General features: G+C 32.7%; 58 protein-coding genes, 2 tRNA genes, 1 other RNA gene and 1 pseudogene (1 of these 62 only partly in view). 39 read left to right on the forward strand and 23 right to left on the reverse strand.

The window, feature by feature from the left end; all coding sequences use genetic code 11:
* The 4 genes from AABL81_RS04550 to AABL81_RS04565 all read right to left on the reverse strand — a co-directional run.
* Nucleotides 1-163 carry the 5' portion of an ABC transporter ATP-binding protein gene (locus AABL81_RS04550; protein WP_090408735.1) on the reverse strand. The gene continues 713 nt to the left of window position 1, outside the view, so only the first 163 of its 876 coding nucleotides appear in the window; the start codon lies at nt 161-163; its stop codon lies off the left edge, out of view.
* Nucleotides 164-666: 503 nt separating this feature from the next.
* Nucleotides 667-1,698, reverse strand: coding sequence for a PLP-dependent cysteine synthase family protein (locus AABL81_RS04555; protein ID WP_158210341.1), 1,032 nt, complete (start codon nt 1,696-1,698; stop codon nt 667-669).
* Nucleotides 1,699-1,779: 81 nt separating this feature from the next.
* Entirely contained in the window at nt 1,780-3,840 is a 2,061-nt protein-coding gene (locus AABL81_RS04560) for a S9 family peptidase (protein ID WP_341340479.1), read from the reverse strand.
* Between the two features lie 111 nt (nt 3,841-3,951).
* A complete protein-coding gene (locus tag AABL81_RS04565; protein WP_341340448.1) occupies nt 3,952-5,631 on the reverse strand; it encodes a S41 family peptidase in 1,680 nt (559 codons plus the stop codon).
* 148 nt (nt 5,632-5,779) lie between these two features.
* Here AABL81_RS04565 and AABL81_RS04570 point away from each other — a divergent pair, with 148 nt between their 5' ends.
* The 10 genes and pseudogenes from AABL81_RS04570 to AABL81_RS04610 all read left to right on the forward strand — a co-directional run bounded on the left by AABL81_RS04570 (nt 5,780) and on the right by AABL81_RS04610 (nt 12,051).
* Nucleotides 5,780-5,995: a hypothetical protein gene (locus AABL81_RS04570; RefSeq protein ID WP_341340449.1), complete on the forward strand. Its 216-nt coding sequence runs from the start codon at nt 5,780-5,782 to the stop codon at nt 5,993-5,995.
* Nucleotides 5,996-6,748: 753 nt separating this feature from the next.
* Complete coding sequence (locus AABL81_RS04575; protein ID WP_158210338.1) at nt 6,749-6,991, forward strand: hypothetical protein; 243 nt, start codon at nt 6,749-6,751, stop codon at nt 6,989-6,991.
* Between the two features lie 32 nt (nt 6,992-7,023).
* Nucleotides 7,024-7,299, forward strand: a pseudogene (locus tag AABL81_RS13560) (type II toxin-antitoxin system RelE/ParE family toxin); the annotation flags it as partial.
* A 139-nt stretch (nt 7,300-7,438) separates the two neighbouring features.
* On the forward strand, nt 7,439-7,762 hold the full coding sequence (locus AABL81_RS04580; RefSeq protein ID WP_090408745.1) for a YbaB/EbfC family nucleoid-associated protein: 324 nt from the start codon (nt 7,439-7,441) through the stop codon (nt 7,760-7,762).
* A gap of 4 nt (nt 7,763-7,766) precedes the next feature.
* Nucleotides 7,767-8,516 (forward strand): DUF4369 domain-containing protein, encoded by a 750-nt coding sequence (locus AABL81_RS04585; protein WP_158210337.1) that lies wholly within the window; start codon nt 7,767-7,769, stop codon nt 8,514-8,516.
* A 54-nt stretch (nt 8,517-8,570) separates the two neighbouring features.
* Nucleotides 8,571-9,143: a Crp/Fnr family transcriptional regulator gene (locus tag AABL81_RS04590; protein WP_341340450.1), complete on the forward strand. Its 573-nt coding sequence runs from the start codon at nt 8,571-8,573 to the stop codon at nt 9,141-9,143.
* Nucleotides 9,144-9,208: 65 nt separating this feature from the next.
* Nucleotides 9,209-10,213, forward strand: a complete 1,005-nt coding sequence (gene cobT, locus AABL81_RS04595) for a nicotinate-nucleotide--dimethylbenzimidazole phosphoribosyltransferase (protein WP_158210335.1) — start codon at nt 9,209-9,211, stop codon at nt 10,211-10,213.
* Nucleotides 10,210-10,986 (forward strand): adenosylcobinamide-GDP ribazoletransferase, encoded by a 777-nt coding sequence (locus tag AABL81_RS04600; protein WP_341340451.1) that lies wholly within the window; start codon nt 10,210-10,212, stop codon nt 10,984-10,986. Before cobT ends, AABL81_RS04600 begins: the two co-directional genes overlap by 4 nt.
* The gene (gene cobC, locus AABL81_RS04605) at nt 10,971-11,531 is read left to right on the forward strand and encodes an alpha-ribazole phosphatase (protein ID WP_341340452.1); all 561 of its coding nucleotides are present in this window, start codon (nt 10,971-10,973) and stop codon (nt 11,529-11,531) included. Before AABL81_RS04600 ends, cobC begins: the two co-directional genes overlap by 16 nt.
* A 97-nt stretch (nt 11,532-11,628) precedes the next feature.
* Nucleotides 11,629-12,051, forward strand: a complete 423-nt coding sequence (locus AABL81_RS04610) for an SRPBCC domain-containing protein (protein ID WP_341340453.1) — start codon at nt 11,629-11,631, stop codon at nt 12,049-12,051.
* Nucleotides 12,052-12,089: 38 nt separating this feature from the next.
* Here the strand turns inward: AABL81_RS04610 and AABL81_RS04615 are convergent, their stop codons facing one another.
* Nucleotides 12,090-12,848, reverse strand: a complete 759-nt coding sequence (locus tag AABL81_RS04615; RefSeq protein ID WP_158210331.1) for a hypothetical protein — start codon at nt 12,846-12,848, stop codon at nt 12,090-12,092.
* A gap of 124 nt (nt 12,849-12,972) precedes the next feature.
* The gene (locus tag AABL81_RS04620; RefSeq protein ID WP_158210330.1) at nt 12,973-14,664 is read right to left on the reverse strand and encodes a M23 family metallopeptidase; all 1,692 of its coding nucleotides are present in this window, start codon (nt 14,662-14,664) and stop codon (nt 12,973-12,975) included.
* Between the two features lie 188 nt (nt 14,665-14,852).
* Between AABL81_RS04620 and AABL81_RS04625 the strand changes: the two genes are divergently transcribed.
* The 4 genes from AABL81_RS04625 (at nt 14,853) to rny (ending at nt 17,241) form a co-directional block, all read left to right on the forward strand.
* The gene (locus AABL81_RS04625) at nt 14,853-15,143 is read left to right on the forward strand and encodes a hypothetical protein (protein WP_158210329.1); all 291 of its coding nucleotides are present in this window, start codon (nt 14,853-14,855) and stop codon (nt 15,141-15,143) included.
* Nucleotides 15,144-15,149: 6 nt separating this feature from the next.
* Nucleotides 15,150-15,452 carry a cell division protein ZapA gene (locus AABL81_RS04630; RefSeq protein WP_341340454.1) on the forward strand — a complete coding sequence of 101 codons (303 nt, stop codon included), beginning with the start codon at nt 15,150-15,152 and terminating at the stop codon, nt 15,450-15,452.
* A 62-nt stretch (nt 15,453-15,514) separates the two neighbouring features.
* Nucleotides 15,515-15,622: non-coding RNA, 6S RNA (gene ssrS / locus AABL81_RS04635), on the forward strand.
* 53 nt (nt 15,623-15,675) lie between these two features.
* Nucleotides 15,676-17,241, forward strand: a complete 1,566-nt coding sequence (gene rny / locus AABL81_RS04640) for a ribonuclease Y (RefSeq protein WP_158210327.1) — start codon at nt 15,676-15,678, stop codon at nt 17,239-17,241.
* Between the two features lie 334 nt (nt 17,242-17,575).
* Here the strand turns inward: rny and xerD are convergent, their stop codons facing one another.
* Together xerD and AABL81_RS04650 are read right to left on the reverse strand one after the other, a co-directional pair.
* Complete coding sequence (gene xerD, locus AABL81_RS04645; protein ID WP_341340455.1) at nt 17,576-18,487, reverse strand: site-specific tyrosine recombinase XerD; 912 nt, start codon at nt 18,485-18,487, stop codon at nt 17,576-17,578.
* Between the two features lie 94 nt (nt 18,488-18,581).
* Nucleotides 18,582-19,247 carry an outer membrane beta-barrel protein gene (locus tag AABL81_RS04650; protein ID WP_158210325.1) on the reverse strand — a complete coding sequence of 222 codons (666 nt, stop codon included), beginning with the start codon at nt 19,245-19,247 and terminating at the stop codon, nt 18,582-18,584.
* Between the two features lie 415 nt (nt 19,248-19,662).
* On the opposite strand from AABL81_RS04650, the gene aroQ reads away from it, so the two are divergent.
* Complete coding sequence (gene aroQ / locus AABL81_RS04655) at nt 19,663-20,079, forward strand: type II 3-dehydroquinate dehydratase (protein WP_158210324.1); 417 nt, start codon at nt 19,663-19,665, stop codon at nt 20,077-20,079.
* On the forward strand, nt 20,079-22,571 hold the full coding sequence (locus AABL81_RS04660) for a DUF5686 family protein (protein WP_341340456.1): 2,493 nt from the start codon (nt 20,079-20,081) through the stop codon (nt 22,569-22,571). Before aroQ ends, AABL81_RS04660 begins: the two co-directional genes overlap by 1 nt.
* An 88-nt stretch (nt 22,572-22,659) precedes the next feature.
* Here AABL81_RS04660 and murA read toward each other — a convergent pair whose 3' ends face one another.
* The 3 genes from murA to AABL81_RS04675 all read right to left on the reverse strand — a co-directional run bounded on the left by murA (nt 22,660) and on the right by AABL81_RS04675 (nt 25,065).
* Nucleotides 22,660-23,973, reverse strand: coding sequence for a UDP-N-acetylglucosamine 1-carboxyvinyltransferase (gene murA, locus AABL81_RS04665; RefSeq protein ID WP_090408794.1), 1,314 nt, complete (start codon nt 23,971-23,973; stop codon nt 22,660-22,662).
* Nucleotides 23,973-24,680: a DUF4290 domain-containing protein gene (locus AABL81_RS04670; RefSeq protein ID WP_341340457.1), complete on the reverse strand. Its 708-nt coding sequence runs from the start codon at nt 24,678-24,680 to the stop codon at nt 23,973-23,975. The genes murA and AABL81_RS04670 overlap by 1 nt, the downstream gene beginning before the upstream one ends.
* Nucleotides 24,681-24,780: 100 nt before the next feature.
* Nucleotides 24,781-25,065, reverse strand: coding sequence for a DUF493 family protein (locus AABL81_RS04675; RefSeq protein ID WP_158210320.1), 285 nt, complete (start codon nt 25,063-25,065; stop codon nt 24,781-24,783).
* A 119-nt stretch (nt 25,066-25,184) separates the two neighbouring features.
* Between AABL81_RS04675 and AABL81_RS04680 the strand changes: the two genes are divergently transcribed.
* The 5 genes from AABL81_RS04680 to AABL81_RS04700 all read left to right on the forward strand — a co-directional run bounded on the left by AABL81_RS04680 (nt 25,185) and on the right by AABL81_RS04700 (nt 29,788).
* A complete protein-coding gene (locus tag AABL81_RS04680) occupies nt 25,185-25,718 on the forward strand; it encodes an AAA family ATPase (protein ID WP_158210319.1) in 534 nt (177 codons plus the stop codon).
* A 107-nt stretch (nt 25,719-25,825) separates the two neighbouring features.
* Entirely contained in the window at nt 25,826-27,724 is a 1,899-nt protein-coding gene (locus AABL81_RS04685) for a RecQ family ATP-dependent DNA helicase (RefSeq protein ID WP_341340458.1), read from the forward strand.
* On the forward strand, nt 27,721-28,665 hold the full coding sequence (gene fmt, locus AABL81_RS04690; RefSeq protein ID WP_158210317.1) for a methionyl-tRNA formyltransferase: 945 nt from the start codon (nt 27,721-27,723) through the stop codon (nt 28,663-28,665). Before AABL81_RS04685 ends, fmt begins: the two co-directional genes overlap by 4 nt.
* A gap of 166 nt (nt 28,666-28,831) precedes the next feature.
* A complete protein-coding gene (locus AABL81_RS04695) occupies nt 28,832-29,113 on the forward strand; it encodes an HU family DNA-binding protein (RefSeq protein ID WP_158210316.1) in 282 nt (93 codons plus the stop codon).
* A 108-nt stretch (nt 29,114-29,221) separates the two neighbouring features.
* Nucleotides 29,222-29,788: a YqgE/AlgH family protein gene (locus AABL81_RS04700; RefSeq protein WP_341340459.1), complete on the forward strand. Its 567-nt coding sequence runs from the start codon at nt 29,222-29,224 to the stop codon at nt 29,786-29,788.
* On the opposite strand, the gene AABL81_RS04705 is transcribed toward AABL81_RS04700, so the two are convergent.
* Both AABL81_RS04705 and AABL81_RS04710 read right to left on the reverse strand, forming a co-directional pair.
* Nucleotides 29,785-30,627 (reverse strand): aminotransferase class IV, encoded by an 843-nt coding sequence (locus AABL81_RS04705; protein ID WP_158210314.1) that lies wholly within the window; start codon nt 30,625-30,627, stop codon nt 29,785-29,787. The two genes, AABL81_RS04700 and AABL81_RS04705, sit on opposite strands and share 4 nt — an antisense overlap.
* A 54-nt stretch (nt 30,628-30,681) precedes the next feature.
* Entirely contained in the window at nt 30,682-31,068 is a 387-nt protein-coding gene (locus tag AABL81_RS04710; RefSeq protein WP_090408846.1) for an START-like domain-containing protein, read from the reverse strand.
* Between the two features lie 147 nt (nt 31,069-31,215).
* Here AABL81_RS04710 and AABL81_RS04715 point away from each other — a divergent pair.
* The 6 genes from AABL81_RS04715 (at nt 31,216) to AABL81_RS04740 (ending at nt 34,177) form a co-directional block, all read left to right on the forward strand.
* Nucleotides 31,216-31,289, forward strand: a tRNA-Met gene (locus AABL81_RS04715).
* Between the two features lie 387 nt (nt 31,290-31,676).
* A complete protein-coding gene (locus AABL81_RS04720; RefSeq protein ID WP_158210313.1) occupies nt 31,677-32,093 on the forward strand; it encodes a hypothetical protein in 417 nt (138 codons plus the stop codon).
* Nucleotides 32,094-32,099: 6 nt separating this feature from the next.
* Entirely contained in the window at nt 32,100-32,771 is a 672-nt protein-coding gene (locus AABL81_RS04725; protein WP_341340460.1) for a J domain-containing protein, read from the forward strand.
* Nucleotides 32,772-32,774: 3 nt separating this feature from the next.
* Nucleotides 32,775-33,170: a hypothetical protein gene (locus AABL81_RS04730; protein ID WP_341340461.1), complete on the forward strand. Its 396-nt coding sequence runs from the start codon at nt 32,775-32,777 to the stop codon at nt 33,168-33,170.
* Between the two features lie 410 nt (nt 33,171-33,580).
* A tRNA-Met gene (locus AABL81_RS04735) sits at nt 33,581-33,654 on the forward strand.
* 250 nt (nt 33,655-33,904) lie between these two features.
* Nucleotides 33,905-34,177 (forward strand): hypothetical protein, encoded by a 273-nt coding sequence (locus AABL81_RS04740; RefSeq protein ID WP_158210310.1) that lies wholly within the window; start codon nt 33,905-33,907, stop codon nt 34,175-34,177.
* Nucleotides 34,178-34,233: 56 nt separating this feature from the next.
* On the opposite strand, the gene AABL81_RS04745 is transcribed toward AABL81_RS04740, so the two are convergent.
* The 8 genes from AABL81_RS04745 to AABL81_RS04780 all read right to left on the reverse strand — a co-directional run bounded on the left by AABL81_RS04745 (nt 34,234) and on the right by AABL81_RS04780 (nt 41,773).
* Nucleotides 34,234-34,872 carry a DEAD/DEAH box helicase gene (locus AABL81_RS04745; RefSeq protein WP_158210309.1) on the reverse strand — a complete coding sequence of 213 codons (639 nt, stop codon included), beginning with the start codon at nt 34,870-34,872 and terminating at the stop codon, nt 34,234-34,236.
* Nucleotides 34,873-34,875: 3 nt separating this feature from the next.
* Nucleotides 34,876-36,039 (reverse strand): sigma-54-dependent transcriptional regulator, encoded by a 1,164-nt coding sequence (locus AABL81_RS04750; protein ID WP_158210308.1) that lies wholly within the window; start codon nt 36,037-36,039, stop codon nt 34,876-34,878.
* Nucleotides 36,040-36,075: 36 nt separating this feature from the next.
* Nucleotides 36,076-37,386: an ABC transporter permease gene (locus tag AABL81_RS04755; protein ID WP_158210307.1), complete on the reverse strand. Its 1,311-nt coding sequence runs from the start codon at nt 37,384-37,386 to the stop codon at nt 36,076-36,078.
* Nucleotide 37,387: 1 nt separating this feature from the next.
* The gene (locus tag AABL81_RS04760; RefSeq protein ID WP_341340462.1) at nt 37,388-38,308 is read right to left on the reverse strand and encodes an ABC transporter ATP-binding protein; all 921 of its coding nucleotides are present in this window, start codon (nt 38,306-38,308) and stop codon (nt 37,388-37,390) included.
* 189 nt (nt 38,309-38,497) lie between these two features.
* Nucleotides 38,498-39,631: a molecular chaperone DnaJ gene (gene dnaJ, locus AABL81_RS04765; protein WP_341340463.1), complete on the reverse strand. Its 1,134-nt coding sequence runs from the start codon at nt 39,629-39,631 to the stop codon at nt 38,498-38,500.
* A 36-nt stretch (nt 39,632-39,667) separates the two neighbouring features.
* Nucleotides 39,668-40,219 (reverse strand): nucleotide exchange factor GrpE, encoded by a 552-nt coding sequence (locus tag AABL81_RS04770; protein ID WP_158210304.1) that lies wholly within the window; start codon nt 40,217-40,219, stop codon nt 39,668-39,670.
* A 186-nt stretch (nt 40,220-40,405) separates the two neighbouring features.
* Nucleotides 40,406-41,311, reverse strand: coding sequence for a TIGR01777 family oxidoreductase (locus tag AABL81_RS04775; RefSeq protein ID WP_341340464.1), 906 nt, complete (start codon nt 41,309-41,311; stop codon nt 40,406-40,408).
* 6 nt (nt 41,312-41,317) lie between these two features.
* Nucleotides 41,318-41,773 carry a DUF4442 domain-containing protein gene (locus tag AABL81_RS04780; protein WP_158210302.1) on the reverse strand — a complete coding sequence of 152 codons (456 nt, stop codon included), beginning with the start codon at nt 41,771-41,773 and terminating at the stop codon, nt 41,318-41,320.
* Nucleotides 41,774-42,155: 382 nt separating this feature from the next.
* Between AABL81_RS04780 and AABL81_RS04785 the strand changes: the two genes are divergently transcribed.
* On the forward strand, nt 42,156-42,485 hold the full coding sequence (locus tag AABL81_RS04785; RefSeq protein ID WP_090409090.1) for a PadR family transcriptional regulator: 330 nt from the start codon (nt 42,156-42,158) through the stop codon (nt 42,483-42,485).
* A gap of 4 nt (nt 42,486-42,489) precedes the next feature.
* Complete coding sequence (locus AABL81_RS04790; RefSeq protein WP_341340465.1) at nt 42,490-44,007, forward strand: PspC domain-containing protein; 1,518 nt, start codon at nt 42,490-42,492, stop codon at nt 44,005-44,007.
* Between the two features lie 130 nt (nt 44,008-44,137).
* Here AABL81_RS04790 and AABL81_RS04795 read toward each other — a convergent pair whose 3' ends face one another.
* Both AABL81_RS04795 and AABL81_RS04800 read right to left on the reverse strand, forming a co-directional pair.
* Nucleotides 44,138-44,839 carry an OmpA family protein gene (locus tag AABL81_RS04795; RefSeq protein WP_090409095.1) on the reverse strand — a complete coding sequence of 234 codons (702 nt, stop codon included), beginning with the start codon at nt 44,837-44,839 and terminating at the stop codon, nt 44,138-44,140.
* A gap of 20 nt (nt 44,840-44,859) precedes the next feature.
* A complete protein-coding gene (locus AABL81_RS04800) occupies nt 44,860-45,318 on the reverse strand; it encodes a lipocalin family protein (protein ID WP_158210300.1) in 459 nt (152 codons plus the stop codon).
* Nucleotides 45,319-45,492: 174 nt separating this feature from the next.
* Between AABL81_RS04800 and htpG the strand changes: the two genes are divergently transcribed.
* The 10 genes from htpG to AABL81_RS04850 all read left to right on the forward strand — a co-directional run bounded on the left by htpG (nt 45,493) and on the right by AABL81_RS04850 (nt 57,611).
* Nucleotides 45,493-47,349 carry a molecular chaperone HtpG gene (gene htpG, locus AABL81_RS04805; protein WP_341340466.1) on the forward strand — a complete coding sequence of 619 codons (1,857 nt, stop codon included), beginning with the start codon at nt 45,493-45,495 and terminating at the stop codon, nt 47,347-47,349.
* Between the two features lie 120 nt (nt 47,350-47,469).
* Nucleotides 47,470-48,441: an EamA family transporter gene (locus AABL81_RS04810; protein WP_341340467.1), complete on the forward strand. Its 972-nt coding sequence runs from the start codon at nt 47,470-47,472 to the stop codon at nt 48,439-48,441.
* 341 nt (nt 48,442-48,782) lie between these two features.
* Nucleotides 48,783-50,303, forward strand: a complete 1,521-nt coding sequence (locus AABL81_RS04815) for a catalase (protein ID WP_158210296.1) — start codon at nt 48,783-48,785, stop codon at nt 50,301-50,303.
* Between the two features lie 62 nt (nt 50,304-50,365).
* The gene (locus tag AABL81_RS04820; protein WP_158210295.1) at nt 50,366-50,878 is read left to right on the forward strand and encodes an ankyrin repeat domain-containing protein; all 513 of its coding nucleotides are present in this window, start codon (nt 50,366-50,368) and stop codon (nt 50,876-50,878) included.
* Nucleotides 50,879-51,172: 294 nt separating this feature from the next.
* On the forward strand, nt 51,173-53,815 hold the full coding sequence (locus AABL81_RS04825; RefSeq protein ID WP_341340468.1) for a hypothetical protein: 2,643 nt from the start codon (nt 51,173-51,175) through the stop codon (nt 53,813-53,815).
* Nucleotides 53,816-55,021: 1,206 nt separating this feature from the next.
* Nucleotides 55,022-55,303, forward strand: coding sequence for a DUF2089 family protein (locus tag AABL81_RS04830; protein WP_341340469.1), 282 nt, complete (start codon nt 55,022-55,024; stop codon nt 55,301-55,303).
* A 21-nt stretch (nt 55,304-55,324) separates the two neighbouring features.
* Nucleotides 55,325-55,909: a hypothetical protein gene (locus AABL81_RS04835; protein ID WP_341340470.1), complete on the forward strand. Its 585-nt coding sequence runs from the start codon at nt 55,325-55,327 to the stop codon at nt 55,907-55,909.
* 6 nt (nt 55,910-55,915) lie between these two features.
* Nucleotides 55,916-56,830 (forward strand): alpha/beta hydrolase, encoded by a 915-nt coding sequence (locus AABL81_RS04840; RefSeq protein ID WP_341340471.1) that lies wholly within the window; start codon nt 55,916-55,918, stop codon nt 56,828-56,830.
* Nucleotides 56,831-56,834: 4 nt separating this feature from the next.
* Entirely contained in the window at nt 56,835-57,260 is a 426-nt protein-coding gene (locus AABL81_RS04845) for a DUF3784 domain-containing protein (RefSeq protein WP_158210292.1), read from the forward strand.
* A gap of 6 nt (nt 57,261-57,266) precedes the next feature.
* Nucleotides 57,267-57,611 carry an SdpI family protein gene (locus AABL81_RS04850; RefSeq protein WP_158210291.1) on the forward strand — a complete coding sequence of 115 codons (345 nt, stop codon included), beginning with the start codon at nt 57,267-57,269 and terminating at the stop codon, nt 57,609-57,611.
* Nucleotides 57,612-57,671: the final 60 nt, after the last annotated feature.

Consider the following 57,671-nt stretch of genomic DNA (forward strand, 5'->3'; position numbering starts at 1 on the left):
CTGGTTTTTGCAACGTAGCAATCGTACGCATCAAAGAAGATTTACCAGCACCATTAGGTCCTAATAACCCAAACATTCCTGCACCTATCTCTAAATTTAAACCATCTAATGCTTTAACCCCATTTTTATAAGTCTTACTTAAATTTTCTATAACTAATTTCATAATTCTACTTTTGGTTTACCCTATTAGTGAGTAAAAGACTCTGATTGTTACATCTTTTTTTCAAAAAACTTTGATGCTATTGACTATTTGATTTTATAGTGTCTATGACTTCTCTTCAAACACAAGCGCTGTTATATAAAGAATCGCATTAAAATAATTAACTATATTTGAAAATACCTTAACCTTATAAAAACCAACTACTATGTTAAAAAAAGCACTATCTATTCTCCTAATCATTTTAGGAATTTATATGATTTACTTAGGCACAAAAGCGAATATGCTCCCTCCTTCTATCACGGGAATTGGCTTTATAATTATCGCGGCATTATTTAATCTTCCGAAAGAAAAAATAAACTAAAACAGTTTTTTTTATAAACAACTAAAAACCAATTCATTACACAAAAACACATCGTTTGATAGTATCATATGATACTATCAAACTAACTATCATATACAAAAAAAGCACCTCAATTGAGGTGCTTTTCTATAACATAACGCAAAGCTTACTTTACGTAGTTGATTTCATTTTTAGGTTCTCCATCTAAGAAACCTTGTTGCTCCATCCAAGAGTCGCTATAAATTTTACTCATATAACGAGAACCGTGGTCTGGGAATAACATTACAACAACACTATCCTTGTCAAACTCACCTTCAGCAGCATATTGTCTTGTTGCTTGTAACACAGCACCAGAAGTATATCCTAAAAACAATCCTTCTGTACGTGCTAATTCACGAGCAGCTTGTGCAGCATCCTTATCTGTCACTTTCATAAACTTGTCGATTACAGAAAAGTCAGTCGCAGTAGGAATAAGGTTTTTACCTAATCCCTCAATTTTATAAGGAGCAATCTCATTAGGGTCTAACTCACCTGTTTCGTGGTATTTTTTCAATACAGAACCATAAGCATCAACACCTAATACTTTTACGTTAGGATTCATTTCCTTTAAGAACCTTGCAGTACCAGAAATAGTACCACCAGTACCAGAACAACAAACAAAGTGTGTAATCTTCCCATTTGTTTGGTTCCATATTTCAGGACCAGTAGATAAGTAATGAGCCTCCGTATTCAACTCATTAAAATATTGGTTGATATAAATAGAACCAGGTAATTCTTTATGTACGCGTTTTGCAACTTCGTAATATGAACGAGGGTCATCAGCCGCTACGTTAGCAGGACATACATAAACTGTAGCTCCCATTGCACGTAACATATCGATTTTATCCGGAGATGATTTATCACTAACAGACAACACACATTTGTATCCCTTAATAGCACTTACCATTGCAATACTAAATCCAGTGTTTCCAGAAGTAGTTTCTACAATCGTATCTCCAGGTTTTAAAATCCCTTTCTTCTCAGCTGTTTCAATGATATGTAAAGCAATTCTATCTTTTGCAGAATGCCCTGCATTAAAAGCCTCAACCTTTCCGTAGAAGTTTCCTTCTAACTTAGCAGTTGCTTTTGGCAATTTTACTAAAGGTGTATTTCCTACAAAAGACAATACATTATCATACGCTTGAATCTCTTCTTTCATAATTTTATTTTTTATTATAGCCTTCACATTGCTGTATCGACTTCCTTTATACCTAACAAATTTACTAAAAAATAGTGCTAACTATTTCGTAATTCCTTCTAAATCGAACATAAAAGCAAACTCTTTTGCTACTTCTTTCAAAGCTTCAAATCTACCTGAAGCTCCTCCGTGTCCTGCATCCATATTTGTATCTAAAAACAACTGATTGTCATTTGTTTTCATCACTCTCAATTTAGCAATCCACTTCGCAGGTTCCCAATACTGCACTTGCGAATCGTGTAATCCCGTAGATACATACATATTCGGATACGCTTGCTCTTTTACATTGTCAATTGGCGAATAAGACAACATATAGTCGTAATACTCTTTATCATTTGGGTTACCCCACTCATCATACTCCCCTGTTGTCAACGGAATACTGTCGTCTAACATCGTTGTTACCACATCTACAAAAGGTACTTGTGCAATAACACCATTGTACAAATCAGGGCGTTCGTTCACAATAACTCCCATCAACATTCCCCCTGCAGAACCACCCTCTGCATACAAGTGTTCTTTAGAAGTATATCCTTCTTTAATCACGTGTTCAGAACAAGCGATAAAGTCGTTAAACGTATTTTTCTTTTCTAACAGTTTACCATCTTCATACCAATCACGTCCCATATCTTCCCCTCCGCGAATATGTGCAATTGCGTACACAAATCCTCTGTCTAACAAACTCAAACGCGTCGTTGAAAAATAAGGTTCCATCGAATATCCGTACGAACCGTAAGCGTATAACAAGAAAGGATTAGAACCATCTTTCTTCATTCCCTTTTTGTACACCATTGAAATAGGCACTTCTACTCCGTCTTTCGCTGTAGCCCAAATACGTTCTTCTACGTAATCGTTCTTGTCAAAAGTTCCCAATACCTCTTGTTCCTTCTTTACCTCTTTCTCTTTGGTTTTCATATTGAAATCAATGATAGAAGCAGGCGTATTTAACGATTGGTAACCATAACGCAAGATGTCTGTGTCAAAGTCAATATTCGTTGTCGTATAAGCGTTATACGTTTCACTTCCGAAAGGTAAATAATACCCTTGTTCAGGATTGTTCCAAGGTAAAATACGCAAGTGAACAAGTCCGTTTGAACGCTCAGAAATAACCAAATAATCTTTAAAAATATCAATATCCTCTAACAATACATCCTCGCGATGAGGGATTACCTCAACCCAGTTTTCAACAGACGTTTGCGTTTCTGTACATTTCATCAACTTAAAGTTGTCTGCATCATCTAAGTTAGTTGTTACATAGAAGTGTTCTCCGTAGTGAGAAATATTGTACTCCAAACCGCGAATACGCTCTTGGAAAACGCGAAACTCTCCATCTGGGTTATTAGACTCTAAAATACGGTACTCACTTGTCAGTGTACTCTCAGAACCAATAACAATATATTTATGTGATTTCTCTTTACTTACATACGTATCAAAAGTTTCATCCTCCTCAAAATACACCAATACATCTTGGTCAACAGCAGTTCCCAATTTGTGTTTATAAATCTTATCTGCTCTAAGCGTTACCTCATCTTTACGAGAGTAAAACAACGTCTTGTTGTCCGCAGCCCACGTAGAACTACCCGTTGTATTTGTAATTTCAATCGGAGAAATCTCACCTGTAATCAAGTTCTTTACATATAGTGTGTATTCTCTACGCGAAACCGTATCCACACCATAAGCAGCCCATTGGTTGTCTTCAGAAACGTTTACTCCACGTAAATGGAAATAAGCGTGTCCTTCTGCCATTTGGTTACAGTCAAAAAGAATCTCCTCCTCTGCCTCCATACTGCCTTTTTTACGAGACATAATAGGATAACATTGCCCTTTTTCAAAGCGAGTTATATAGTAATAACCATTGTAGAAATAAGGAACCGAACTATCGTCTTCCTTAACTCTCGCTTTCATTTCTTCAAATAAATCCTTTTGGAATTCTTGTGTATGAGCAGTTTGCTCTTGGTAATATGCATTCTCTGCATTTAAGTAATCAATTACTTCTTGATCTTCTCTATCGTTTAACCAAAAGTAGTTGTCAATTCGTGTATGGTTGTGTGCCGTTATCTCGTGAGGTTTCACCTTAGCAACTGGCGCTTGTATATCTATTTTCATCATATTCATTAAAAGTACAAAAGTAAGGTTTTATAACTTGTAGACATAAAGTTTAGGCATTTAGATTAAGGGGGAAAAAAAGAGGTAATAAACCATCACCTCTTATATATTCTATTCACTTTCAAGTAATCGTACAGCCAACCTTTCTGCTGTATAAATATCGTAATGCGTTGCCTTCATTGAAACTTTATGGTCAATTTTCAACCCATTTCTCTGCACATTATACTTTTCATCACCTGGATAATACGCACTATTTCCAGTGAAATCTATACTCGTTCCATCTAACAAGGGAACAACAATTCTATTCATAACTGCCCCAAATGTTTGTTCTCCTACAGTGATACAATTGGGTGATTGCTGAATAGCCATTGCTATAAACTCAGCATTACTCCCTGTCGAACCATCAACTAAAAGTACTACTTTACCTTTGTAATAGTTTTTATTTTTTCCACCAACAACAAAAGGATCTATGATCATATTCAATGGAAACTCTTGGTTTCTTTCTCCGTAACCCGGACTATGCACACCAAGAATAGAAATAAACTTTTTCTTTTCTGGAAGCAAATATTTTGCAATATCATTCGGTCTAATATTTTGAGGGTAATTGCGCAAGTCAATTATAATGCCCTTGGTGTCTTTATATTTTTCAAACGCTTTTTTCAATTCATCACGAGTAATCGTTGCTAACGAAATATATCCTATCTCTTTTTCCAAATTCCATTCTTGTTCCTTGTACAAACTCTTACTTTTATCTTTATCATACATCGAATTAAACTTGTATAGCGAAACTTCTTTCTTCTCTAAACGACCATCTTTTTTCTTTACCTCTACAGTAATTTTATCTTTTGAAGAAGCCAAAAACAAGAAACTTTCATAATATTTTTTCAAATAACTATCGTTGGATACACTGACATAAGCCCCTACTTTTTCCTGTAAATACTTCTTAACAGACAAGCCATCTATCGAGTAAATAATATCACCTACATCAATTCCTTCTTTAGCTGTAATAGCTGTATTCTGTAAAAAATACACAACAATAGAATCATTCACAACCTTCCCATTAAAAGCCGGATAAAATTTAAAATTATCTTTCAAATATTGGCTATCCTCATAATTACTATGTGAATCGTTTAAGGCAACAAACAGCTTTTCTTTCGTGTATTCAAATTCCTTTCCTTCTGTATTTTCAAAAAGAGGCACAAACCTTGTCAATACCTCATCCCAAGGCGTGTCAGTTAAATACAGATTGATGTTCCAATACTTCATCATATTCCAAAAAGAACTCAAAAGCAACGCTCTATGTCCTGCATTTGTATTCGTATATCCATCTAACTTATTTTCATTTAGAAAGTCAATCATTTTATTAACCTTATGGCGTTTTGCATAATGAAACTTAAGGTTGGTATTATCCCTTAAATCGCGAAGTACTTGCTTCAAACTATCATTAAATCGAGGACTATCTATCCAATCGTACTTTGCATTATCTGTAAATAGTTTAGCCTTATCAAGTCCCTCTTTCTTGATCAAATTTTTATCATCGTTAAACGTATTAATCCACGCTAAAAAAAACGCGTTAAGTACTTGTGGTGTTTTAATCGTTACAACCTGCTCATAAGCTTTTAGAAACTCCTCATTCATATCAAATTTGCCACTACTGCCTACTGGATGTTTATATTTAACCAAACCCCAGATATGAATCAAATCTTCTATATTATTATCCTTTGACACACTGCTCTGTCCGTAAAAAACAGTTGTAAACATTACAACAAGTACAAAAATCACTTTCTTCATTTTAATGGTTTAATAGTTAGTTCGTAAGATATAACGATCTATAATTCATTAATAGTATATCACTACGTTAGCTTCTACAAAACAACTTGCTTTACAAAAGCTTTTATGGTAAGGTATTGTTTTAATTGACGATAAAAGTAATGATGGTTTGTTAGAAGTAACGTTAACTACTAACAGAACTATTTGTTCTCTTTCTACTGATGATGAATTAATGGAAGAGAAAAAACAATTAGAAGATTATCTTGTTATGGTATCAGACTGTTCTATTAAAAAGGCAGGTACTATTAACGAAGCTATTCTTAACCAGTATTCGTTACAATCTCAAACGGCATTAAGTCGTAAATACCTCGGAATTAAGTCGTAATTAGTTCGCAAAAAAGGCCTTTAGGTGAGGTAATTACGACTTATTTACGGCTTATTTGCGACTAAATGTCATTTAAAACCATCTCAATCCCTTTATATATAAGGGATTAGGTAGAATTGAGTACAAAAGTGGGACAGACTAATTAGTGCATATGATGTCAAATGATAGCAAATGATGTCAAAATAACCGCTTTGCCGATTTCTATGTTTGGGCTATTCCTACTTTTGCATTAAATATAACAGACATTTGTTCTGCTTATCACCCCAATACAAGCTTGCTAAGTTCTTTGATATCCTTGTAAAACAGCAATATCCGTTTAGTATTACTAAACTATGGTTTTAATTTTAGTCGTACCATATTCGAGACTGACACCACACAAATTCGAGAGATGTTCGGAAAACACCCCCTGTTTCCGAGCGAATGTGGGCGTTGTGTCGAACTTGTGTCGAACATGGTATAGACAAAACCCCCGTAAGTGCCTTGTTTACTGAAATACAGAAAATAGCATTGGTACACTACACCACTATAATTAAGCAGCAATCAATGTGTTGTTTTTGGAATGCTACCATACTGCTCTCATCGGAATTATGGAAAATGTATGGGAACATAATAAGAGCATTGTGTTTGCATTTTGGGAGCATACCAAATAAGACCAATAGCATTTTGCATATAATTACTATCTAATTATCAACAACTAAAAAAACAATTTAGTTGTTATTATTTTTTATAACTTTGAATATTAATAAGTTATAAATGGATATACAAACAAGAAAATTAGAATTCATTAAAGAATTTCTAAAGGTTCAAAATGAAGAACTTATAAATCGTTTAGAAAACCTATTGTATTCTGAGCCAATATCTTATGACGATACAATAGAAGAAGTGATGAGTATTCAGAAACTGAAAGAGAGAGTTGAAAAATCACTTTCTGACTCTAAAAATAATCGTCTTACTTCAAATGAAATTTTACTTTCAGAAATAGAACAATGGAAGTAACGATCTATTAGACAGATTTTGCAAAAGAAGAACTACATTCTATCTATAATTTCACGCGAATTAAGAATAGTGCTGAATTTTCTAAAAAGATTATCAAGAAGATTATTGATTCGATTATAATATTAAAATCTTTTCCTGAACTTGGACAGATAGAAACTTTGTTACAAGATAAAAAACAAAGCTTTCGCTTTATCATTCAAGATATCTACAAAATCATCTATTGGTTCAACAATCCTAACAATAGAATTGAAATCATCGATATCTTTGATTGCAGACAAAATCCCATCCTACTAAATCGCATTACATAACCTCGTTTCACCTTAATGTTGTCCCTTGTTCATCCTTTCAAAAACGACTGCTTTTTATATTTTAAGTATTCTATAACATTTCTGTAGAACTTCAAAAGATTTTAATATTTTTGCTCAACAAATTTTTAATACATTAGATATGTTTGGAGACTTAATGGGTATGATGGGTAAATTACAAGAGACCCAAGCGAAGATTGAAGAAACTAAAAAAAGATTAGATACTGTTCTAATTGACGATAAAAGTAATGATGGTTTGTTACAAGTAACTTTAACAGCTAACAGAACTATTCGTTCTCTTTCTATTGCTGATGAATTAATGGAAGATAAAGAGCAATTAGAAGATTATCTTGTTATGGTATTAAACCGTGCTATTGAAAAAGCAGGTACTATTAACGAAGCTGAATTAGCTGCTGCTGCTAAAGATGGAATGCCAAATATCCCAGGATTAGACCTATTCAAATAAAAATATGAAAAAAATTCTTTACACTCTTTTAATAGCTACTGGAGCACTTTTCGTTTCTTGTAATAAAGAAAGCGGAAAAGGTAACTTAATTGTTACTGGAAAAGTAGATGGCTTTAAACAAGGTAATTTATACTTGTATCAAATACAAGATACTGTTTTTAAAGCAATCGACTCTTTAGCTGTGACTGGAGATTCAAGTTTTAAATTTGATTTAAATATTGATTCCCCAGAGGTATTCTTTTTGACGTTAGACAGAGGACATACAAATTCTCAAGACAACCAAATTATGTTTTTTGCTGAACCAGGGCAAATGACTGTTAATACTACTTTGAAGAATTTTTATGCTGATGCTAAAGTAACAGGGTCTAAATCTCAAGAAACATACGAAAACTACTTAAAAACAAGATCTGCTGTTTTAGATAAACAAAACGAATTGTTAGTAGCGCGTTTCAACGCTGAGAAAGAAAACAATGCTGCTAAAATTGATAGTATTACTAAACTGTCTAAAAAGTTCTTAGTTAGAAAATACCTTAACGCTGTAAATTTTGCATTGAATCACAAAGATTCTGATGCTACTCCTTATATTGCATTGACTGATTTATATGATGCAAATGTGAAATACTTGGATACGATTTACAAATCGCTTTCTCCTGAAGTAATGGCACATAAATATGGTAAACAATTAGAAGAGTTTATCAAAGAAAGAAAAGCAATGGAAGAAGAATTAAAGAATAATTCTACTCCTCAAGAATAATTGATTAACGCCCTACTTTTTTCGTAGGGCGTTTCTTTTTTGTTATTTTTGATTATGCCAACATTTACAGAAAAACTTCAAAGTAGCTTACAACTTTCTGTTGAAGAAACTAAAATAGCAGAAAACTTATTCTCCCCAATTACTTTTAAAAAGGGTGAATTATTACTTGCTACCACGCAAAAGTGTAACCACCTCTACTTTATACAATCTGGCTTTGCGAGAATCTATGCTATACAAGACGACAAGGAAATTACACAGTGGATTAGTATGCCTAATTACTTTGTAACAGACTTATCTGCCTGGTTATTCAACACTACAAGCAAATGGAATATTGAGGCCTTAACACCTATTCAGGCACTTGTGATTTCAAAATCAGATTATCTTACTTTAGAACAACAAATTGCTAATTGGTCTGCAAAAGAAAGAATGTTTATAGCCCATTGTTTTGAACAGATGGAACAGCGTATCTTTCAATTTATTTCTCTTAACGCAGAACAACGATATAGGAATTTTTTTAATGAATATGGGGGACTATTCAATGAAATACCTCATCAATATATTGCGTCTATTTTAGGAATAACACCAGAAACACTCAGCCGTATTAGAAAGAAATCAATTTCCTTTTAAACGTTTATTCTTATACTGATATATTACGAATTAAGTTATATTTGTGTAAACCAACTTACTACACAATGACTTTTGACGAGCAACTTCAAGAAAAAATTAATTTAAAAACAAAACCATTAAAAGCACTTGGACTATTAGAGGATATTGCTTTTAAAATAGGAAGAATTCAACAATCATTAACCCCGCAACTTGTTAACCCTACAATTGTAGTTTTTGCAGCAGACCACGGTTTAGCTAAAGAAGGTGTTAGTGCTTACCCACAAGAGGTAACTTTTCAAATGGTTAGTAATTTTCTAAGTGAAGGAGCAGCTATTAATGTATTTTGTAAGCAAAATAATATTGACATCAAAATCGTAGATGCTGGCGTAAACCACAACTTTTCTTTATCTCCAACTTTAATAGATGCTAAGGCAGGATATGGTACAAAAAATATGTTGGCAAATCAGGCAATGTCAGAAAGTGAATTAAACTTTTGCTTTGAAATGGGACAGAAAATTGTACGTGATATTGCTGAAAAGGGTACTAATATAATTGGATTTGGAGAAATGGGAATTGGAAATACTTCTTCTGCCTCTTTGTTAATGAGTGTTTTCTTAGACTTACCAATTGATAAATGTGTAGGTAATGGTACGGGATTAAATGCAAAACAATTGCAACAGAAAAAACAGACACTTACTGCTGTATTAGACGCACATCCAAAACCAAAAACACCACAGGAAACACTTATGTTCTTTGGTGGTTTTGAAATTGCCCAAATGTGTGCAGCTATGTTAGAAGCGTATGAACACAATATGATTATCTTAGTAGATGGTTTTATTGCTTCAAGTGCTTTTTTATGTGCTAATAGAATTAACCCTAAAATAATAAACAACGCTATTTTCTGTCATAAATCAGATGAAATTGGTCATAACTTAATGCTTCGTTCTTTAGAACAAAAAGCGATTTTAGACTTAGGAATGCGATTAGGAGAAGGTACGGGCTGTGCTTTGGCTTATCCTATTATCGAAAATGCTGTTGCCTTTTTAAATAATATGGCAAGTTTTCAATCTGCTAATGTGTCAAACAAATGATTCGGAGGCAACTAATTTATATTGCTACAGCTATTATGTTCTTCACCAGAATACCTATACCGTTTAAAATACCGTATAGCGAAGAAATAATGAATAAATCACAGCGATACTTTCCCTTTATTGGGTATATCGTAGGTGGTGTGGCGGCAATGAGCTTTTACTTATTTCAATTCTTATTTTCAATTGACATCGCTATTGTATTATCAATGTGTATCTCTGTATTATTAACAGGAGCATTTCACGAAGACGGTTTTACTGATGTATGCGATTCTTTTGGTGGTGGTTATGGCAAAGAAAAAATAATGACTATTATGAAAGATAGTCGTATTGGTGCTTATGGCGTAATCGGTATTGTACTGTTGCTTCTACTAAAATTTCTTGCCTTACACGAACTCGGAAGTGCATCTATTTCATTAGTAGTCATTACGCTAATAAATGCGCATATTACCAGTAGATTTCACGCTTCTACAATGATTTACACACATCAATATGTACGCGACACAGACCAAAGTAAATCAAAACCATTAGCTAATAAAAGATTACCTTATCAATCGCTATTATTTTCACTTACGATAACACTTGTTCCCTTTTTCCTTTATAACAACTATATTTTTATCCTCAGTTTTTTTATCAGCTATTTGGGTAAACTCTATTTAGCTTATTACTTTAAAAAACACATCGGCGGATATACAGGTGATTGTTTAGGAACGATACAACAAGTATGTGAAGTGCTATTTTACCTATCAACTATACTATTATGGAAATTTATGTAATGCGACACACCGCAGTAGATGTCCCCACTGGCGTATGCTACGGTCAAACTGATGTACCTTTGTTAAATGGATACACAGATGAAATAAAAATAACAAAACAACGAATTCCTATGGATATTGACGCAATCTTTTCAAGCCCTTTGAGAAGATGTACGTTTATTGCAGAAGAATTCAACCAGTTCTACTCCTCTGACGATAGGCTATTAGAAATGGATTTTGGAGCTTGGGAAATGCAACCTTGGGATGAGATTCCGAAACAAAGTTTTGATAACTGGATGAACGATATTGTGAATACATCTCCTCCTTATGGGGAGAACCTTATGACTGTACAACAAAGAGTGACTTCCTTTTTAGACGAACTAAGACAAAAGAAATACAACAAGGTTTTATTAATTACACACGGAGGTCCAATGAGATGTATGTGGAATTATCTATTGAATACTCCTTTAGAAAACACATTCAAAATTCCGGTTGGCTATGGTGAGGTCTTGCACTTCAACCTTGGAGAAACGAAGAAAGACGACTATATCGTTGAAAAAATGTAGGCATACTATAGCAACTTTTCAGAAAGTGTTTTCTTGATTAAAGTCAAGAGATCTTTGTTTGTGAAGACACATCTTTGTCATCTAAACAATTGACAAGATGAAAATAGAAACAAGTATAACTATTCAAGCGACTAAAAAACAAATTTGGGATGTATTAATGGACTTTCAAGAATATCCGAATTGGAATCCTTTTATTTCACATATTGAAGGACAGGCTGTGATTGGAATGCCTTTGTTTATTCAGCTTCCTTCAATGTCTTTTAAGCCGATTGTATTCTGCAATAGAAAAGAACGTTATTTTAGTTGGAAAGGGAAACTACTCTGTAAAGGTATTTTTGACGGACACCATTGTTTTAAAATAAAACAGATTAATGAAGTACAATGTGAGTTTTACCACAGTGAAGAATTTTCAGGAATCCTTGTTCCTTTCTTGAAAAAAAAATTACAAACTGAAACTTTAGCTGGTTTCATTGCGATGAATAAAGCTTTAAAAGAACAAGTAGAAAAGTTGCATTTATAACATAAAAAAAGCTCGTTGAATCAACGAGCTTTTTTATATTATTCTAAAATTTCTATTTCTTTCTCTACACGTAAAGGGTCGTAACTAATCACTTCCCAATCTTTATCTAATAAATTGATGTAGTAATAATTTACATTATCATCTTTATCAAACGCTCCATTTTTATTAATATCCTCAATTGTTCTAAAGTACAACCTATTTTGAGCATCAATTACAGTCCAATCTAACACCTCGTGTAAATTTTCACTCAACCTTTTAAAACTTTTCCCATTAGATCTACTAATGTAAAGTGTTTTGATATCATTAGAGTCAATCTTACCATCTCTGTTTGTATCCGCATCAAAAATGCTATACACTAAAATATTCTTCTTGAATTTCTCAGCAATAGTGTTTAAATATGTAACACTTTGGATTTGTATTTTAGCATCCGTCAGCGGTCTAATTTCTAAAGAATCTTTGTGTTGAAACATTAAATTCTCAAGATATCCTGTTAATTCAAAAGGAGCATAATTTGAAACTGTATAAGAAGTTTGACTCACTTTACTCATACCACTTTTAGAAGTATAGCTATAAACGCGTACTTCACCAACTGGGTGAATTAAATAATTAGACTGTCCCATTAAAACAGGTAAGTCAGCGATACGAATATCCTCTGCTCTTTCTTTTTCTTTTACTGTTTCAGTACCAACCGTAGAAGAACTCTCTTCTTTATAACTAACTTTTGGCTTCTCTTCTTCTTGCTTACAAGCTCCAAATACTAAAAAGATTCCTAAAAACAATCCTACGCCTAATTTCATAATATGAGTGTTTAATAAATCAAAGATACTTAATTCGTGTTTTTATCCATCAAAATGAGTAATCTATTTTTTAGCTGTACTTCTCTACAGCTGAATAAACTACCTATTAACAGTTATTCGTTATTTACTTAATGAAGAAATGAGATTCGAAAACACCTTCATTTCCTACATTATCAGTAACTTTTATCACAACGTCATTTCTACCTGAAACAACCACCTTATCACTAAACTTATGTACAATTTTCTTTGTTTTATAATCGTAATCTAACAAAGCCCATTTTCCATTAATTGTTCCCACAATAGATGAAATACCAGCCACATCGTCAGAAATTAAAAAAGAAACTTCTGTTGCACTACTAATCCACTGTCCTTCTTCAAAACTCGGTTTGTAAATCTTAGGCGCAACTTCATCAGTCAAAATCTTATAATCTCCAAAACTCTTTGTGTAGATAGTCCACAGATTTCCTTTTTTAGTTGTTTTGAAATAATCTCTTTTTCCCCCATCAACACGAGCGATAAATGCTTTATCTCTATTTGATATATCCATATTTGAAGTATCAAATGTAATGGCAATACTTTTCGCCATTGGAACAACAGGCTTGTGTAATTTCAACACATTATTTGCAACAGACATATTCATTTCAAAATCATTGTAAAACGCTTTAACAGGCATACTCACTGTTACGTTCTCCTTTTCAAAAATATAATCTCTATCTGCGTTGATTTTGTATTCTCCCGACTCCACTTTTCTTGCATTCTGAACTACTTCATCAGCATATTCAACCGGAATACTAATTGTTTTTGTGTTTCCGTGATAATCAGAAAGCACTATTTTATACGTATAGTTCTCCCCTGGTTTCACATTAATTTGTCCTTTAGAAGCATCAATTGATAAAACCGAAAGATTATAAGGTTTGTCATAAAACAACTTCTGTACTTTCTTTCTTGTTGTAACAAAACGTTCATAGTCAATTAACGCATTAACCAATCCGCTTTCAGCAAAAGAAAAACGGTCGAACTTATAATTAAAGACACGCTTACTATTTACAAAAGTTTCAACTGCGTAAACACCGTTTTTGTTTGTATTGAAATTAGCTGTATCGTGAATATCAATTCCAAAACCAATGGTACCTTTCGCTTTAATAGGCGAAACTAAAAGCGTTCCATCATTTTGAGTAACATATGATAATTGCTGAGGAATCTGTCCTTGATTTACAACTGCCTCATCACTCAATGGATACACAAAAACAGCATTTACAGAAGGAACCTGCGTATCAGTCAGCATTTTATCCATTCCTTCACCCAATGGGTTTAAAATTTGTTGTGTCTGCGTATCTCTAAATTCGTAGTGTAAATGTGGTCCACCAGAACCACCCGTATTACCAGTATAAGCAATAATTTGTCCGCGTTTTACTGCAAGTTGATTCTTACGAGGGAATATTTCAATTTCAAAACTCTTTTCAGCATAATGTCTGTTTTTCACTAAATCAGCAATCTCTCCAGCATAACTATCCAAGTGTCCATAAACAGTTGTTTGTCCATTAGGATGATCAATATACAAAGCCTTACCATACCCCCAAGTTGAGACTTTAATTCGCGATACGTACCCATCAGCTGGAGCATAAACAGGCAATCCCGTACGCTGTTGGGTCTTAATATCAAGTCCTGCGTGGAAGTGAGTACCTCTTAATTCGCCAAAATTACCAGACGCATTAATAGGAATATGTAAAGGATTGTCAAATTGAAGGGTGTTGTTATTTTGAGCGTAAACACCGAAACCGCATAAGATAATACCAGTAAGTACTCTTACATTCATAACAAAAAAACTTTTTGGCTAAAATACATAATAAGAGCCAAAATATTTAGTATTATGACTTAAAATGAACAACATAGCTAACAGCTTGTAAATTATGCATAGAAATTTTCTTTTTTTTTTATGAAAGCTTTTTAAATATGAATACTAATTGTAACTTTGTAGTATTAGGATAGTGAATATTAAGCGTAATGAGTGAACTAACTGATGTTGTCAATTCTTTGGAAGTTAAGTTTGCAAGACTTGTACAAAGACTGAATGTATTAGAAGCTGAAAATAAAGAGTTGAAAAAGACTTTACTTTCAGCAGAAGAGGAGATTCAAAGAAATGAAAAGCAGTTGGATTCAATTTATGAAAAGTATGAATCGTTACGTTTAGCGAGTTCGCTATTGGGCAGTGAAGAGAATAGAAGAGATACGAAACTGAAGATAAATTCATTGATTAAAGAAATCGATCAATGTATAGCTCATCTCACAAAATAGAGGTATATGAGTAAAAATGATGAACAATTAAAGATAAAATTATCAATTGCTGATAGGGTTTACCCACTAACAGTTGGTTATTCTCAGGAGGAGGCCTTGCGTTCTGCTTCTAAGAAGATTGAGATAATGATTCATCAATTTGAAGAAAACTATGCTGTTAGAGATAAGCAAGATGTTTTAGCGATGTGTGCATTACAATTTGCATCGCAAAATGAACAGAAAACAATTGACACTACAGAAGGATATACAAAAGCTGTGGATAGATTAATAAAACTGGATGAAGCTTTAGATCGTATTCTATCAAAATAAATTCGAAATCACGTTCTTTACATAAGACTAAAAATACTGCTCACATTAGTACTGTTTGATAAACTCAACGCAAACAAATTAAAATGGGTGAATCTTTGCTACTAAAGCACGCTGCGTTAAGCAGATCCTTGAACAGCAGGCTAACTCAAAACTTGTTATTTAGAGAGTTTACGCGACTCAAGCTGGTGTGAGCTTTTTTTATATATAATTTATAGGAACATTTATGGAAATATTATTGATGACCATTGGAGGAATTGTGATCGGTGCCGCAATAGGCTTCATGGTAGCAAAATACCTTGAAAAAAACCATGCTTCTTCTATATTGAAAAACGCAGAGGGGGAAGTAAAGACAATTTTACGTGACGCAAAAGCAGAAGGTGAAGCAATCAAGAAAGAAAAAATATTACAAGCAAAAGAGAAATTCATTGAATTAAAATCTGAACACGAGCAAGTAATATTAAGTAGAGATAAAAAAATTGCTGAAGCTGAAAAGAGAACAAGAGATAAAGAATCTCAAATCTCAAGTGAATTAGCTAAAGCAAAAAAAGCTGTTGAAGAAGGAGAAAAAAGAGTTAAAGATTACGATCATAAACTTGAAATTATCGAAAGAAAACAAGAGGAAATTGAAAAACTTCACCGTACTCAAGTTGAACAATTAGAAATTATCTCTGGATTAACTGCAGAAGAAGCTAAGAATCAAATCATTGAAAGTTTAAAAACTGAGGCTAAAGCTAACGCAATGGCTTCTATTCAAGAAACAATTGAAGAGGCGAAACTTACAGCTCAACAAGAAGCTAAAAAGATTATTATCAATACTATTCAACGTATTGGAACGGAAGAAGCAGTTGAAAACTGTGTATCTGTATTCAATATCGAATCTGATGATGTAAAAGGTAGAATTATTGGTAGAGAAGGTAGAAATATTAGAGCTATTGAAGCTGCAACTGGTGTAGAAATCATCGTTGACGATACTCCAGAAGCTATTATCCTTTCTTGTTTTGACCCAGTTAGAAGAGAAATTGCTCGTTTATCTTTACACCGTTTAGTAACAGATGGTCGTATCCACCCAGCAAGAATTGAAGAGGTAGTTGCTAAAACTACTAAACAAATTGATGAGGAGATCATTGAAATTGGTAAGAGAACTGTTATTGATTTAGGAATTCACGGATTACACCCTGAATTAATCAAAATAGTAGGTAGAATGAAATACCGTTCATCTTACGGACAAAACTTACTACAACACTCAAGAGAGGTTGCTAAGCTTTGTGGTTTGATGGCGGCTGAATTAGGATTAAATGTTAAGTTAGCTAAACGTGCTGGATTACTTCACGATATCGGTAAAGTGCCAGAAACAGAAAGCGAACTACCACACGCAATCTTAGGTATGCAATGGGCTGAGAAATATGGTGAAAAACCTGAGGTTTGTAACGCTATTGGAGCTCACCACGACGAAATCGAAATGACTACGTTAATTGCTCCTATTATTCAAGTTTGTGATGCTATTTCTGGAGCAAGACCAGGTGCAAGACGTCAAGTATTAGACTCTTACATCCAACGTCTAAAAGATCTTGAAAGTATTGCTAACGAGTTCAACGGTGTGAAAAATGCTTATGCTATTCAAGCTGGTAGAGAATTACGTGTAATCGTAGAAAGTGAAAAAGTAACTGATGATATGGCGGCAACGCTTTCGTTTGATATTTCTCAAAAAATTCAAACTGAAATGACTTACCCTGGTCAAGTGAAAATCACTGTAATTAGAGAAACAAGAGCAATTAACATTGCTAAGTAATAAAACAAAAAAGGAGTTATTTTTCAATAACTCCTTTTTTTATGCTTAAAACCCTAAGGTCTTTATTTATTCTTTTAATCAATTACCTATTCTAAATTATACTCACTTCCTTTTCTATAAGTGTGAAAACAAATCTAACCTACTCCTGATCTACACAATCTCTTAGATCTATCAAACAACCGGTTTTTCTTTATAACAGCTATGGTTTAACCAACTGTTTACTATTGTACCACACTATCAACTTGTTATAAACAACCAACAATTCACGTGTATTTTATAGCATCCTACTCCCTCTTAAATACTTAACTTAAAGAAGTGGACCAAGAAATATTAACTATTTCTGTGACCTTGGGTGATAATCCTCTAAAACCACTCTTAAGCGCTCTGTAGTGATGTGTGTGTATATTTCTGTAGTTGTAATAGATTCGTGTCCTAACATTACCTGTATTGCTCTTATATCCGCACCATTCTCTAATAGATGCGTTGCAAATGAATGACGAAAGGTATGTGGACTTATATTCTTGTTCAACTCTACTTCTACTGCTAAACGCTTTATAATCGTAAATATCATCGCACGTGTTAACTGTGCTCCCCTTCGATTTAAAAAAACAATATCACTACTCTCTTTCTTTACTGTGTATTGTGAGCGAATAGTATTTACATATAAAGTAATTAACTCCATCGAATGCTCATCAATCGGAACAAATCTATGTTTACTCCCCTTACCTATTACTCGAATAAACCCTTCTTCAAAAAACAAATCAGATAATCGCAAACCAACCAATTCACTAACGCGAAGTCCACAACTATATAACACCTCTAACATAACCTTATTTCTAAAACCTTCCGGTGTTGACTGATCAATTGCACCAATTAACAAATCTATTTCCTCTAAACTAAGCGTATCTGGTAATTTACGCCCTGTTTTAGGAGCTTCTATCAACTCTACAGGTGACTTTTCTATATATCCTTCAAGAATAAAATAATTAAAGAAGTTCTTCAATCCCGAAATAATTCGTGCCTGAGTAGTAGGCGCTACAATTTCTGCAATTGAATATAAAAACTCTTGTACTAAGGCAACATCAATTTCTTCAAGTTTATACTCTTGTTCATATCCACCTAAATACATCAGAAACTTACGAACATCAAGCTCATAACTCTCCAAAGAATTTTCTGACAATCCCCTTTCCAACTTCAGATAAGTTGTAAACATTTTTATATTTTTCTCCCAGTAATTAGATAACATAAATTGATTTTATACCTTTCAAATATACAAACAAAAAAAAGAGCCTCTCGAAATGAGAGGCTCTTAATAATATAAGTTTTACTTATTCTATTAATTAGAATTTGTAAGTTAAACCAAATTTAGCATTATCAAAGAAGTTATTGAAAATGTTAACATTAGCGTTAGTGTTAGAAACAGTGTTTGTTTTTTCACCATCAACTTTTACATTGTAATTAGCGTAAGAGAATACGTTAGCAACGTTGAAAGAAACTGCTAAGTTTTGAGTTAAGAAGTAGTTGAAACCTAAGTCTAAACCAGCACGGATACCAGTTGCTTTGTTAGTAACTCCACTTACATCCATTTTACCTTCGCTAAATCCAACACCTACTTCAGCAAAAGTTTTGAAACGTTGACCAACTTCTAAGAAGTAGTAACGAGCAAAAACACCAGCGTAAGTTGATTTAATGTACTCTGCATCAACACCGTCAAAAGCACCATCAAATAATTCGTTGTCAAGACCTAATTTACCGAAACCTACAGAAGCTCCAACAGCAAATTTATCATTCAACATATAACCTACTTTAGGGTTAACTTCGAAGTTTGTAGTTTTAATTTTCTCATCAGATCCTGTCATTTTCACATTAGAATCAGAAATACTGAAGCTTCCTTCTAAAAATACATTAGACTCTTGGAATCCGTAAGTTGGTTTTTCTTTTTCTTGTGCGTTAGCTGCAAAACCAAAAGCTGCAACTGCCATAACTGAAAGTACTAATTTTTTCATATTTAGCTATTTTTAATTTTTAACTAAGTCAAATGTACAAACTACCTATAAAAACTACAGAATTTTTAATAAAAATATAACAGAATCGCAAAGAATAACCTATTATAAAAACCACAACACCTTGTATTACAAGGATATACAAAATAAAATATTTTACTTAAATAATTGTTAACAAAAGTACTAATAAACAGAACCACCTAATTATAACCAACAATAACACAACATCTACACATATTCACAAGAAGATTAACTTAAACACATAAATATATCTTTAAAAACAACCAAACATTAACAAAACTATAATTACATTTTGTCTTATAAATAAAAGTAAAGCACAAAAAACATAATATAGAGTGAATTAATAGTACACCTATACTATTATATAATATATTTGTTACTACTTAATTAAATGGCTATGAAAATATTAATAATTAATGGTCCTAACCTAAATTTATTAGGAAAAAGAGAGCCTACTATATATGGGGATCAATCATTTGAAGAGTATTTTCTTCGTTTAAAAAACAACTATCCAGAAGTACAATTAGAATACTACCAATCTAATATTGAAGGAGAACTTATTAATAAATTACACGAAGTAGGCTTTTCTTATGATGCAATAATCCTTAATGCAGGTGCCTATACACATACGTCTATTGCAATTGCTGACGCTATTGCTGCGATCGAAACGCCTGTCATCGAAGTTCATATTTCGAATACATTCAAGCGTGAAGAATTTAGAAAACATTCATATATATCAAGTGTTTGTCAGGGAACAATAGTTGGTTTTGGATTAAAAAGTTATGATTTAGCTATAGCATCCTTTCAAATTTAATGTCAAAATATCTATTTAATTCAGTAATTACAACTATAGTTTTATTACTTATTACTTGTAATGCTTACTGTCAAACAGCTTCTATATTAGGACGAGTGACCTCTCCTAACGGAAAAGCATTGCCTAATGCGAAGGTATTTGTCAAAAATACTGATAGGCAAACAACTACTAACATAGATGGTATTTTTAAAATTGGCGTAAATCAAAAAGACATAATTTTTATACAAGAAGAAGATCATATCACAAAAAAATTAGAATATACTGATAATAACACTCCAAATGGTCAATGGGATATTATCTTAAAACCTTTAGACCAAGTAGATTTTTTTTATGAAAATCCTCAAGATGAATATGCCTTATTTATAATGGGATTAGTTGCAAAAAATCTGAAACAAAATACCTTAACTAAGTATTCTTTTGACTACTATTCTAAAGGAAACTTACAATTAGCAACTTCCCGAAACTCTTTCTTAGGACAAAAAAGAAAAGATTTAGACCCTTCATTGGATATTGATCCATCAGGAAATTTTGTTTACCTCGGTGAAATTTCCTCTAAGGTTACAACATTAAATGAAAATCACACGACAGAAAAGGTAATTGGTCTTAAGGAGGTAGGTATTTCTAAGGACTTATACTTTTTAACTGCTTCTGATAGTGATATTAATCTGACTAACAAAGTCGCTTCAAAACAGTTTAATTTAGTCTCTCCACTAATGCCTTACGCTAAAACATATTACTATTTTACAGTTAAAAGCATTAACAAAGATAGCAATGGTAATACGCTATATGAAATAGAGTTTACTCCCAAAAGAGATAGAGAACCCATTATGAAAGGATCGATGACTATCACGAGTGATCAGTGGCAAGTAACACACCTATATGCTGCAATGAATGGAGAAAATATTGGGCTAAAACATATACAGCAATTGGTATTAGTTCAAAATTATAAACACGATAATAGTTTTAATAAATACATAAAGAGTTCACAGAATATTTATTTAAAAGGAAAGTTTCTTGTCTTCAACTTTACTGGTCAATTTGATGCCATTTATAGTGATTACCAATATGACAACACTTTACATAAAAGTGATTTCTCTAATGAGCTTATTCAATATTCTAATAACTTTTTAAACAAAACAGAAGATTACTGGGACAACCTAAGACCTTATACTTTGAAACAAAAAGAGATTGAGACCTTTAACTCACAAACTATTTTTGCACAAGAGGGAACTAAAGCTACATTAGATTCAATAGATAAAAGATCTAATAATTTTACTTTATTTAAATTAGTCAAAGGATACCAATACATTAACTCATATAAAGCTACTTCTTATTCGTATAGGGGATTGCTTTCAACATTTGCTTTTAATGCCGTACAAGGGTTTAATGTTACCACTGGACTTGACTACGTAAAAGATTACGATGACTTCCAACAAACACAAATGGGTACAATTGTTAATTACGGAGTGTCAGAAAACAAATATCGAGTTTCAGGATATGCATCTCATATTTTCAACCAAAAGAACTACAATAAAGTTACGCTTTCAGGAGGAAGTTCAATCTTACAATTCAACCAAGATGATCCGATTAAAACACCTATTAACTCATTTGCAAGTGCCTGGTTTGGTAAGAACTATGCGAAATATTTTCAAAAGAGTTTTCTTAAACTGCAATATGAACAATACGCTTTTAATGGATTAAAACTGACAACAAGCTTAGAATACTCCTCAAGAAAAGCACTGAGTAATCACATTAACACACCACCTTTCGTACCACATTTAACCTTTTCTTCAAATAATCCATTAGATCCAAATGATACAGAAAATCATCCATTCGAAGACAACAAGATCTTTAAATTAAACATAGGATTCAATTTAGTGTTTGATCAAAAAATAATAAGTTACCCTAATCGAAAACAATATATACCAACATCTAAATACCCTATTCTATTTTTAAATTTAGAAAAAGCATTAAACTCAACAACAAGTGATTACAATTATACTTATGTGTCATTATCAACTAAATACAATGACAACATTGGAAACATTGGTAATCTATATATTGGTTTAAGTGCTGGTAAATATTTAGAACAAAACAATATTGCTTTTACAGACTATAAGCATTTTAATGGTAATAGCACTTTTATAGGTTCATCTGCTGTGTATAACAAGCACTTTAACTTATTACCTTATTATGAATACAGTACAAACAAATCATATATAGAATTACACTTAGAACACGACTTTAGAGGGTTTATCATCAACAAAATTCCTCTTTTAAATAAAACGAGATATTCATTAGTTGCCGGATATCATATGCTACACGTGCCAGACAAAGATGTGTATGGCGAATTTAGTATCGGATTGAACAACGTTGGTTTTGGTAAGTTTAGACCATTTAGAATAGACTACTTCCGCGCTGTATCAGCTGATGCTCCAAATAAATACGGAGTCGTTTTTGGGATTAAAATATTGGATTTACTTCAAAAATAAAGAATAAAAAAAGGCTACGTGTAAAATTCACGTAGCCTTTTTTATATTACTTATTGTCTTATTCTTATAAAAACTAAGACAATTATATTTAATCTTCTATTCTCTCGATATGTGCACCTAAAGCTCTCAATCTCTCATCGATTCTTTCGTACCCTCTATCAATTTGTTCAATATTCTGAATTACACTAACCCCTTTAGCAGAAAGTGCAGCAATTAATAAAGAAATACCAGCACGAATATCAGGAGATGACATATTAGTTGCTTTTAACTGAGATTTAAAGTCGTGTCCAATCACCACTGCTCTATGTGGGTCACATAAGATAATCTTAGCTCCCATGTCAATCAATTTATCAACGAAGAACAAACGGCTTTCAAACATCTTTTGATGAATTAACACCTCTCCTCTTGCTTGTGTTGCCACTACTAAAATAACACTTAATAAATCAGGTGTTAATCCAGGCCATGGAGCATCAGCAATTGTTAAGATCGACCCATCAATAAAGCTTTGAATTTCATATCCTTCTGTATGAGCAGGGATATAAATATCATCACCTCTCTTTTCAAGCGTAATCCCCAATCTTCTAAATGTATTTGGGATAACACCTAAATGTTCCCACCCTACATTTTTAATTGTAATTTCACTTTTAGTCATTGCAGCCAGTCCAATCCAAGAACCAATCTCAATCATATCTGGAAGCATTGCGTGTTCACAACCGAAAAGTTCCTTAACTCCTTCAATTTTCAACAAGTTAGAACCTACACCTTCAATCTTTGCTCCCATTGAAATCAACATCTTACATAGTTGTTGAATATATGGTTCACAAGCAGCATTGTAAATTGTAGTTTTTCCTTCAGCTAAAACTGACGCCATTAAGATATTTGCAGTACCTGTTACAGATGCTTCATCAAGTAACATATCAGCTCCTACTAACTTTTCAGCTTCAACTCCGTAGAAATACTCTTCTTTGTTATATCTAAACTTTGCACCTAATTGGATAAACCCATCAAAGTGCGTATCTAATCTTCTTCTTCCAATTTTATCTCCTCCTGGTTTAGGAATATATCCTTTTCCAAAACGAGCTAATAATGGCCCTACCATCATAATAGAACCTCTAAGTGCTTTTCCTCCACTTTTAAAATCGTCAGAAACTAAATAATCTAAATTTAGATCATCTGCCTGAAAAGACTTTTTATTAGGTCCTAATTCCTCTATTTTAACCCCTAAATTACCCAATAACTCGATTAACTTATTAATGTCAATGATATCAGGAATATTAGAAATAACTACCTTTTCAGGTGTAAGTAAAACAGCACATAAAATTTGCAAAGCCTCATTTTTAGCTCCTTGCGCGTGCACCTCACCTTTTAATTGGAATCCTCCTTCTATTTTGAAAGTACTCATTATTTTTTACCTTTAGAGTGATAGTTATTATTTGTTTTAAACTTCTTGTTATTGCTATTTGTACTCGCGTTCTTTTGATTGCTTGTGAAATTAGCTTTATTTGATTGTTTTTTATTTACTTGAATTAGATTTGCTGTAGTAGACAGCTCTTCCTCTTTCTTAAACAAGTTTATTTTTCCATTTGACAATTCACATAAATGTTCAAAAATAACCTCGTCTTTAACTGTTTCCTTATTCCAGCTCAAGTAACTTTTTTTCATATGATTAGCAATAACCATAATTAAAGCATCTTTCATTTCTCCATCTTCCCAGGCAATAGCTTTATTAATCATATAGGTAATATTATTACCATAAAATCTATACTTAGGGTGATTTTGAGGATACGCTAATTTTTCAGGTTTGCTAAAAATAGTCTCTTGCGTAGCAATTGGAAAAGGACTATCAACATCCAATTCAAACTTTGACATCATAAATAATTGATCCCATAATTTGTGTTGAAAATCAGGCACATCTCTCAAGTGAGGATTCATACTCCCCATTACGCTAATTACATAGCGTGCAGCTTTGTTTCGTTCTTCTCTATCTTCAATTTTACAAACATGGTCAATCAAACTTTGCATATGACGACCATACTCTGGAATGACAAGAGCTTTTTTAGAAGTATTGTAATCTAAATTATTTACTGCTTCTCGAGAATTAAAATTCATAGGATACTATAATTATAAATGATGCGAAATCAATTCAGCTAAATATACTAAAAAAGGAATTCGCAATAAAATAAATGTTCTAATTAAAATTAAAACGAAGTTATAAAGAAACAATACCTTCTATTGAAGATACTGCAATATATTTATCAATAATTTCTTGAGCATTATTGACATTTAATTTTACAGATACGCTTGAGAACTTACCTGTACTTGAATTTTTGATTTGAATATCAGCTTTACAACCGTCGAAAGCTTCTTCTACTTGAGCAATTTTACTCGCATCACCTGGCACAATGAATTTGTATAAATAAGGTCTTGGCCAATTTGTATCACTCTCTAATTGCTCTTTAAGTCTTGCGTAAAAGTCTTGTGTTTTTTCGTCCATAATCTTTTTATTAGGCAAATATAATCATTTTTAGATGTAGTATTTTCAAAAGATGTCGTTAAAACTCTTTCATAGCAAACATTTTATTGTAATTTTGCACCTTTGATATTTACAGCAAAATGAACACAAAATTAATCTTAATCATAGGAGGCCCAGGATCTGGTAAAACGACGTTGATTAACGAACTTACTAAGAAGGGATATATTTGCTATCCAGAAATATCTCGTGAGGTAACTAAACAAGCTCAACAAAAAGGAATTGACCAACTATTTTTAACAGAGCCTTTACTGTTTAGTCAATTACTTTTAGAAGGGAGAATTAAGCAACATAAAGAAGCAATTTGCGAAAAAAGCAATATTGTATTTATAGATAGAGGAATACCTGATGTATTAGCTTATATGCACTACAAAGGGGATAATTACCCTGAAAGTTTTGATGCAGCTTGCAAAGAGCATATGTATCATCAAATTTTCTTGTTACCACCTTGGGAAAATATTTACATTAGTGATGAACAACGTTATGAAAGTTTCCAAGAAGCAAGCGAAATTCACGAACACTTAATTAACACATATTCTAAATATGGATATGATTTAATTGAAGTTCCTCGCGATACAGTTGAAAATAGAATAGACTTTATTTTAAGTAAAGTTTAATAAAATATCACAATTACACTAAAAGGGTTATAGTTTTCTAACTATAACCCTTTTATTTACCATAAAATACTTATATTCGTTACAAAACTTCTTGTAGTTAACAGATTATGGTTACACCTCTTGAAATACTTCAAAAGTATTGGCAGTACGATAGCTTTCGTGAACCCCAACAACAGATTATTGATTCTGTTCTGAAAGCAAAAGACACTTTTGCTTTGCTACCAACTGGTGGAGGTAAGAGTATCTGCTTCCAAATCCCTGCTTTAGTTATGCCAGGAACTTGTTTAGTTGTTTCTCCTCTAATCGCTTTGATTGAAGATCAAGTTAATAATCTAAACAAACTCAATATAAAAGCTACTGCAATTATAGGAGGTACGCCAATGCACGAGATAGATGCAATCTTTGATAATTGTCTGTATGGTAATTACAAATTTCTTTATGTTTCTCCTGAGCGCTTACAACAAACGTGGATATTAGAAAGAATAGAAAAACTTAATATCAATTTAATTGCAATTGATGAAGCACATTGTATTTCTCAATGGGGACATGATTTTAGACCTTCTTATTTAGAATTAGGGAAACTTCGCAATTTATTTCCTAATACACCTATCATTGCTTTAACTGCTTCTGCTAACCAAAAAGTAGTGGAAGATATCTGTACTAATCTACAATTAATAGAACCTAAGATTTTTACGAAAAGCTTTTATAGAGAAAACTTAATTTATGGAGTTTATAAAGTAGAAAATCAGATAAACATTGTAGAGAGAATTTTACGAAAAAATGCTGCTCCAAGTATTGTATATGTTAGAACGAGAAAAGAAGCTTTTTTCTTTGCCCAACGCTTAAATCAACTCAATTTTAGTGCTACTTATTTTCATGGTGGACTGACTATAAATGAGAAGAAAAAAAGGATGCAAGACTGGATAGAAGAAAAATCTCCTATCATAGTTGCAACAAATGCCTTTGGAATGGGAATTGATAAAAAGAATGTGAAAAATGTCATTCATATTCAGATTCCTGAAAATATTGAAAACTATTACCAAGAAGCAGGACGTGCTGGTAGAGATGGCAACAAAGCATTTGCTACAATATTATTTACTGATCAAGAACTAAAACAAAATACAACCCAGTTTAAAGATAGTTTGTTTGATAAAGAATTTTTAAAACTACTTTACAGAAAATTAAACAACTTTTTAGGAATAGCCTATGGCGAAGGTTACAATAGCGTAAATAGTTTTAATTTTAATCAATTTTGTTTTCACAATAAATTCGCTTACCGTAAAGCATATAACGCTTTACAATTTTTAGACAGACAAGGAGTAATACGTCTAACTCAAAATACTGGAAATAAAACAAAACTAATTTTTACAGCTTCAAGTAGTGATATCTTAGATTTCTCATATGATAACGAAATATATGAAAACATTTTATTGTTTATTCTTAGAACCTATCCTGGTATCTACGAATATGAAACTGATATAAATCTTGATATTATTTCTCAACATACAGAAGAAACAATAGAAAACATCGTAAAATGCTTACAAGAATGTCAACAACAAGAACTATGCAGATTCACTCCTGAAGAGAATGATATAACAGTTATATTTAATGAAGCTTGGGAAGAGGATAGAGCTTTATTCAGAACGTTCCCTCATTTAAAACTATACAATGAGAAAAAAATAAATCAATACGACTCTTTACTGTTTTATATTCAAAATGAAGATATTTGCAAAAACAGAATTCTTTTAAAATATTTTGATGAAGAATTAGATAAAGATTGTGGTACGTGCTCTACTTGTATGAAGAAAAAACTGAATTCTACTTCTAAAGAAAAAGTAAATGTTATATCACAAATTTATAAACTCATACAAGAAAAACCTTTAAGCATAAAAGATATTGACTTATTAAATCAATTTACAAAAGATGAAATCTCATATGCTATTCAAGTGTTACTTGAAGAGAATAAAATAAAACCAAACGATAAAAATCAATACCTAATAATATGAAAGACTTACGTATCATTTTTATGGGAACACCTGACTTTGCAGTTGGAATCCTTGATGCTATGTATCAAAATAAATACAATATAGTAGCAGTAATTACTGCACCTGATAGACCAGCTGGTAGAGGTCAAAAACTAAAATATTCTGCTGTTAAAGAATATGCTCTTGAAAAAAGCCTACCAATCCTACAACCTACAAACCTTAAAGATGAAGCTTTTTTAGAAGAACTTAAAAGTTACAATGCTAATTTGAATGTGGTTGTTGCCTTTAGAATGTTACCCGAAGTAGTTTGGAAAATGCCTGAATTAGGAACTTTCAACTTACACGCTTCTTTATTGCCTGACTATAGAGGTGCGGCACCTATTAACTGGGCGATTATCAATGGGGAAACAAAAACAGGTGTTTCAACTTTCTTTATTGACGAAAAAATAGATACGGGAGCAATTATCTTGAAAAAAGAGGCTCTTATCGATGAGAACGAAAGTGCAGGCGAACTTCATGACAGGTTAATGCTTTTAGGAGCAGAAACAGTAATAGAAACGCTTTCTTTAATAGAGAACGACAAAGTTGTAACAACTACTCAACCTAAAGAGGAAACAAAGACAGCTTATAAACTAAATAAAGACAACACTAAAGTTGACTTCTCAAAACCGGGTGCTGCTATTCACAATTTGATTCGCGGACTTAGCCCTTACCCTACTGCATGGTGTACAATTACAGATAAGGAACAAGAATGGAACGTAAAATTGTACGAAACTATTTTTGAAAAAGAAGTACACAATTTACCATTAGGTACAATAACTCATACAAAGAAGGAAATAAGAGTAGCGATTCAAGATGGTTTCATTAATATTCTAAGATTACAATTCCCAGGAAAGAAACCAATGAAAGCAAACGAATTGCTAAACGGAGTCTCTTTTACAGAGGAAGCAAAAGCAATTTAACAGCATTAAAATCAAGGTTTTAATACTAAAGTGACTTTGGCTTAAAAAAAACCAAAATAAAACTTTAACTTTTTCTATTTTTTTGGGCAAAACACTTGTTTTATAAGAGAATAGCCCTAAATTTGTAAGAGGACGTTAATAAAGTTAACCATTAAAAAAAATTATTATGAACAAAACAGAATTAATCGACGCGATTGCTAAAGATGCAGAAATCAGTAAAGTAGCAGCTAAAAAAGCATTAGAATCATTTTTATCAAACATCGAAACAACTTTAGCTAAAGGAGATAAAATTTCATTAGTAGGTTTCGGTTCTTGGTCTGTGACTGATAGAGCTGCAAGAGAAGGTAGAAATCCTCAAACAGGAAAAACTATTAAAATTGCAGCTAAAAAAGTTGTAAAATTCAAAGCTGGTTCTGAATTAGAAGGCGCTGTAAATAAGAAAAAGTAAGCATCAATAAAATAAATACTTTTTTTAAAGATCTAAAAAGACTTCATTTTTATTAAATGAGGTCTTTTTTTTGTATATTAGGTTATCAACAATACCTTTTTTTTCTAAATGACAAACAAAAAAAACATCTCTAAAGGTGATATGCTTATTTCTTTACCTTCTGCTAACTTGATTGATTTATCTTTCTCGAGATCACTAATCATATTGGCAGACCACGAAGAATTAGGTTCTGTCGGATTTGTACTTAACAAACCCCTTGAAGTAACTTTAAATGATTTAATTCCTACAACGGATGCACACCATACTATTTATGAAGGAGGTCCTGTAGAACAGGATAAAATATTTTGCATACATAAAAGACCAGATGTTATACCTAATTCTTTACATATATACGAAGAAATATATTGGGGAGGTGATTTCGACACCATTTTAAACCTAATAAATATTGGAGTACTCTCTAAAGAAGATATACGGTTTTACTTAGGCTATACAGGATGGGATATTAATCAATTAGAGAATGAAATAGAAGATAACTATTGGATAACTATTGATAAATTTGAATATGATTCTCTTTTGACAATTCCCTCTAAACAAGTATGGAAAAAAGCTATAAAATCATTAGGCCAAGATTACTCCATCTGGCTAAATGCACCAGAAAATCCGAACTTCAATTAAAGAAGTCGGATTTTTGCATTTAATCTATTTAATAAATCTTTTGAAAGATCATTTTTAAATTCCTTCTTACGGTATTTAGTAACAGCTTGAATACCTGTAATAACATTAGTCAAGAAAATCTCATCTGCTTTTTGTAATTCAAAAGGAGAAATAGAAACCTCTTCCAATGTATAATCAGGGTGTTTCTCAAGTAATTCCATTACTTGTTTACGCATTATACCTTTTACACATCCATCACTTAAAGGTGGAGTTTTTACCACTTTATCTTTAACAACAAAAATATTAGCATTCAAAGCTTCTACAATATTTTTACTATCATTCAATAAAAAACAGTTTTGATATCCATTCTCATCAGCAAAAATACTACCTGTTACATTTATCAAACGATTATTTGTTTTAAGTGTAGATAGTAAATGCGCTGTTACATAAAAATCTTTATATAGCTCAACTTCGTATGCAACTTCATCAAAGCCATAAACCGATTGATCCAAACGCTCTGCGGTTGCGATGTAACCAATCTTTCTATCAGTTGGAAGATATCTACCATTTGCATCACGATAAACATTGAAACGAACTCTAATAGCGTTTGCATTACTATCTAAAGCCTGTGCTGTTTTAATAATTTCCTCTTGAAAATATTCCATTGTAAACTCCATTGGAATTGCCATTCTCAAGATTCTCATTGAAGACATTAATCTAAAATAATGATCCTCTACAAATAAAACTTTATTATCTAATACTCTAACTGTTTCAAAAACAGCATCTCCATATAAAAACCCTCTATTATTTTCTAATGATATCTCACTATTAGAAACAATTTTGCCGTTAACATTAATCATATTTCAATTATTCTGATTACTATTAACGGCAAATATAAGTTATATTTTATGGAATTATGCAGATCCAAGAACTTGTTTTAAGTCCATTATCTGATTTTCCCACAGTTGTTTTGATTCATTTATCTCATCTGGCTCTGCAAAGTCAGTAACAATTATTGTAACATCTTTTGTTAGCTCATCTCTATTAATTCTTAACTCAAAGTAATATTCTGTATCTTTATCATCTTCATCCAGCCATCTATATTTAACTCTCTCATCTGTCTTACGAGTAACAACACGAGCTTTTTCTTCGGAATCTCCCCAAATAAAAGTGTAGTACTCTCCTCTTGAGTTTACATTATCAGCAAACCATTCGCTTAATCCAGATGGATCAGAAATATACTGAAACAGTAACTGCGGAGAAGAATTTATCGGAAATTCAAGTTCGTATTTTTCTTTCATAGCCATAGCTTTAATTTTTAATTTTTTCGAATATAGACATTTTTTTTAAATAAAAAAATATTTTTTTATTACATCAGTATTTGCATTGTATTAATTTTATTATATCTTTGCACCCGCATTACAGAAGTAATAGCAAGACCAAATAATGGCGAGGTAGCTCAGTTGGTTAGAGCGCAGGATTCATAACCCTGAGGTCACGGGTTCAACTCCCGTCTTCGCTACAAGGTAAAAGGACATAATCTACAGATTATGTCCTTTTTTTATACCTACTATTGACCTATGTCTTCCCTTTAATAAAATAGTAATTACTATTGATAAGAACCTTATAACATACTTAATATAAGCTACTTTTCTTATCTGTTCTTAAAATACTTAACTTTTACATTACCTCTTACACAGCATTAATTTTCACACAAGTCTTTCTTATAGTATACTCTTACGCTAACTAAAGTAAGTTTATTTATCTATAAAACTACCTATACTTAACTTATTTAAAAGAACAAATAGCTTTCTATCACTTCACTCCATTTAACCTTAACAATATATTATTAAAATAGTTTTTCTAATCAAATAGTGTATTTTTGTGAATATTACTATTCCAAAACACTATGAATGAAGCAGTAAAACCTGAAGAACCTCTTTTTTACATTGGATTACTTATCGTTGTATGTTACTTTTTTTATTGGTTTTATCAAGATAAGAAACAAAAAACAAGACGAAATCTACATATTCAATTATTAAAAAACAATCTACTTCAAGCTGAAAAAACAAATCAAAACAATGAATCCCTTTTAACAAATGAGTTAGCCAAACACTACTCTTCAGTTTGGATTGAAAAGGCTCTTAAAGGTTATATATTCGAAAATATGCCTTTAATTTTACTTAAAGTAGCTATGGGACCTCCTAATGATATTGTTTTTAATACAAATAAAGGACAAGTATGGAAATATGGCGCTAATGGAAGCTCACAATTGGTTATTAACATTTGGGAGGATCAAGTTACTAATTGGCATCAAACTAAATAAAGAAGAATGAATAAAAAAGAATCATATACAATTTTAGGCCTTGATGAAAATGCTTCAATAGATGAAATCAAAACTGCTTATCGAAAATTAGCAAAACAGTATCATCCAGATAAAACAGGGGGTGATGAATTTTTAAGCAATATGTTTAAGAAAATAAACACTGCATACAACACACTTCTTTCATCTTCTTCTACATCTTCTGGGTTTCATCAACAAAACACAAATTCATATTCGTCTGCTCAGTCAAACTACAAGAGAGTTGTTTTTAATCCAGAAATTGAAAAGTGGATTAAAAACCATCATAAAATAGCAGAACAAATAAACTCTTATAAAAGCAAACTGTCTTATATCAATAAAACTGAACCTAAAAAAAACCTTTCTATAAGTAATATTGCAAAGCTTATTGGAGCAGCATTTCTAATTATATTATTCTTCTCTCCTTTTCAAAGTAAAAGTGCTGTAACACCAGTAAAAAACATTGAAAAAGAAGCTTGGCAAACTTCAACTGCAACCAAGCTATTTAAAGTACCGGATATACAAACAGCTCCTATAACAACATTAGCAGAAGGACATAAAGTTGACAGCATTAGTACTACTAAATATTTTTTCAAAGTAAACGTAACTACTGAAAATGGAGTACAGACTGGCTATATATTAAAAGACAATTTAAAAAAATAGAAAATGGATTCTCAATATTACAACCTATTAAACAAAAAAGAAGCCCTTAAAAAAGACAATAGAGATATGTTAATCGGTGGAGTTATTATGGTTTTACTCGCATATGTTATGGTAACCCGCCCATCATTTCCTTCTAAAGAATTATTTACTTGGAACTACCTCTTATCTCTTTATGGAGCAGCTTTTTATGTAGGCGCTTCATTTGTTGCTGGTTGGAAACTACTGCACAACTTTACTTCGCAGTTTTTCTTATTTCTACCTCTGATAGGATGGCTTATCTACTTATTTTTAAAAGTGGCTATGGCATTATTTGTAGGTTCTTACCTCTATGGAGTTTTTCGCTTTTTAAATAATTTGTACCAAATCACTAAGATTAACAAACAAATTATAAATAACTAATTTGCCATAACAATCTACTCAATCAATCATAATACATCTACTGAATGGCTTGTTTGTTTTAACTAATCATTGATAAACTACTTTTCACGTACTCTAATCAACATTTTAAAGTTGACAATATTCATCGTACAGACAACAAATCACACATAAAATCACTTGCCAAACTTTATACACTAAAAAAAATAAAAATATTTTTAAAAAGTTATTTTAATAACAACAGAAGAGACTGAATCCTTAATCTTTTCATTTTTAAACACCTACAAACAAAATCACTCAATACCCTAAAATAAAAAGCCTATTCAAAATAAAAAACTTTAAAAAAAATCAGCATTTATCAGTGTTTGCGCTTGCATTGTAATCTTTTTGTTCTATATTTGCACTCGCATTACAGAAGTAATAGCAGTCTATATGGCGAGGTAGCTCAGTTGGTTAGAGCGCAGGATTCATAACCCTGAGGTCACGGGTTCAACTCCCGTCTTCGCTACAAGGTAAAAGGACATAATCTACAGATTATGTCCTTTTTTTATATCTATACACTACTTGTTTTAGGTTAACTACAATGTAGACGCCAATCCCTAAAACAAATATTATCTTACTGTTAATCAACATAGTTAAACACTAAAACCATCCCCTAAACTTTCAGGTTATTTAAAAAAAATAAGTAACTTTAAGAAATCTGCCTTTACTAAGGCATAATTAATGCATACAATTAATTAACCTTAAAAGTGATTAATATGTTTTATTTACTTTCAAATGTAAACAGTCCTCTTCTTTTTTACCACGCTATTTTAAACGTGCAACAAGAAGTTGATTTAGACCCTTTAAAATTGGTATTACACATATCATTTTTAATAGCGCTTTCAGTGGTACTAATTCGTTTGTTAAGAGATATGTTGAAACATAGGCAATCCTTTAAAAACGCTATTCTTAAACGCAGTGGTGCCTTATTCATCATTATCATAACATACATTATCATATTTGCGCTAATTAGCTTCTCTTATGAATAAAAAAAGGGGATTGCTTACACAATCCCCTAAATCTTTATTTAATGCTTTAAAAAAGCTTATTCTTCTTCATCTTCTTCGTAGAAATCAAACCACTCAACATCTTCTGTCATTGTTTTGTCAACAAACATATCAATCTGCTCTACATAATCTTTCATAAAGTAAACACGTTGTGTTTTACCAATACTATCAGATAATCTGAACAAACGTGGTTCTAAGCGATTTCTCAATTGAATATCTGCATCGTCAATGATGTACATTTGAAGTTGATTCACATCAAAACCAGCACTACTAAACATCTCGTTTAAACGGTTACAAGTACCAATTAAGATATCATTCCCTAAAGACATCTGATTTTTATCCTCATCCAAGTCTGTAAAGTCGTGAACCCCATAAACTTCAAGGTCCATTCCTTTTCCATAAAGCTCAAACACTTCCATTAAGCGCTCTACTTCAAACTTATCCTTTACAACAATCAAAACTCTTGTTGCAATTTCTCCCTCAATTGGTCTTTGTAATTTTTGAAGAGCTGCAATTACCATAGCGGTTGTTTTTCCCTCTTCTTTAGGACCTGCAATTACAACATCAATCCCACTTTTAATCTGACCAAAAGTTTTCTTTTGAAGAGTCGTTGGCTCCACTAATCCATTAGCTGCCAAGTTCCCTTGTAAAATCTCATTTATCTTTTTTAACTTCATATGCTATTTGTTTGCAAACATCTCAACATCTTGTTTTGAAACCTCTTTGCCTCCTAAAATAATTAATCTCTCTATTACGTTTCTCAACTCACGAATATTACCTGTCCAATCGTACTCTTGCAAAAGACTAATCGCTTCTGCCGAGAATGTTTTCGGACTTGTACCTTGTTCTTTTGCTATCTGACTTACGAAGTGATTTACCAATAACGGAATATCATCACGTCTATCATTTAACCCCGGAACTTCAATTAAGATAACTGCTAATCGGTGATATAAATCTTCTCTAAATCTACCTTCTGCAATTTCTTTTCGCAAGTCTTTATTTGTTGCCGCAATTACGCGTACATCTACTTTTAAATCCTTTTCTGCCCCTACTCTTGTGATCATATTCTCTTGTAATGCTCTCAACACTTTTGCTTGAGCAGACAAACTCATATCTCCAATTTCGTCTAAGAAAATAGTTCCTTTATTAGCAAGTTCAAATTTACCTGGTCTGTCTTTTACTGCAGAAGTAAAAGCTCCTTTAACGTGACCAAATAATTCACTTTCTATTAATTCAGAAGGAATAGCCGCACAGTTTACTTCAATCAAAGCATTCTGTGATCTTGTACTTTGCAAGTGTAATTGATGTGCTACTAACTCTTTTCCTGTTCCATTAGGTCCAGTAATCAATACTCTTGCCTCAGTTGGAGCAACCTTCTCAATCATATCCTTTATAAGATTGATAGGCTCACTATTTCCTATCATCTCATATTTCTTGCTCACTTTCTTTTTCAAAATTGTATTTTCAACAACCAATTTACTCGTGTCTAAAGCATTTCTAACGGTTGTCAACAATCTATTCAAATCTGGTGGTTTTGATATATAATCAAAGGCTCCAAGACGCATTGTGTTAACTGCAGTCTCTAAGTCCCCGTGACCAGATATCATAACAAAAACCACTTCTGGCTTTATTTTCTTTGCCTCAACTAACAGTTCCTCACCGTCCATCTTTGGCATTTTTATGTCTGAAATAACTAAATCGTAATCTTCACTTACAATTTTCTTCAAAGCCTCTTCACCGTTTTCTGCTGAATCAACAACATAGTCAGACGATTCTTCTTCTAATATTTTAACTAAGACTCTGCGGATTGACGCCTCATCTTCAACTATTAAAATCTTTGACATTTTCCCCATAATGCACTACAAATTTCTAAACTTCAATTAATACTTAAGCCACTTATATAGCTCTTTCCAAGAAGGTCGTTTACCATACATTAATATTCCAATACGATAAATCTTCGCTGCTATCCAAACAACAAGAATAAATGTACCAAATAATAAAGCAATAGACAATAAAACTTCCCACATTGGTACACCAAAAGGAATACGCATAAGCATTACAATCGGCGATGTAAATGGAATCATTGAAAATATTGTAGCAATCGAACCGTGTGGGTCTTTTATGACAGTAAAGAATCCAATATACACTCCAAGCATTAAAGGCAATAAAATTGGAAATAAAAACTGTTGTGTATCTGTTTCATTATCAACTGCAGCTCCAATTGCTGCATACAAAGAACTATATAAAAAGTACCCTCCTATAAAGAATACTAAGAAATAAACAAACAAAGAAACTAAAGGTAAAGTCAAAATCTCACCTACATAGTTTTGTACATCAAGCATTAACTCTGGAGACATCATAGAAGTAGCTTGTAAAGCCTCTGCTGACGCTACTCCTGGTGTAGCGTTTATTCCTAAAACAACACTCGCTATCGTCAATAATACCGCACCAATTACTCCCCAAATTAAAAACTGTAATAAACCAGCCATTGAAGTACCAATGATCTTACCCATCATTAATTGGAATGGTTTCACTGATGAAACAATGATCTCTATAATTCGATTCGTTTTTTCTTCAATTACAGAACGCATTACCATATTTCCATAAATGATAATGAACATCATAATAAAGTAACCAAACAAACCACCGATAACGATTTTTATTTCATTTAACCCTTTAACAGTAGCCTCTCCAGATGCTTTTGTAAGATTTAAATTCACATTCGCTTTAGCCTCATCAATCACTTTTAAGTCGATACCACTATCTTTCAGGTTAATGTGTGTTAACTTATCTTCTAATAGTAGTTCTACTTTACTCACAAAGCTTAAACTCGGACTATCATTAGATATATAAGTTATATTTTTTTGGTAATCACCTATATTTTCTGCTTTAGGAATATAGATAATCCCTTCGTATTTTTCTTCGTTTACACTATCTTTCAATATCGATACATCAACGGCAGATAAATCTTGATAATCAAATTCTTCGTTACTGACGAATTGATTAACAAATAAACCGCTCTCATCGTGAATAGCTACTTTTTTTATATCTCCTTTCAATGTACTTAAGTACCCTACAAATAAAGTTAGGGCTACAAAAAAAAGTGGACTTGCAAAAGTCATTACGATAAATGATTTATTGCGAACTTTTGCAATAAACTCTCTTTTTATTATTAAGGATAATATGCTCATTTTACTTACTTACAGTTTGAATAAAAATATCATTTACAGTTGGCAACTTCTCTACGAAATGTGTTACCTGACCATTTTGAGATAAAATATGCAACAATTCGTTTGGCATTCTTTCTCCTAAATTAATCTCTAACTGTACCTCATCATTTAAGGACTTAAAAGCTGTTGCTTGAAAACTGAACTTGCTTTTCAACTCATCGTGTAAGCGTTGTTTATTATCTGTAAGAATCCCTACTTGATACAAATGTGTTCTATATTGACGTTTAACATCAACTAATTTACCTTCAATTAACTTATTTGATTTATTAATTAAAGCGATGTAATCACACATTTCTTCTACACTCTCCATTCTGTGTGTAGAAAAGATAATAGTACTTCCCTTTTCCTTTAACTCAATAATCTCATCTTTGATGATATTTGCATTTACTGGGTCAAAACCAGAAAAAGGTTCGTCTAAAATTAGCAACTTAGGTTCGTGAAGTACAGTAACGACAAACTGAATCTTCTGTGCCATCCCTTTAGACAACTCCTGAATCTTCTTATCCCACCATCCTTTGATATCTAATTTATCAAACCAGTAGTCTAATTGTTTTTTAGCTTCTGCTTTAGACAATCCTTTTAATTGCGCTAAATACATTGCTTGTTCACCAACCTTCATCGTTTTATACAACCCTCTTTCTTCAGGCATATAACCGATATCTTTAATATGGCTTGGATTCAAAACCTGACCATCTAACAAGATTTGCCCTGCGTCAGGATAAGTAATTTGATTTATAATACGGATTAACGATGTCTTACCTGCACCATTTGGACCTAAAAGTCCATATATAGTACCTTTTGGTACAGTTAGCGACACGTTATTTAATGCTATTTTATCGGAGTATTTTTTTACTACATCCTTAACTTCTAATATAGGTTGCATTCGGTCAAGTCTATTAATTTGTGTAAAAATAGTTATTTATTTCATAACTATTAGAGGGAGGAAAAGCAATTTCGATATTATATAAAAAAACCCAACCTTATTTGGAAAAATAAGGTTGGGAAAAATTGCTATGAAAAAGAAAATCCACTGTTTAATAAGTGTCCTGCAAATGTATAAATATTTCTCAGACTAAGAAAACATTTCTTTTACTTTTTCAAAAAAAGATTTTTCACTCTTCGAAGGAGCTGGTTGGAAGTTCTCATCTTCCTTCATACTCTCGAAAAATGCGCGTTGTTCTTTTGTAAGTTTTTTAGGAGTCCATACATTCACGTGTACTAACAAATCCCCGTTACCATAGCTATTCAAGCTTGGTAATCCCTTACCTTTCAAACGCAATATTTTACCAGATTGAATTCCTTCTTCTAACTTAATACGCACTCTTCCGTTTACAGCATCAATCTCTTTTGATCCTCCTAAAGCAGCTTCAGCAAAGCTGATGTATAAGTCATAATGAAGATTTTCACCTTCTCTTTTTAATGTTTCGTGTTCTAATTCTTCAATCACAACAAGTAAATCACCTGGTACATTATTTTTACCTGGAGCTTCATTACCTTTTCCTGAAACTTTCAATTGCATTCCTTCAGCTACTCCTGCTGGAATTTTGATTGATACTGTTTCTTCATTAAGAATTAAACCATCTGCATCAGCACCGGCTGGTTTGTGATCCATAATCTGACCACTTCCGTGACAAGCACCACAAGGAGATGCAGTTTGCATACGTCCAAATACAGTATTTGCAATCTTAGTTACCTGACCTGACCCATTACAAGTTGGACATGTTTTATAAGTTACACCTTGTGCTTGAACTTTACGTTTAACTTTTATTTTCTTTTCAACACCATTAGCGATGTCTTCTACAGTTAACTTCACCTTAATTCTAAGGTTAGCTCCTTTCACTCTGCGTTGACCTCCGCCTCCGCCGAAACCTCCAAAGCCACCTCCGCCTCCGAAAGCACCTCCAAAAATATCACCGAATTGGCTAAAGATGTCATCCATATTCATATGACCTCCGCCGAAGCCTCCGCCACCACCAAATCCGCCATCAAATGCAGCGTGACCATATTGGTCGTATTTAGCTTTCTTATCAGCATCACTTAATACTTCATAAGCTTCTGCAGCTTCTTTAAATTTCTCCTCAGCTTCTTTATCACCAGGATTTTTGTCTGGGTGAAATTCAATCGCTTTCTTACGGTAAGCCTTCTTAATTGCTGCCGCATCTGCACTTTTATCTATACCAAGTATTTCGTAATAATCTTTTTTCATCGTTGTAAACTCTTTATATATTTTGTTATCGAAAGATTATTGTCCAATTACAACTTTAGGGAAACGAATAATCTTCTCTCCTAATTTATATCCTCTTTCAATTACATCAACAATTTTCCCTTTCATATCATCTCCTGCCGGAATTTGTGTCACTGCTTCTGCCACATCTGCATCAAAGCTATCTCCTGCTTTCAAAGCTACTTCTTCTAATCCTTTGCTTGACAAAGTATCTTTGAACTTGTTAGAGATTAATTTAATTCCTGTTAAATGATCACTTTCTCCGTGTTTTTCTAACTCAGTTACTGCACGATCAAAGTCATCCATTACAGGCAATAAAGCTGACATAACTTCTTCTCCTGCTGTTTTAAACAACTCAATACGCTCTTTAGCAGTACGTCTCTTATAGTTCTCAAATTCAGCAAATAAGCGAATAAATTTATCTTTCTCTTCAGCCAATTTTATAGTCATTTCTTCTTCAGCGCTCAATTGCTCAGTTGTTCCCTCTGCAGCTGCTCCTTCAGTTGTTTGATCTACATCTTGTTGAATTTCCTCTTGCTCTTTGTTTATATCTTTGTTCTCAGTATTCATAGTTTAGACAAATTAAATTTTATAATTTACACTCACTAAATAGCAAATCCTTTGCCAACTTGCTTTCTCTGTCATAATGACATTTTTTAGTCAGTTAGTAAAATTCTATCTTACTGCTATTTACTCTTCTTTCTACCTAAAACAACTTTCTATTAAACAAAAAAAAATGTGCCTAAGCACATTTCTTTATTTATATATTTCTTGCAAAGCAGTCTTTAATTCACAATAATTAAACACATATCCTGCTTTTTCAATTTTCGCACTACTTACGCGTTGTCCTTCTACAACAAGTACTGCTTTTTCTCCAATTGCAATTTTTAAAACCCATTTAGGTACTGCTGGTAACAAAATCTTTTTATTCAGAACCTTTGACAAACCTATGGTAAACGATTTATTTGTTTCTGGTTTTGGAGCAACAGCATTGTAAACGCCTTCTATTTCGTGTTTTGTCAAAAACAAAAATATACCTACTAAGTCTTTTATATGTATCCACGAATAAAACTGCTTCCCATCGCCTAACACACTTCCCAGATAACAATTTGCCATCTTAGCGATTTGAGGTAAAGCTCCTCCTTCTTTAGCAAGAACTAAACCTATGCGCACTAAGCTCACTTTAACTCCTATTTCTTGAAATCTCAAATTAGCAGCCTCCCATTGAGAAACAACATTTCCCAAGAAGTTATCTGCTTCAAAATACTGTTCCTCACTTTGCCACTTACTACTATTTGCATAAAGACCAACGGCAGATGAACAAACGATCTGTTTAACAGAATGTGCTTTTTTAGCCAACTGCTCGTAAATAAAATTACTCGGAACAATACGGCTTTCTACTATCTTCGCTTTTCCCGCTTTTGACCACGATTCTGAAATATTTGAACCCGCTAAATGTATGATGGTATGTACCTCATCCAAAGCATTTTCTTCTATCTCTCCTTTGTATGGGTTCCAATAAAAGCCTTTTGCTCCAATAAGCACACCTTCTTTCTTCTCTTTATTAGTTGTTAGGTAATTGACCTCATATCCCTCTTCTAATAGTTTATGCACCAATTGCTTTCCTATCAATCCAGTCGCACCTGTAACTAAAATACGCATAATCGCTTATTTTTTAACCTTCAATGTCCACTCAAAGTTCATAACAGAAACTTGCTCTCCTTTCTCATTTTTACCAACAGACTTCATCCATACAGTAACCCCTTCTCCCGTAGCAATCGCCTTAGCAATCGCCTCGTCTAATAACGCTCCGTCAACGCATTCAAAGTAAATACGACCGGTTGCTTTTTTGGTAAACGAACTATTGTTGTTAGCAACTAACATCGATATCTTCTGTCCGCTCTCTTGTATTTTTCTCATTACTAAAGCTCCAGTCGATAATTCAGCCGCCATTGCTTGTACTGCAAAATACATTGATCTAAACGGATTTTGATTTGCCCACTTATGCTTAACTGTAGTAACAGCTGTTGTGTTACTAATCTCTTTCATACGCACTCCTGTCCAATAAGCAGAAGGCAATTTGAAAAACAAAAACTTATTTATGTTTGAAACTGTAAACTCCATTATTTTAGATTTTTACTAAATATACAAAAAAAGTTGAATGATTTACTTTCTTCTCTTTTTCCTGTAAATACCCTTTTTTAGACTTATATATCTTCCTTTAAACGATGCTAATTTACTTTCACGCCCAAAACTACATGCCTAATATTCTACTTAAAACAAATATATCTTCTTAATCCTGAAATAATTAAAACTGTCTAAAATAAAAGGCAACACAAAAACAAAATACTAATAACCAACAAGTTATAATATAAAAACACTCCTTACAGAATTATATTCCTTTTTTTACAATTGTTAAATACTTGTTAATTTACAGTACTATGTATTACAAAGTACCTGCTTTTAGATATATCTTTGCATAAGAAACAAAGACCAAGAAGTAATTATGAATATAGAAAACACTAAAGCACAAATGCGCAAGGGAATTTTAGAGTTTTGTATTCTTTCTATTTTAAAACAGAAAGACTGCTATACCTCTGAAATACTGGACGAACTAAAAAGCGTAAAGCTGGTTGTTGTTGAAGGAACTGTTTATCCTTTGCTAACAAGACTTAAAAACGACGATTACTTGTCTTATCGATGGGAAGAATCTGTCTCTGGTCCTCCTCGCAAGTATTACAAACTGACAGAAAAGGGAGAAGAGTTTTTAAACGAACTTGCTAAAACCTGGTCTGAACTTGCAAATGCAGTAGAAGCTATAACCTCAAAAAACTAACACGATGAACAAAACATTAACTGTAAATATAGGTGGATTAGTATTCCACATTGACGAGAATGCTTACCACAAATTAGATCATTACTTACAAGCGATCAGACGTACTTTCGCTCAGGAAGAACAAGATGAAATCATTCACGATATCGAAATAAGAATTGCTGAATTATTCAATGAGAAAATTACAGATACTAATCAAGTAATTACAGAGAGCAACGTAGAGGAAGTAATCAATATTATGGGAAAACCAGAAGATTATATCCTTGACGATGAAGAAACTATAAAAACAGAATATATCTATACTGGACAGAAAAAACTGTACAGAGATACAGATAAAGGAGTTATCGGAGGTGTATTAGCTGGTTTAGGGCACTACTTCAAAATTGATGTTGTTTGGATTAGAATCTTATTTGCTTTTTTATTGGTATTCTACGGAACAGGTGTGTTACTATACTTAATCTTATGGATTATAATTCCTGCTGCAAAGACTACTTCTCAACGCTTAGAAATGGAGAGAGAACCTATCAATATTGAAACAATTGAAAAAAAGGTTAAAGAGAATGTTTCTTATGTTACTAATAAAATCAACGATATTGATTATGACAACATCAAAAGACAAACTCAAGTAGCTGGAGAAAAAAGTGGTAAGTGGATTAGATATATATTCGGTATTGGGTTCATTGCTTTTAGTGCAATTAATTTATTAACTATTATAGTTGCTGCCATTGGAGTATGGATAAACAAAGATTATATCTTAGCCGAAACAGCTGCTGAAGGGGTTCCATTCTTTTTATTCTCAGAAGCAAACTATGGTAGAACAATAGCATTAGTATTTATGTTAGTTACCTTGCCGTTCATTGGATTGTTAATTATTGGATTGCGTTTAATCTACACCAATATCAAATATGTAGCGGCTACAATTATCTCGTTAATTGTTATTTGGTTTATCACATTAGGACTATTTGCTATTCCGTTTGCAAAGGCTAAGAACTGGGAAGATTTAGGTAATCAAATGGACAGACAACGCGTGGAGAGACAAACTAACTTTACTTTTTACGATACGGATAGTTTAAACATCAAATTTGTTGACGCTGCTTACTTTGATTCAAACCGCTCTACAACAGATGGTTTTGAAGTAACAGATACAGCAAACACATTACCAATTGAAATCGAATTACTACCTTCTTTTCAAGATGAAATCTACGGAAAAGTATCGGGTACTAACTTTGCTGAGGCAAGATATACAAAGAAAGGAAAACAGTCTGAATTAGTCTATTCTAATGAAATACAAGCTATTCAGTTTGAGCAAAAAGACAATGTACTATTAATAGCGAGTAGTTTCAATAATAACGAAACAACAGAGGCTAAATTGAAATATTCTATTTACATCCCACAAGGAAAAAGCGTTTATATCAATGAGGTTATAAAAGCAGCTTTAATAGACCAACAACAAATAGGTGAAGCTAAGCATTGGTATAAAATGCAAGAAGATCAAACCTTAACCTGTGTTGATTGCTCCATTTAAAAGGAAACCAACACGTGTTATGATAAAATATTTTTCAATTATTACCCATGGTTTTTAGAAACTATAAACCATAAAAAAAGGGAAAGAAGTACAGTACTTCTTTCCCTTTTTACTTTATGAGAAAACTCAATTAACGAACACCAGATTCGTTTTGAGCATCTTGAATCATTTTCTCGTTTGCACGAATACCAAACTCTACACGTCTATTAAGAGCTTGTCCTGCTTTAGTCTCGTTAGAAGCAATTGGATCAGCAATACCAAAACCATCTGCAACCATACGATTAGCAGCAATACCTTGTTGAATTAAGTATTGTTTTACAGAAGCAGCTCTCTTTTTAGATAAACTTAAGTTGTACTCTTCTCTCCCTGTAATATCAGTATATCCGTAGATATCAATATATGTATCTGGGTTTTCTTTAAATACTTTAACTAATTTATCAAGGTTTGCTTTTGCTTTTGTAGTCAATGTAGCAGAGTTAATATCAAAGTTTACAGAGTTTTCACCCAATACTAATTTGATTCCCTCTCCAACTCTTTCAACTTGTGCACCTGGAACAGTTTGCTCAATTTGACGAGCTTGTTTATCCATTTTGTTTCCGATAACTCCACCAGCAGATCCACCGATAACTCCACCTAAAACAGCACCAAGAGCTCCGTTTCCACCTTTACCAATGTTATTACCTAAAATACCACCAATAATAGCTCCACCAGCTGCCCCAATTGCAGCACCTCTTTGTGTCTTGTTTGAATTCTGTACAGCTTCACATCCAGTGAAAGTAAAAGAAGTTGCAAGCAATGTACCTGCTAATACAAACGTGGTTACTTTTTTCATCTTACTTATTTTTTATTTTTTTAGTTTTTTTCGAAATGATATGTCACGTCGTAAGTTTGTCCTCCAGCGTAGAATTTATCCACAAGTTCAAACGAATTTGCGGTCTGATTTCTCACTTGCATAGAGTATCCTGTAGTAACGTGTTTCGCTTTTACACCCTCATCTACGAACTTAAATTCGAAGCTTCCGTTTGGTGTTACTGTCCATTTGAATGAACTTTCAAAACTTGGACAATTTCCTCCTTGACTCAAGGCTACGTTTCCTGAATTATTGTTTGAAACAAATTTCCATTGACTACCAATAAAACATTGAGAATCTGCAATATTGAATGAGTTTACTTTCACAAACTCACCACCAATATGTTTGATGTTTGTCAATGTCCAATTCCCCTTAATTCCAACTTGTGATTTTGTATCCATCGTTGGTTTACAAGACGCCATTGCTAACGCTACAGCTCCAAATAATAATACTTTTTTCATATTTCTTTTTTTTACATTAATACATAGTTACAAAATGTATACCCAAAAATAGTGAATATTTAGACACTCCGCCTTAAATCTGACAAAATGACACGCTAAATCCTTTGGTATCTTTTTTGTCCTAAGTACATCACAAAAATATTAAAAATTCAAATACTAAATAAACATACAATTATGACATCTGGAAAAATTAACGTTACAGTGGAGAATATATTCCCACTTATTAAAAAGTTCTTGTACAGTGACCATGAAATTTTTTTAAGAGAGTTAATATCTAATGCTACTGATGCTACTTTAAAATTAAAGCATTTAACAAGTATTGGAGAAGCAAGCGTTGAGTATGGAAACCCTGTTATTGAGGTAAAAATCGACAAAGAAAACAAGAAACTTCACATTATCGACCAAGGAATTGGTATGACGAAAGAGGAAGTTGAAAAATATATCAATCAAGTTGCTTTCTCAGGTGCTGAAGAATTCCTTGAAAAATACAAAGATTCTGCTAAAGACACAGGAATCATCGGACACTTTGGTTTAGGTTTCTACTCTGCTTTTATGGTAGCTGATAAAGTTGAAATTTTAACTAAATCTTTCAAAGATGAGCCTGCTGCACATTGGACTTGTGATGGTAGTCCTGAGTACACTTTAGAGGATTGTGATAAAACATCAAGAGGTACTGAAATTGTTTTACATATTGCGGAGGATTCTTTAGACTTCTTAGAAGAGTCTAAAATCAACGGACTTTTAACGAAGTACAACAAATTTATGCCTGTGCCAATTAAATTTGGTACACACGAAGAAGGTGAAGGTGATGATAAAGTTGTAGTAGATACAATTATCAACAACCCTAACCCAGCTTGGACTAAACAACCATCTGAATTAACGGATGAGGATTACAAAAACTTCTACCGTGAGTTATATCCAATGCAATTTGAAGAGCCGTTATTCCACATTCACTTGAATGTTGACTTCCCATTTAACTTAACAGGTATTCTTTACTTCCCTAAGTTGAGTGCTGATCTTCAAATGCAAAAAGACAAAATCCAGTTATACCAAAACCAAGTGTTTGTAACGGATAATGTAGAAGGAATCGTTCCTGAATTCTTGACAATGTTAAAAGGGGTAATTGACTCTCCAGACATTCCATTGAACGTATCAAGATCTTACTTACAAGCAGACGGAAACGTGAAAAAGATTTCTAACTACATCACACGTAAAGTAGCTGATAAGTTAAAATCTTTATTCAACGAAAACAGAGCTGACTTTGAAGCAAAATGGAACGATATTAAAATCGTTTTAGAGTACGGAATGTTGTCTGAAGATAAATTCTATGAAAAAGCTGGTGCTTTTGCTCTTTACCCAACGGTAGATAACAAATACTATACTTTAGAAGAATTAAAAGAGGCTACTAAAGCCAACCAAACTGACAAGGATGGTAACTTAGTAATTCTTTATGCTTCTAATAAAGATGCACAACACAGCTATATCACTGCTGCAAAAGATAAAGGATACGAAGTAGTGTTACTTGACTCTCCTATCGTTTCTCACTTAATCCAAAAGTTAGAAAGCGATAATGAGAAAATGACATTTGCTCGTGTAGATGCTGACCACATCAGCAACTTAATCAAAAAAGAAGAAACAGAGATTTCTAAACTTTCTGAAGATGAACAAAAATCATTACAAGAAATCGTAGAAAACATTGTTCCTAAAGATAAATATACAGTGAAGTTAGAAGCTATGGATAGCACAGCTGAACCATTTATCATCACACAACCTGAGTTTATGAGAAGAATGAAAGAAATGAGCCAATCAGGTGGTGGCGGTATGTTCGGTATGGGTAACTTACCTGAAATGTACAATGTAGTTGTAAATACAAACTCTGAGTTGGCAAGTAACATTATCAACAATGCTAATGAGGAAGAAAGAACAACAAACATTAAACAAGCAATGGATTTAGCTAAGCTTTCTCAAGGTTTATTAAAAGGTGAAGAACTTACTGAATTCGTAAAAAGAAATTTCAATAAATTGAAATAATAGTTAATACACTTCAAATCAAAAGCCTATAGATTCATTTCTATAGGCTTTTTTTGTTAGACAATTGTCCTAATTCGCTCAAAAAATATTAAGTACCTTTGCACAGCAAAATAATAAAAGATGAAAGAACAGAATATAGTAAAAGGAGTTTTCTTAGTAGCTATTGGGGCTTCAAGTTTTGGAATGCTGGCCTCGTTTGTAAAATTAGCTTATCAACACGGATACACAACTGCTGAAGTTACCTTATCGCAAGTTGTATTAGGTTTAGTGGGAATGTTAATCATTAATATGATTCGCAAAAAACAGCCTGCTGATCTTAAACCTACAAAAAAAGATATCAAACAGTTAATGTTTGCTGGTACATCAATGGGGTTCACTTCTGTGTTATACTATATGGCAGTAAGTTATATCGACGCTTCAATTGCCGTAGTACTATTAATGCAATCTGTTTGGATTGGTGTTGTAATCGAAAGTGTTATTACAAAGACCTTCCCAAGTTTATTAAAAATCGTTGCTGTTTGTTTAATTTTATTCGGAACAGTCTTAGCTACTAATGTATTAGCAAACGAAATTAACTTAGACATTAGAGGGGTAATCTTTGGTTTCTTAGCTTCTTGTTCATTCGCAACTACAATGTTTGCGTCTAACGTAGTGGCAAACCACCTTCCTGCTCCTAAGCGTAGTTTATTTATGTTATGTGGTGCATTTATCATTGTGGCGATCTTCGTAATCCTTACACAAGTAGGTCCAAATAACTCTGAAGCAATGATGGGATTGTTTAACCAATTCTCTGACAATACTACTGGTATTAGAGATTTCAATTGGAATATTTTCTATACGTGGGGATTATTGTTAGCCTTGTTTGGTACAATCTTACCTCCTATCTTCTTAAATATGGGATTCCCTCATACTGGAGTAGGACTTGGAAGTATTATCTCTTCTTTAGAGCTTCCGGTTTCGGTGAGTGTTGCCTTTTTAGTATTAGGAGAGCAAGTAATCTTAATCCAATGGGTTGGAATTATCTTAATCTTAAGTGCGATCTTCTTAATGAATAGTTCACTTATCTTTAAAAGTAAAAAAGTAGAAGCTTAACCAAAAGCTCAAAACATATCAAATAGCAAAAGCCTCCCTATTCAGGAGGCTTTTTTTATTTCACCCCTATTTTTCACACTTACTTCTTACTATTTTTACTCTTTTACCTTCCTATCCCCCTTTTATTTTATTTCTTTTCTAAGATTTACAACCAATTTTTCAAGTACAATTGGCGAATATAAAACACTGTTACAAAAGATTTTATCTATCATTAAAAATATTACTATCAAATTATCTTATACTTAAATAAGGACAATCATTGACAAATGCTACTTATCCCCTGCTTAGCAAGATACATTTGCAGTGTACAAAATTACTTGTACTGCTAAATATATTACACAATGATAAAACAAACTATAGCATTAGGATTATTTGCAATGGCAACTTGTTCTTATGGACAAACACTAACAACAAACTCTGGTGCTCCTGTAGGAGATAACCAAAACTCAAAAACAATCGGAAACAACGGACAAGTGTTGTTAGAAGATATTCACTTAATTGACAAATTGGCTGCTTTTGACAGAGAGCGTATTCCTGAAAGAGTAGTACACGCAAGAGGTGCTGGAGCATTTGGAGAATTCGTAGCTGCAGCAGATTTTTCTGATGTTACAATGGCCGACTTCTTAAGTCAAGCTGGTAAAACAACACAATTAGTTGCTCGTTTCTCAACGGTAACTCACCAACAAGGTTCGCCTGAAACATATAGAGACCCGCGTGGTTTTGCTGTTAAATTTTATACTGAACAAGGAAACTACGACTTAGTAGGAAACAATTTACCTGTGTTCTTTATTCGTGACGCTATCAAATTCCCTGATATGGTTCACGCTTTTAAACCATCTCCTTTAACAAATGGGGTGTCTGACCCTAACCGTGTGTTTGACTTCTTTTCAAACTTACCTGAGTCTACACATATGCTAACTTGGTTATTCTCTGACTATGGTATTCCTGCTAACTTCCGTCAAATGGAAGGTAATGGTGTACACGCTTACAAATGGGTAAATGCAGAAGGTGAAGTAACGTATGTAAAATACAAATGGGTACCTCAACAAGAAAGAAAAAACCTAACACAAGAAGAGGCTGATAAAATTCAATCTAAAAGTGTAGAACACGCTACATTGGATTTATATAACAACATCCAAGCTGGTAACTTCCCTAAATGGGACTTATACGTTCAAATGTTGAAAAGAGAAGACTTTGATGCTTTAGATTTCAACCCAACTGACGTTACTAAAATCTGGCCTGAGTCTGTTGCAAAACTGATCAAAGTAGGTACAATGACGTTAAATCAAACACCTACTAACTATTTCCAACAAGTAGAACAAGCGGCTTTTGCTCCTTCTAACCTTGTTCCTGGTATTGAAGCGTCTGAAGATAAATTATTACAAGGTAGATTATTCTCTTATGCAGATACACAACGTCACCGTCTTACAGGTAACTTCCAACAGATTCCTGTAAACCAACCTAAAAATCAAGTGACAACGTATAACCAAAATGGGTATATGTCGTTACGTCCACAATCAGGAGATGTAAATTATCAACCATCTACAAACAAACCAGAGGTTGTTGACAATGCTAAATTCAAATACTCTAAATCTGTTTTCACTGCTAATACAAGTACTACACAACACGTAATTGACAAAGAAAACAACTTTAAACAAGCAGGTGATTTATACAATTCTTTCTCTAAACAAGATAAAGAAAACTTAATCAAAAACTTAAGCGGGGCATTAAATAGTGTTCACAATAAAGTGATTGTTAAGAAAATGATTGCATTTTTCTACCAAGCAGATAAAAACTACGGTAACTCTTTATTGAAAGCAACTAATTTAAAACTTGCGGATATTCAAGAATACATCAAATAAAACTATTTACTAACAAGGGAGCATCCCCACACTCCCTTGTTTCTTACAACAACTAAATTGCTATGAAAAAACTCATTACTACACTTCTATTTTCACTATTGTGTTTTGCTGCACAAGCGCAAGACATATTTTCTGCTGCTCGCACGAATAACGTGGCTGAAATAGAAAGTTATATCACACAAAAATCAGATATAAATCAGGCTGACGAAAGAGGAAATACTCCTTTAACATTAGCTTGTTATTACAATAATTACGACGTTGCACTTTTACTATTGCAAAATGGAGCTAATCCAAACGCACAAGATTCGTCAGGAAATAGTGCTCTAATGGGAGCTATTTTTAAAGGATACAACACAATTGTTGCCTTATTACTTGAGCAAAAAGCATCAGTTAATCAATCGAATTACAACGGAGCAACTGCTTTGATTTTTGCTGCTACTTTCGGTAAAGCCGAAGTAACAAACCTACTCCTACAAGCTGGTGCGGATAAAGAAATAAAGGATAATAGAGGTAAAACAGCCTTAGATTATGCTTTAATTCAAGAAAATAAAGAGGTAATCGCTCTTTTGCAATAAAAGTTCAGTGTCAAATATTTTCTTTTTTTGTTAGAAGTTATAGTTTACTATTTGTAAACTACTGATTTCAACCTCAATGCCCTTACAAAAATGTAAGGGCATTTTTATTTTTAGTAAAAATAAAACCTCTAAAAACAGCTATGTTTACACTATTGTTGCATATTTCCGAATGCTATAAAATGTCGCAATTCACGAATATTAGGTAAATAAAAGCCAAAATATTCGAATATTATAAATGACTTTTTTACATTTACCCTTGAGAAAAACACACAAAATCAATTTAATAAACAAACTATGCTGAAAAAAATATTTCCATTGGCATTACTTTTTACTTCGTCAATGTTTGGCCAAGTTGCAAAAGACACACTTTGGGTAGATTCTTTCGACTACAAAGTAGCTAAAAAAGAAGCGAAAGCTTTTAAACTTATCAAGCCAATCAAAGGTCAAGAGTTAAGCATCATTGAAACATTTGACGCAAAAACTAAAAAGATTCAAACGAAAGGAAAAGGTATTGTTCAAGATGATTCAAGCATACTTTATAGTGGTAATGTAGAAAACTTCTCTCCTCAAGGAAAGTTAGAAGCTACTTATGTATATGACAACAACGGTCAATTGATCAAAATAAACTCTATCAACCAATTTACAGGAGAAAAATACGAAGGTACTTTCCAAAATGGTTCACTATACAATGGTGAAGTATTCCAAAGATGGTCTAATGTATTCATCAAAATGAAAGCTGTAGATGGTCTTTTTAGAGAATATGAAATCATCAATCCTGCAAACGCTAAAAATCGCCAAGCATTTATATTTGACGAAGAAAACGTAATTACTGAAGAACAATTCTATGATGTAAATGGTGCATTAACGTATAGTGCTTCTTACGAAAATGGTAGCCCTTATAACGGTACTGCATCTGCTATTAACTACGAGAAATTCGGTGTTAAAGAGATCAATGTTTACGAAGATGGAAACTTAGTTGGTAATAAATCTTTCTACTCAACTGGTCAGACAAAGTCTGAAGCTGTAATTAATAGCGACCAACGTGTAGAGAATTTCTTTGCTAAAAATGGACAAAAACTTGGGGAATACAAACTTACTTACTCTGATGCAGAATATGTAGGTGAACAAGAAGGTACTATTTACTACTTCAACTACAACGGAAACGAAGATGATATTGCTTCTGCTTATCACTTTGAAAATAATACTGTTCGCAAAGTTGATGAGTATTACGTAAATACTAAAAACAACTCTCTTAAAGCTGTTACTAACTACAAAGAAGACGCTTCTATAGAGAAAACGGTTTATTATAACGAAAACGGAACTGTAAAAGGTCAGTTAACGTATGATGAATATGGTTATAATCCGTATGAAGGATTGTATGTAGAGGACAATGCAACTACACTTTATAAAGAAGGTAAAATTGTAGAGAGAACATCTTTCTATGAAAATGGAAAAGTGTTTGAAAAACGCAAAGGAGATACTACTGTTTTTTACGACAAAAAAGGAAAAGAATTAGGACGTGTTACACAAGGAATTGACCCGTATTACGAATTAGAAACGTATATAGATGGTTCTGTATATACCTTATTTGATGACGAAATTTCACAAATTACTTCATACAAAAAAGGTGAAATGACGTATTCTGCAACTTTTGATGTTGAAAACGGAAAATCAGTAATGTTGTCTGAAACTTTCTATGCCTTTGGAAGCATTTCTAAAATTGTTTCTTATTACCCAACTGGTGGAAAATACAAAGTTTCGAACTACAATACGCAAGCTTTTTCTATTGAACCTGCTACAGAAACGTACTATGACAAAGCTGGTAAAGAAATTGGTGCTTACAACTTTGATACAAAAACAGGTACTTATTACGAGTTTAGCGATAAAGGAGTGATTACTCAAATTGCTAAATTCAACGCTGGAACTCCTGTTTACAGCAAAAAATATGCTCCTGTAACAAGAGATATGTTTGAAACAAATCCTAAATACTACTTACAAAGTGAGATTGACTACACTAAACAAGGTAAGTTTTATGATGTTAAAGGAAAATTAGTTTCTACTGTTACTTACAAAAATAATGCTCCTTATAACGGAACTACTTATGTAATTGACGAATACACAATGACTGAAACTGTTTATAAAAACGGACAAAAAGTTGGTGTAGAAAGCGTTTACTATTATAGCTACGATTCTGAAAATGAAGGAAACACTATTGCAAGTAAAACATATTACGAAAACGGAGAGAAAGTGAAAATTGAAGAGTTTCTTCAAGGAGAACTTCAATCTTCAGGAGAATACAAAGATGATGTATTACACGGAATGTACTTCTCTTATGACGACGAAGGTAATGAAGTTTCACGTGTACAATATAGTGAAGGTATGCCTTACCAAGGAGTCTTAACTGAGCAAACGTGGAATGCGGTTACAACAAATACTTATAGTAATGGAGAATTAAAAGAGACTATCTACAATGATCCAACAACAGGTGTGGTTTTAGCAACTGATACGTATGTTAGTACAGAAACGCTTAACCGTACTATTGCTGATGCAGAAGGAAATACTGTTTACAAATACACGCTAAAAGAAAATAACCTTGATGGTTTATGCCAATACTTTGAAAAGGGTAAAGTAAAATACAAAGCCACTTTTAAAGAGGGAATCTTACAAGAAGGAACTGTAGCAGTACAAGATTTGAATTACGCTACTGATAGTTACGCTTATGCTGAAGAAGCAAAAGATAACTTTACGGTTCTTGATTTGAAGAAAAACAAACTGAAAGTGACTATTTATAAGCAAGAGTCTAATGAGAAAATCTACGATATGGAAGTTAAAATTAAAAAAGCCGACATCAGTGTAGATCCTATCTTATCTAAAAAAATAGACCCTACTAATTTATATCCAGCAAATGAATTATTTTCAACTGCTACTTATTGGTAGAAAATAAACGAATAATTCAATTGAATTTATACAACACAGCTATCTTAGGATGGCTGTGTTTTTTTATGCCTATATCTGATTGTTTCAACTGGCAATGATGCCAACAAGATGTAAGGTATAAACCTATTTTGGTTTTTGTGCTCTCGCCTTTATGACAACAAACTACTTGTTGTTTTCCCCTTAATTATAGTTGTTTAGTGCACAGATGCTGTTTTGGGTATCACAGTAAACACAAGGCTTACAGCTATTTTATTTACACCTTGTTCGAGACAAGTTCGACACAACGCCCACATTCGCTCGGAAACAGGGGGTGTTTTCCGAACATCTCTCGAATTTGTGTGGTGTCAGTCTCGAATAAGTTACGACTATAATTCAAGCAGTAGTTAAGTTATAACAAACGGATATTTATGTTTTACAAGGATATCAAAGAACTTAGCAAGCTTGTATTGGGGTAATAAGCAGAACAAATGTCTGTTATATCTAATGCAAAAGTAGAAATTGCCCAAACAAAGAAATTGACAAAGCGGTTATTTTGACATCATTTGCTATCAAATGACATCAAATGACATCATATGCACTATAAACTCCGTCCCACTTTTGTACTCAATTCTCTCTAAACCCTTATCTATAAAGGGATTGAAAGGGTTTTAAATGACATTTAGTCGTAAATAAGCCGTAAATAAGTCGTAATTACCTCACCTAAAGGCCTTTTTCGCGAACGAATTACGACTTAATTACGAGGTAATTACGACTTAATACCGTATGAGATAGTGATAAGATAATCTTCTTATCATCTGCTTTTGTTTTTTATTCCGAAAGATTACAAGTAAGCTTCGTTACACATTAGCACTTGGTTTTTATTGCCGAATGCCTTTTCTATACACCCCATTCAATATGAAGAAATTATTGATTTTAATTCTGAAAATAACCTTGTAGAAGAACACCTGTGGCACAACATTTGTCCTATGAATAATGTATTAACTTTTATAGTTGTTGAAATACGATTTTATGATACTGATGCCAAAGGTGTAAAATTGTTACTCAACTCTAAAGCATACAACCCAAGTATGCTTGTTGCGATAAAGTAACCTACTTTTTATTTACAAACGAGAAAAGCCTGTAATCTTCATTATGGGCTTTTTGTTTTCTTATATATTGAATATAATATTAATTTTATTTACATTTGGTTTAACAAAACTAATATCTATGTCAATAAAATACAAACTACCTATCAGTTGTCCAAGTTGTGAAAGCAAACTAAAAGTAGCACAATTAACGTGTGAGACTTGCGAAACTACTGTTAATGGGAAGTTTCAACTCCCCCTTTTATTGCAGTTACCACAAGAAGAACAAGATTTCATCTTAACTTTTTTTCTCAATAGTGGTAGCTTAAAGCAGATGGCACAACAAATGAATATCAGCTACCCTACTGTTCGAAATAAATTAGATGACATAATTGCTCATATCACCAAGCTACAAAATGAATAATACCCTATTAAAACCAACCTTATGACTATCAAATCACTATTTAAACCGTTTGATTATGTACAAGAGAAGAAATTACTCTTTATCGGAATTGGAGTTGCAATTCTAAGTTGTATCCTACAGACTTTCACTATGTCAAGAGGAATTGCTATTTTGAAAATGGCAACAATTATGAAGGCTCCTACTATCTTTCAAACATTAGCAGACAATATCATTTCAACGCTATTGATGACTATTACCTTATTTGTTTTTGGAAAATTTATCAATTCTAAGACACGATTCATTGATATTGTTAATGTAGTACTGATTTCACGTATGATCATGTATGTCTTGATTTTCTTTGATATTGATGGTAAATCAAGTAAAATGGCAACATTCTTAATCGAAAATGCAAACGACCAAGAGGCTATTATTGAAAATTTAGCTGAATTAGCTCCTCTTTTTATTATGGGGATAGTTTCTATTTTAGCGCTAATTGCCTTTTCCTACTATATATATCAAGGCTTTAAAACAGCAACACATATGAAAAAAGCAGGACACATTATTTTATTTATCTTGATTATTTTAATCACTGATACGCTAACACGACTTGTAACAACACTATACTAACCAACTATGAAAAAACTACTACACACACTTATCTTGTGTTTAGCAATTGCTCCTGCTTTTGCCCAAACACAAACCATCGATATTGATGCAGAATTACAAGGCGATTTATACAAAGCAAAATCAGAAAGCAAGCAGTTAGCTATTATCATTGCTGGTTCTGGACCTACTGATCGAAATGGAAATAGCCTCCCTTCTTTGAATGCTAATTCCTACAAACTATTAGCTGAGGGGTTACAACAAGAGGGCATTAATGTCTTTACTTTTGACAAACGCATTATCACTAAATTGAAGAACAATACCATTAAAGACTATACACACGACTTTGACGAAAATGTAAAAGACGTGAACCTCATCATTGCTCATTTTAAAAATCAATACCCTTCTATCACTTTAATCGGACATAGTGAAGGTGCGTTGATGGCAAATCTGGCTACTATTCAAAATAAAGAAGTAACACATTTTGTTTCTCTACAAGGTGCGGGAGAGTCGATAGACCAAATAATGGATTGGCAATTGATAAAACAAATGCCTTTTTTTGAAACACAGATTAAAGCGATTCACGCACAACTGAAAAGTGGTAAACCCGCTACTGATATTCCGCCAATGCTACAAGGATTGTATAATCCAGGCAATCAAGCGTATTTAATTTCGTGGATGAAATACAATCCGACAGAAGAAATTAAAAAAGTAAATGTACCTGTACTTATTGTTCAAGGAGATAAAGATTTGCAAGTGGTTACTGAACAAGGTGAATACCTTAAAAAAGCGTTACCAACAGCTACTTTAACAACCATAAAAGGGATGAATCACGTATTGAAAACAGTAGAAAAAGACGAAGAAAACTTAGCTACTTACAGCAAACCATTGCTACCGTTACACAAAGAGATTGTACCACTTATTGCTAACTTTATTAAACAGTAAATAGATGATTCCGTTTATAGTTACCGCAGCAATATTATTTGCACTTAGCTTCATTTTAACTGTTGATAATGCCGACGGATTATTATCTGGTTATAATACGTTATCAGATGAGCGAAAAGCAAAGTATGATATACATAAAATTGTTCCATTTATCAATAAACTGCTAAGAATTTCTGCTCTGCTTATTTTGTTAGGAGGGGCACTTTCCTTTATTCTAAATAATGGTATTATTGGATTAATCGCTCTTATCTATATTCCAGTTATTATAATAATAGGAGGCGGAATTTACAGTAGATTCAAACACACGACTGACCCATTTCGTCTGTATGAAAAAATCTTATATACAGCAATTATTGCTTTAATGATTTATCTAACTGTCACTATTCAATGGAGTGAAGTAACCTTAGAATCATTAACAACAGCTAATTAAATACGTATGATTATTTTAATAATAACATCTGTTATTTTTATTCTGTTAGGACTTATTTGTCCACAAATTAAAACGATAAATGGTTTTATAGGTTATAAAACTTATCGTGCTATGAAAAACCAACGCAATTGGGAGTTTGCACAAAAATATAGTGGTAAACTAATGCTTTATTTTGGTGCTACCTCAGCTATTTATACTGTCTTAGCCTATCTATTTCCTTTTATAAACATTGGCGAGAGTTTGTATTTTATAGTACTCACACTTTATATAGCATTCCTTATTTACAAAACAGAAACTGCTTTAAAAAAGATAGAACAAGAAGTCAGAAAACATAACACAACAAACAACTGATATACAATTATTTATATTAAATTTATTAAAATAAATAGTTGATATTCCTCTCAATACAAT

It is taken from the genome of Myroides sp. C1519 (assembly GCF_038039755.1).
Lineage (GTDB): Bacteria > Bacteroidota > Bacteroidia > Flavobacteriales > Flavobacteriaceae > Flavobacterium > Flavobacterium phaeum_A.

Coding starts and splice junctions, on each gene's coding strand:
- AABL81_RS04555 (WP_158210341.1), bottom strand. CDS start 1,698: ATGAAAGAAGAGATTCAAGCGTATGATAATGTATTGTCTTTTGTAGGA.
- AABL81_RS04560 (WP_341340479.1), bottom strand. CDS start 3,840: ATGAAAATAGATATACAAGCGCCAGTTGCTAAGGTGAAACCTCACGAG.
- AABL81_RS04565 (WP_341340448.1), bottom strand. CDS start 5,631: ATGAAGAAAGTGATTTTTGTACTTGTTGTAATGTTTACAACTGTTTTT.
- AABL81_RS04575 (WP_158210338.1), top strand. CDS start 6,749: ATGGATATACAAACAAGAAAATTAGAATTCATTAAAGAATTTCTAAAG.
- AABL81_RS04580 (WP_090408745.1), top strand. CDS start 7,439: ATGTTTGGAGACTTAATGGGTATGATGGGTAAATTACAAGAGACCCAA.
- AABL81_RS04585 (WP_158210337.1), top strand. CDS start 7,767: ATGAAAAAAATTCTTTACACTCTTTTAATAGCTACTGGAGCACTTTTC.
- AABL81_RS04590 (WP_341340450.1), top strand. CDS start 8,571: ATGCCAACATTTACAGAAAAACTTCAAAGTAGCTTACAACTTTCTGTT.
- cobT (WP_158210335.1), top strand. CDS start 9,209: ATGACTTTTGACGAGCAACTTCAAGAAAAAATTAATTTAAAAACAAAA.
- AABL81_RS04600 (WP_341340451.1), top strand. CDS start 10,210: ATGATTCGGAGGCAACTAATTTATATTGCTACAGCTATTATGTTCTTC.
- cobC (WP_341340452.1), top strand. CDS start 10,971: ATGGAAATTTATGTAATGCGACACACCGCAGTAGATGTCCCCACTGGC.
- AABL81_RS04610 (WP_341340453.1), top strand. CDS start 11,629: ATGAAAATAGAAACAAGTATAACTATTCAAGCGACTAAAAAACAAATT.
- AABL81_RS04615 (WP_158210331.1), bottom strand. CDS start 12,848: ATGAAATTAGGCGTAGGATTGTTTTTAGGAATCTTTTTAGTATTTGGA.
- AABL81_RS04620 (WP_158210330.1), bottom strand. CDS start 14,664: ATGAATGTAAGAGTACTTACTGGTATTATCTTATGCGGTTTCGGTGTT.
- AABL81_RS04625 (WP_158210329.1), top strand. CDS start 14,853: ATGAGTGAACTAACTGATGTTGTCAATTCTTTGGAAGTTAAGTTTGCA.
- AABL81_RS04630 (WP_341340454.1), top strand. CDS start 15,150: ATGAGTAAAAATGATGAACAATTAAAGATAAAATTATCAATTGCTGAT.
- rny (WP_158210327.1), top strand. CDS start 15,676: ATGGAAATATTATTGATGACCATTGGAGGAATTGTGATCGGTGCCGCA.
- xerD (WP_341340455.1), bottom strand. CDS start 18,487: ATGTTATCTAATTACTGGGAGAAAAATATAAAAATGTTTACAACTTAT.
- AABL81_RS04650 (WP_158210325.1), bottom strand. CDS start 19,247: ATGAAAAAATTAGTACTTTCAGTTATGGCAGTTGCAGCTTTTGGTTTT.
- aroQ (WP_158210324.1), top strand. CDS start 19,663: ATGAAAATATTAATAATTAATGGTCCTAACCTAAATTTATTAGGAAAA.
- AABL81_RS04660 (WP_341340456.1), top strand. CDS start 20,079: ATGTCAAAATATCTATTTAATTCAGTAATTACAACTATAGTTTTATTA.
- murA (WP_090408794.1), bottom strand. CDS start 23,973: ATGAGTACTTTCAAAATAGAAGGAGGATTCCAATTAAAAGGTGAGGTG.
- AABL81_RS04670 (WP_341340457.1), bottom strand. CDS start 24,680: ATGAATTTTAATTCTCGAGAAGCAGTAAATAATTTAGATTACAATACT.
- AABL81_RS04675 (WP_158210320.1), bottom strand. CDS start 25,065: ATGGACGAAAAAACACAAGACTTTTACGCAAGACTTAAAGAGCAATTA.
- AABL81_RS04680 (WP_158210319.1), top strand. CDS start 25,185: ATGAACACAAAATTAATCTTAATCATAGGAGGCCCAGGATCTGGTAAA.
- AABL81_RS04685 (WP_341340458.1), top strand. CDS start 25,826: ATGGTTACACCTCTTGAAATACTTCAAAAGTATTGGCAGTACGATAGC.
- fmt (WP_158210317.1), top strand. CDS start 27,721: ATGAAAGACTTACGTATCATTTTTATGGGAACACCTGACTTTGCAGTT.
- AABL81_RS04695 (WP_158210316.1), top strand. CDS start 28,832: ATGAACAAAACAGAATTAATCGACGCGATTGCTAAAGATGCAGAAATC.
- AABL81_RS04700 (WP_341340459.1), top strand. CDS start 29,222: ATGACAAACAAAAAAAACATCTCTAAAGGTGATATGCTTATTTCTTTA.
- AABL81_RS04705 (WP_158210314.1), bottom strand. CDS start 30,627: ATGATTAATGTTAACGGCAAAATTGTTTCTAATAGTGAGATATCATTA.
- AABL81_RS04710 (WP_090408846.1), bottom strand. CDS start 31,068: ATGAAAGAAAAATACGAACTTGAATTTCCGATAAATTCTTCTCCGCAG.
- AABL81_RS04720 (WP_158210313.1), top strand. CDS start 31,677: ATGAATGAAGCAGTAAAACCTGAAGAACCTCTTTTTTACATTGGATTA.
- AABL81_RS04725 (WP_341340460.1), top strand. CDS start 32,100: ATGAATAAAAAAGAATCATATACAATTTTAGGCCTTGATGAAAATGCT.
- AABL81_RS04730 (WP_341340461.1), top strand. CDS start 32,775: ATGGATTCTCAATATTACAACCTATTAAACAAAAAAGAAGCCCTTAAA.
- AABL81_RS04740 (WP_158210310.1), top strand. CDS start 33,905: ATGTTTTATTTACTTTCAAATGTAAACAGTCCTCTTCTTTTTTACCAC.
- AABL81_RS04745 (WP_158210309.1), bottom strand. CDS start 34,872: ATGAAGTTAAAAAAGATAAATGAGATTTTACAAGGGAACTTGGCAGCT.
- AABL81_RS04750 (WP_158210308.1), bottom strand. CDS start 36,039: ATGTCAAAGATTTTAATAGTTGAAGATGAGGCGTCAATCCGCAGAGTC.
- AABL81_RS04755 (WP_158210307.1), bottom strand. CDS start 37,386: ATGAGCATATTATCCTTAATAATAAAAAGAGAGTTTATTGCAAAAGTT.
- AABL81_RS04760 (WP_341340462.1), bottom strand. CDS start 38,308: ATGCAACCTATATTAGAAGTTAAGGATGTAGTAAAAAAATACTCCGAT.
- dnaJ (WP_341340463.1), bottom strand. CDS start 39,631: ATGAAAAAAGATTATTACGAAATACTTGGTATAGATAAAAGTGCAGAT.
- AABL81_RS04770 (WP_158210304.1), bottom strand. CDS start 40,219: ATGAATACTGAGAACAAAGATATAAACAAAGAGCAAGAGGAAATTCAA.
- AABL81_RS04775 (WP_341340464.1), bottom strand. CDS start 41,311: ATGCGTATTTTAGTTACAGGTGCGACTGGATTGATAGGAAAGCAATTG.
- AABL81_RS04780 (WP_158210302.1), bottom strand. CDS start 41,773: ATGGAGTTTACAGTTTCAAACATAAATAAGTTTTTGTTTTTCAAATTG.
- AABL81_RS04785 (WP_090409090.1), top strand. CDS start 42,156: ATGAATATAGAAAACACTAAAGCACAAATGCGCAAGGGAATTTTAGAG.
- AABL81_RS04790 (WP_341340465.1), top strand. CDS start 42,490: ATGAACAAAACATTAACTGTAAATATAGGTGGATTAGTATTCCACATT.
- AABL81_RS04795 (WP_090409095.1), bottom strand. CDS start 44,839: ATGAAAAAAGTAACCACGTTTGTATTAGCAGGTACATTGCTTGCAACT.
- AABL81_RS04800 (WP_158210300.1), bottom strand. CDS start 45,318: ATGAAAAAAGTATTATTATTTGGAGCTGTAGCGTTAGCAATGGCGTCT.
- htpG (WP_341340466.1), top strand. CDS start 45,493: ATGACATCTGGAAAAATTAACGTTACAGTGGAGAATATATTCCCACTT.
- AABL81_RS04810 (WP_341340467.1), top strand. CDS start 47,470: ATGAAAGAACAGAATATAGTAAAAGGAGTTTTCTTAGTAGCTATTGGG.
- AABL81_RS04815 (WP_158210296.1), top strand. CDS start 48,783: ATGATAAAACAAACTATAGCATTAGGATTATTTGCAATGGCAACTTGT.
- AABL81_RS04820 (WP_158210295.1), top strand. CDS start 50,366: ATGAAAAAACTCATTACTACACTTCTATTTTCACTATTGTGTTTTGCT.
- AABL81_RS04825 (WP_341340468.1), top strand. CDS start 51,173: ATGCTGAAAAAAATATTTCCATTGGCATTACTTTTTACTTCGTCAATG.
- AABL81_RS04830 (WP_341340469.1), top strand. CDS start 55,022: ATGTCAATAAAATACAAACTACCTATCAGTTGTCCAAGTTGTGAAAGC.
- AABL81_RS04835 (WP_341340470.1), top strand. CDS start 55,325: ATGACTATCAAATCACTATTTAAACCGTTTGATTATGTACAAGAGAAG.
- AABL81_RS04840 (WP_341340471.1), top strand. CDS start 55,916: ATGAAAAAACTACTACACACACTTATCTTGTGTTTAGCAATTGCTCCT.
- AABL81_RS04845 (WP_158210292.1), top strand. CDS start 56,835: ATGATTCCGTTTATAGTTACCGCAGCAATATTATTTGCACTTAGCTTC.
- AABL81_RS04850 (WP_158210291.1), top strand. CDS start 57,267: ATGATTATTTTAATAATAACATCTGTTATTTTTATTCTGTTAGGACTT.